The following is a 56324-nucleotide window of genomic DNA, read 5'->3' on the forward strand; positions in this document are numbered from 1 at the left end:
CTTCAAGATGCTGGCGCGGGTCTCGCGCATCATGGAGCAGCTCGTCAGCGCCTGGACCGTGCTGTCGACAATGACGCCGCCCGAGTACACCGCCATGCGGCCGTACCTGGCCAGCTCCAGCGGCTTCCAGAGCGCGCAGTACCGCTGCATCGAGTTCGCGCTGGGCAACAAGAACGCCGCCATGCTCAAGCCGCATGCACACCGGCCCGACCTGCTCGCCCAGGTCGATGCCGCCTACCGCGCGCCCTCGCTGTACGACCAGGCGCTGCGCCTGCTGGCCCGCCAGGGCCTGGCCATCCCGGCCAGCCACCTGGAGCGCGACTGGACGCAGCCCTACAGCGCCAGCCCCGAGGTCGAGGCCGCCTGGGCCGCCGTCTACCGCGATCCGCACCGCTACTGGGACCTGTACCAGTTGGGCGAAAAGCTCACCGACATCGAGGACGCCTTCCGCCTGTGGCGCTTCCGCCATGTCACCACGGTGGAGCGCGTTATCGGCTTCAAGCGCGGCACCGGCGGCACGGGTGGCGTGAGCTACCTGCGCAAGATGCTGGATGTCGTGCTCTTCCCCGAAATCTGGTCCGTAAGAACCGCCCTGTGAGGCCCTCCATGAAACAAGTCGTAGACACCGGCCTGCCGCCGCTCAAGCAGCCCTTCTCGTGGGCCGTCAAGGCCAGCGGCCAGATGCTGTTCACCGCCCACGGCCCGGTGCGGCCCGACGGCAGCATCGACACCGGCCCCATCGAGGAGCAGGCGCGCCTGACCTTCGCCAACCTGCAGGGCGCCGTGCAGGCGGCCGGCGGCACGCTGGCCGACGTGGCCCAGGTGCTGATCTACATGACCGACGTGGCCGACATGCCAGCCATCGACGCCGTGTACCGCGAGTTCTTCGAGGCACCCTACCCCAACCGCTCCAGCATGGGCATCTCCGCGCTGGTGGTGCCGGGCATGAAGATCGAGATCGTCGCCTACGCCATGCTTGGCTAGGGCGCAATCCTGTTCAATACATGGTTCACGGCACGCGCGAGACTCCGGCCCCTGTGCCATCCCGCTTCACCGCGAACCTCCATGTCTTCCTCGCTGCTCGCCATGGGCATCTTCACCCTGGTCGGCGCCATCACGCCTGGCCCCGTCAATGTGCTGGCCCTGCGCCACGGCGCCGCCCGATCCCGCCTGGCCTGCGCCGCCTATGTGCTGGGCGCCAGCGCCAGCTATGCCATCGTAGTCTGGGCCATGGGCCAGGGCGCCCAATGGCTGCTGCAGGCCCTGCCCCGGCTGTCCGCAGCGGCCCAGTGGCTGTGCGCGGCCTACCTGCTGTGGCTGGCCTGGCGGCTGGCCCACGCCCCAGTGGGCGAGTCCGGCGAGCAAGCGCCGCACCGGCCCGGCCACACGCTGCGGCTCCTGCTGCAGGGCGCCGCCGTGCAGACGCTCAACCCCAAGGCCTGGCTCGTGGCGCTGGCTGGCGTGGGCCTGTTCGTGCTACCGCAAGCCGATGCCGCCCGGGCGCTTGTGCTGTTCTGCAGCATGTCGCTGCTGGCCTGCCTCATCGGCGTCGGCTGCTGGGCGCTGCTCGGCCAATGGCTGTCGGACTGGTTGCGCACGGAGCACCGCCAGCGGCGCTTCCACCAGGGGCTGGCCCTGCTGCTGGTCGCCAGCGTGGCGGCCATGCTGGCATGATGGCAGGCAGACACCGCCATGACTTCCTCCGCCTCGCCCCACCGCTTCCACCGCCATCCCGCCGCCCCCTGGGCCGAGCTGCGCGACAGCTCGCCCTCGCCACATTGCTTCCGGCTGCACATGCATGCCGAATATTCGATCGGCATCGTCGACGCGGGCCGCACCGTGTTCCACCATGCCCAGGGCCCGCAGCCCCTCGAGGCCGGCGGCGTGGTGCTGATCGAGCCCGGCGCCTGGCATGCCTGCAACCCCGAGCCCGGCGCGCCCTGGTCCTACCGCATGCTGTTCGTCGATGCCGCCTGGCTGCAGGCGCGGCTGGGCGTCGCCGCGCTGCGCTTTCCGCAGCGCGCACTGGCCGACGCGGACATCACCCGCCAGGTGGATCGCTTGTGCCGCCCCATCGACGGCCCTGCCGCAGCGCAGCGGCTGGCCCTCGGGCTGGAGCAGTTGATGGCACGCTGCGCCCAGCCTGCCGCCGCGCCGCTGCAGGACGATGGCACCGGGCTGCAGACCGCCTTGCAGCGCCTGCATGCGCAGCCCGACGCCGGGCTCACGGTGCAGTCGCTGGCCCAGGAATGCGGCATGAGCGCCACGCGCTTCATCCGCCGCTTCAAGGCTGCCACCGGCATGACGCCCGGCAGCTACCGGCTCAACCTGCGCATCAATGGCGCGCGGCGCCTGCTGGCCTCGGGTGCACCGCTGTCCGACGCCGCCTATGCCATGGGCTTTGCCGACCAGGCGCACCTGCAACGCGCCTTCAAGGCCCACCATGCGCTGACGCCGGGCTGCTACGCCCGCGGCGGCCCGGCCTGAGCCGCCCCGCACCCAGGGCCTTGTGCGCGGCTGGCCAGGGCGTGCGCCGAAAGCGCCGATACTTACGCCTTCGCTTTTTCACCCCCCGCGCTGCGCCATGGCCGACATCGAGCACATCCGACAACGAGAAACCGGTCTGCGCCAGCAGCTGACCGCCGCGCAGATGGCGATGATCGCCATCGGCGGCGCCATAGGCACGGGCCTGTTCATGGGCAGCGCCTTCGCCATCGGCGTGGCCGGGCCCAGCGTGCTCATCAGCTATGCCATCGGCGCGCTGATTGGCCTGCTGCTCATGGGCTGCCTGGCCGAGATGACCGTGGCCCACCCCACCTCGGGCTCGTTCGGCGCCTATGCCGAGCACTACCTCGGCCCGCTGGCGGGCTTCATGGTGCGCTACGCCTACTGGGCCGCCGTGGTGCTGGCCGTGGGCATGGAGGTCACGGCCGTGGGCCTCTACATGCGCTACTGGTTCCCCGCGGTGGACCAGTGGGTCTGGGTGCTGCTGTTCTCGCTGGGCCTGGCGGCCGTCAACGCCACCAGCGTCAAGGCCTTCGGCCAGGTCGAGTATGTGTTCTCCATGGTCAAGGTGGTGGCCATCGTGGCCTTCATCCTGATCGGCGCCTACGTGCTGTTCGGCGCCCGCCCCGAAGGGGTCGGCTTTGCCAACTACACGGTGGGCGGCGGCTTCTTTCCCAATGGCTGGTGGGGCACCTGGGTGGGCGTGATCGTGGCCATCTTCAGCTACCTGAGCCTGGAGGCCATCGCCATCGCCGCCGGCGAGGCCGAGAACCCGCGGCAGGCCGTGACCTCGGCCTTCCGCTCCACGGTGATTCGCCTGGTGCTGTTCTACCTGCTGTCGCTGGCCATCATGCTGGCCATCGTGCCCTGGAACCAGGCGGGCACCGACAAGAGCCCCTTCGTCAAGGTGATGGAGATCCTGCGCATTCCCGGCGCGGCCGGCGTGCTCAACTTCGTGGTGCTGGTGGCCTCGCTGTCGGCGATGAACAGCCAGCTCTACGTCACCTCGCGCATGATGTTCAGCCTCTCGCGCGGCGGCTACGCGCCCGCGGCGCTGGGCCGGCTCAACCCGCGCGGCGTGCCGCTGGGCGCGATTGCCGTGTCCTGCCTGGGCATGGCCGTGGCCATGGTCTTCAATGTGCTGAGGCCCGAGCAGTCGCTGGAGCTGATGATGTCGATCGCCATGTTCGGCGCGATGTTCGCCTGGTTCATGGTCTTCGTCACCCACCTGGCCTTCCGCCCGCGCTGGCAGCGCGAGCACCCGGGCCAGCAGCTGCAGTTCCGCATGTGGGGCTTTCCGGTGTTCACGCTGCTCGGCGCCGTGCTGATGCTGGGCGTCATCGTGACCACCTACTTCACCCGGGAATTCCACACCACCGTGCTGGTGGGCGTGCCCTTCCTCATCATTCTCGTGCTCGTCTATGCTTTCTGGTATCGGAGGAAATGACGCCATGCCCCGCCAGCTCTGGGATATCTCCCCCGCCGTCCACCCCGCGGCCCCGGTGTTTCCGGGCGATACGCCGTACTCGCAGCAGTGGTGCGCCACCATCGGCCCGGGCTGCCCGGTGAACGTGAGCGCGATCAACATGTCGCCCCATGTGGGCGCGCATGCCGATGCGCCGCTGCACTACGACGCGGACGGTGCCAGCATCGGCAACGTCGATCTCGACGCCTTCCTCGGCCCCTGCCGCGTGATCCATGCCATTCGCTGCGGGCCGCTGGTCGAATGGCGGCACCTGGAGCACGCCATCACCGCCGACCTGCCGCCCCGCGTGCTGGTGCGCACCTATGCCCGGGCGCCCACCGCCTGGGACGGCGACCTCGCCGCCTACGCGCCCGAGACCGTCGAGCGCCTGGCCGACCTCGGCGTGCAGCTGATCGGCATCGACACCGCCAGCATCGATCCGGCCACGAGCAAGCAGCTTCCCAGCCACATGGTGATCCGCCGGCGCGGCCTGCGCGTGCTGGAGAATCTGGTGCTCGACGAGGTGCCCGCCGGCGACTACGAGCTGATCGCGCTGCCGCTCAAGCTGGTGCAGGCCGATGCCTCGCCGGTGCGCGCCGTGCTGCGCGCGCTCTAGGATCTGCCCACCAAAGCTATCATTACAATAGCTGCTCGCGCTTGACTATCAAGCGCCAACTGCCAATTTCATTCAAAACACCTGCCATGACCACCCTGGAAGCCTGCCGCGAAGTCGATCTGCAAGAACCCCTGGCGCCGCTGCGCGACTGGTTCGACCTGCCCGAGGGCGTGATCTACCTCGACGGCAACTCGCTGGGCCCGCTGCCGCGCGCCACCGGCCCGCGCCTGGCGCAGATGGTGCAGCAGGAATGGGGCCAGGGCCTGATCCGCAGCTGGAACGACGCGGGCTGGATCACGCTGCCGCAGCGCCTGGGCGACCAGTTCGCGCCGTGGGTGGGCGCGCGCGCCGGCGAGCTGGTGTTCACCGACACCACCTCGGTCAACCTGTACAAGGTGCTGAGCGCGGCCATCCGCCTGTCGCAGGCCGAGTTTCCCGGCCCGCAGGGCGCGGCGCGCACCCGCCTCGTCAGCGAACGCAGCAACTTCCCCACCGACCTGTACATCGCCGAATCGCTGTGCAAACAGCACGGCCTGGAGCTGGTGCTGATCGAGCCCGAGGAGCTGCCCGCCTGCCTGACCCAGGACGTCGCCGTGCTGCTGCTCAGCCACGTCAACTACCGCACCGGCCACATGCACGACATGGCCGCCGTCACCCGCGAGGCGCATGCCCAGGGCATCCTCACCGTGTGGGACCTGTGCCACAGCGCGGGCGCGGTGCCGGTCGACCTGAACGGCGCCAACGCCGACTACGCGGTGGGCTGCAGCTACAAGTACCTGAACGGCGGCCCCGGCGCGCCGGCCTTCGTGTGGGCCAATGCCCGGCATACCGACAAATTCTGGCAGCCGCTATCCGGCTGGTTCGGCCATGCCGAGCAGTTCGCCTTCACCAGCGACTACCAGCCGGCCAGCGGCATCCGCCGCTATATGTGCGGCACGCAGCCGATGATCTCGCTCACCGCGCTGCAGTGCGGGCTCGACGTCTACACCGAGGCCGAGCGATACGGCGGCATGGTGGCGCTGCGCCGCAAGTCGGTGGCGCTGACCGACCTGTTCATCGCGCTGGTCGAGGAGCGCTGCGCCGGCCACGGCCACGGCCTGGGCCTGGCGACGCCGCGCGACATCGCGCAGCGCGGCTCGCAGGTCTGCCTGACGCGTGACACCGGCGCCTATGCCATCGTGCAGGCGCTGATCGCGCGCGGCGTGATCGGCGACTTCCGCAAAGGCGATGGCGGCAGCGGCCCGCACAAGGACATCCTGCGCTTCGGCTTCACGCCGCTATACACCCGCTTCGAGGACGTGTGGAACGCCGTCGAGCACCTGCGCCAGGTGCTCGAATCAGGCGAATGGCAGCGCCCCGAGTTCAACCGCATCAACGCCGTGACCTGATGGACGGCCCCATGCAGGAACGCATCGCCATCCTCGACTTCGAGACCACCGGCATGAGCCCCGCGCATGGCGCGCGGGCGGCCGAGGTCGGCATCGTGCTGGTCGAGGGCGGGCGCATCGCAGGCCGCTTCCAGAGCCTGATGAACGCGGGCCAGCGCATGCCGCCGTTCATCACCCAGCTCACCGGAATCACCAGCGCCATGCTGCAGGACGCGCCGCCGGCCGAGACGGTGATGCGCGATGCCGCGGCCTTCGTCGGCACGGCGCCGCTGATCGCGCACAACGCCGCCTTCGACAGCAAGTTCTGGCTCGACGAGCTGCAGCGCGCCGGCTGCGACGGCGTGGCGCCCTTCGCCTGTACCGTGCTGCTGTCGCGCCGGCTCTACCCCGAGGCGCCCAGCCACTCGCTGGGCCGCATCGTGCGCTATCTGCAGCTGCCGCCGGCCGACAAGGCCCACCGCGCGCTGGCCGATGCCGAAATGACCGCCCACCTGCTGCTGCGCATGCAGGCCGACCTGCGCAGCCGCTGGCACATCCCCGATCCGCACCACGCGCTGCTGCAGCAGATCCAGGCCTGTCCACGCAAGCACCTGGCGCGGCTGCTGTTGCAAAGCTCGCAGGCGCAAAGCCAGCCCTCCTTGCCCACACTCACGCCCGCAGCCATGCCAGGCTGAACAGGCCCAGCAGCGCCACCACCGCCAGGTCGACGAGCAGCACCGCGCGCTGCACCCAGCGGCGCTGGGGCGCACCGTCCGGCAGCAGCTGCACCGCCATCTCCACCTTGCCCGGCGAGGCCATCAGCAGCAGCGCGGCGCTCACGTTGTGCACCGCCATGAAGGGCAGCAGCGGCGCGCCCAGCGCCTGCGCGATCTCGGCCTGCGTGGCGGCGAACATGGCGTTGGCGCCGGTGTTCGAGCCGGTCACGAAACCGCCCAAGGCCCCCACGAAGGGCGCGGCCAGCAGATACCACGGCCCGCCCTGGGCCAGCGTGCGCGCCAGCTGCGCCGCCATGCCCGATGCGGCCATCAGCACCCCGAGCGCGATGAACAGCGCCGTCACCGGCGCCACCTGGGCCCAGGCGCGGCCCACGCGCCGCAGCGACTCGCGCGCCGGCCGGCCGCGGGTGAAGAAGCCCGCCGCCACCAGCAGCCACAGCGCCGGCGAGGCCAGCCCGTGCCAGCCCGGCTGGCCCGCGGCGCGCACCAGCCAGCCGGCCGCCAGCACGCCGCCCAGCAGCAAGGCATAGGCGGCCAGCGCGCGGCGGCCCAGGGCATCCAGCGGCGCGCTGCCCGCCGCCTGGCGCCGCGTGCGCAGCAGGTGGAAGGCCACCACCACCAGCGCGCCCAGCGCCCCGGCCGGCGCCGTGCCGGCCAGCGCGTTCACCAGCGCCACCGCCGCTGTCAGCAGCAGGCCCGAGAGCAGGCCCTGCAGCATGGCCTGGCCGCGCCGGCCGGGCTCGGCCGCCAGCCACGCGGCCACCATGCCGGTGATGGCGAACGGCAGCACGCTCACCAGCGCCGAGGCCAGGCCCAGGTCGTGGAAGGGCACGCCGGCCATGGTGGCCGCGATCAGCGTGCCCGGCCCCATCGAGCCCCAGGGCACGGCGCACAGGCCCAGCAAGCCGATCAGCGCCACCTTGCGCGCCGGCAGGCCGAAGTGCGCCAGCAGCGGAATGCCGATGGTCACGCCCACGCCGAATCCGGTGACCGACTCGGCGAACGGCGTGATGCCGTGCACTACCAACAAGATAGCGCCCACCCCGCTGCCGGTGTGCGCCAGCAGCCATTTCGCCAGGGACTGCTGCGCGCCCGACTGGCGCAGCACCTCGGACAGCAGCAGCCCGCCGCCGACGATCAGCACCACCTCCAGCAGCACCGGCGTCCACACCGCGGCCGCCTGCAGCCACACGGCCGCCGGCTGGGGAAAGGCCAGGGCCACGGCCAGCGCCGCGGCCAGCACGCCGATGCAGGCCGCCTGCAGCGAGCGCAGCCCCGCCAGCAGGGCCATGACGACCGCCGCGATCGGCAAGGCGGGCAAGGTGCTCTGGAGCAGGTACATTGCAGTGATCCTCTGAAAATAATTTCTGATACGCAAAATTATTTTCTCATAGGAAAATCATTGGCACAAGATCCCACCAAGGAGGCAGGCTTGAATTCCAGCACTGCAACGCAAGCATCGGACGCGGAGGACGCCGCCTTCGGCGCCGCCGTGCGCGCGCGCCGGGCGCAGCTCGGCATCACGCTGGACCAGTTGGCCCAGGCCAGCGGCGTGTCGCCGGGCGCGCTGTCGCGCGTGGAGCGCGGCCTGCTGGCCACCAGCCTGCGCAATGCGATGGCGATCGCGCGCGGCCTGGGCTGCGAGCTGGGCGAATTGGTGCAGGGCGGCGCGGCCGCGCAGGTCACGCGCGCGGGCGAGCACCTGCGCTTCGTCGACGAGGCCAGCGGCGTCGAGCGGCTGGCGCTGGCCAGCCCCAGCGCGGGCCTGAACCTGGTGCAGTACCGCTTTCCGCCGCGCGCCGTGTCCAGCCATTTCGCGGCCCACCGCACGGGCACGCGCGAGGTCTTCCATGTGCTGGAGGGCAGCATCGAGGTCTTCACCGCGCACGAGCAGGTGCTGCTGCACGCGGGCGACACGGCCACGCTGGTGGTGGACAGCGAGCACCGCCTGGCCAACGCCGGCGATGTGCCGGCGCGCTTGCTGCTGCTGGTGCTGCTGGGGTGAGCTAAGAAAAAGAGAGCTGCTGGCGCTTGTTATTACTGGTTTTCAAATACTTTTCCATCTGAAACCCAATGATGGTAAGCGCCAGCAGCTACTGTTTTTGAAGATCTTCAGGGATTGGCGGCAAAGCGCTCGAAGCACTGGCGCAGCTGCTGCAGCCACGCTTCCTTCTGCGGCGGTGGCACGAAGCTGGCCTCGAAGCTGTTCGCCGCCAGCTGCCAGGCCTCGCGCGCGCCCATGCCGGTGGCGGCGAAGAGCTGCACGAAGTTGTCGTTCACATAGCCACCAAAGTAGGCCGGATCGTCCGAGTTGACCGTGGCCACCAGGCCCTGGGCCAGCAGCTCGGGCATGTTGTGGTCGGCCAGGTCGGGGAAGACCTGCAGCTTCTGGTTGGACAGCGGGCAGACGGTGAGCGGAATGCGCTGCTCGCGCAGCCGCTGCACCAGCGCCGCGTCGTGCACCGCCTGCACGCCGTGGTCGATGCGCTCGGCATAGAGCAGGTCGAGCGCGCCCCAGATGTAGGCCGGCGGGCCCTCCTCGCCCGCATGGGCCACGCGGTGCAGGCCCAGCTCGTGGCAGTGGGCGAACACGCTGGCGAACTTCTCCGGCGGGTTGCCGACCTCGCTGCTGTCGAGTCCCACGCCGCTGAAGTAGTCGCGCAGCGGCAGCGCCTGCTCCAGCGTGAGCCAGGCGTCGTCCTCGCTCAGGTGGCGCAGGAAGTTCAGGATCAGCTGCGAGCTGATGCCCCAGCGCTTTTCTGCCACCATGCAGGCCCGGTGCAGGCCCAGGATGACGTGCTTGATGTTCACGCCGCGCGCCGTGTGCGTCTGCGGGTCGAAGAAGATCTCGGTGTGCACCACGTTGTCGGCCACGGCCTTCTCGAGGTAGGCCATGCCCAGGTCGTAGAAGTCCTGCTCGTGCAGCAGCACGCTGGCGCCGGCGTAGTAGATGTCGAGAAAGCTCTGCAGGTTGGTGAACGCGTAGGCGGCGCGCAGCGCCTCGACGTTGTCGTAGGGCAGCTGCACGCCGTTGCGCTCAGCCAGCGCGAAGATCAGCTCGGGCTCCAGCGAGCCTTCGATGTGCATGTGCAGCTCGGCCTTGGGCATGGCGCGCAGCAGCGCGGGCAGGCGGTCGGCGGGAATGTCGGGTGGGGTGTAGACCATCGCGGGTGGCTCCTGTTTTTCTGTAGAGGAATTGTGCTTCATCCATTTGCGTTGAAAGGATTTTCTTTTTGCAAATGAGAATTGTTCTCATATAATATTTGGACACAATTCGCCAGCCAAGGCCCGCTTTGCGCTGGAGCCCACGCCAGCTTCCTTCCGTTCAACCTCCCGTTGTTTGAAAGCTGGTTCTTCGTGGCCTTGTCGACCTATGCCGGCGCGCCCTCCGCGCCTTCGGATTCCGCCGTTTCCCTCCCCGCCCTCCGGCCGCTGGCCCTGGCCGCCGTGCTGTGCTGCGCCAGCCTGGTCGCGCATGCACAGGCCGCCGCTGCGGGCGCCGCCACCGTCGTGGCCGCGGCCGACGGCGCCACGCTGAAGGAGATGGTCATCAGCGGCTCGCGCTACGAGCAGGACCCGGACGAGCTGCCGATGAGCATCGACGTGATCAACGCCCAGCAGATGGAGGAGCGCCAGATCGGCGACATCCGCGATGCGGCGCGCGACATGCCCAACGTCTCGGTGCAACGCAGCCCGGCGCGCTTCACGCTGGCCTCGGGCTCCACCGGGCGCGACCAGAACGCGGGCTTCAACATCCGCGGCCTCGACGGCAACCGCGTGCTGATGATGGTCGACGGCCTGCGCCTGCCGCGCAGCTACGCCTTCAGCGCCAACGCCTTCGGCCGCGACTACCTCGACATGGGCCTGGTGCAGCGCGTGGAGGTGGTGCGCGGCGCCACGTCGGCGCTGTATGGCTCCGACGGCATGGCCGGCCTGGTGAACTTCATCACCGCCGATCCCGAGAATTTCCTGAAAGACGGCAAGACCATAGGCGGCCGCGCCACGCTCGGCTACAACAGCGAGAACACCGGCAAGAACCTGGGCCTGGTGCTGGCCGGCAAGGCCAGCGACACGGTCGAGTGGCTGCTGGGCGGCACGCTGGGCCGCAGCCACGAGCTGAAGAACCTGGGCGACAACGACGCCACCGACAGCCGCCGCACCGCGCCCAACCCGCAGCGCGACCAGGACGCCGCGCTGCTGGGCAAGGTCGTCATCCGCCCCAATGCCGACCAGAAGCACAGCTTCACGCTGGAGCATGTCGACAAGCAGGCCGACTACCAGCTCTACACCGCGCGCTCGGTGCCGCCCTATGCCGCGACCTCGGTGCTCGACTCGGCCTCCACCACCGACATGAAGCGCACGCGCGGCACCTGGACCGGCGACTGGCGCAACCTCGCCACGCCGCTGGCCGACGAGCTCAAGGCCACGCTCAGCTACCAGAACGCCGATTCGCGCGAGTACATCTGGGAAGACCGCTACACCGCCGCCGACCGCACCCGCAACGTCACCTACCAGGAGAAGACCTGGCAGGCCAACCTGCAGGCCAGCAAGGTGCTGCAGAGCAGCCCGCGCGTGGCGCAGCGCCTGACCTACGGCATCGACTACATCCGCAGCCAGGTCGAGAACCTGCAGACCGGCCTGACGCCGCCCGTGGGCGAGACCTACCCGCTCAAGCGCTTTCCCGACACCACCGAATCGAGCTGGGCGCTGTATGCGCAGGACGAGATCAGCATCGGCGACCTCGTCGTGACGCCGGGCCTGCGCTACGACCACTTCCGCATCGCGGCCGACCAGGCGGGTTTCAACGCGCCGGCCGTGTCGCTGTCGGGCAATGCGCTGTCGCCCAAGCTGGGCGCGCTGCTCCATGTCACGCCCGAATGGAGCGTGTTCGGCAACTACGCGGCGGGCTTTCGCGCGCCCAACGCCGGCCAGGTCAACGCCTTCTTCGAGAACCCGGTCGGCAACTACAAGACCATCCCCAATCCCGACCTCAAGCCCGAAAAGAGCCAGAACCTGGAGCTGGGCCTGCGCGGCCGGCTGGCCAATGTCTCGCTGGACGCGGCGGTGTTCACCGGCCGCTACAAGGACTTCATCGACGACCTCGTGCAGGTGGGCGGACGCGGCACCGCCGCCGATCCGCTGATTTTCCAGTCGGTCAACCGCGGGCGCGTGCGCATCAGCGGCCTGGAGATCAAGGGCCGCGCCGAATGGGGCCGCCACGCCGGCATCAACTGGAGCACGCCCTTCGCCTGGGGCCGCACCCAGGGGCACGACAGCAACACCGGCGAGCCGGTCTCGTCCATCGACCCGCAGCGCCTGTCGGTCAGCCTGCGCGCCGACGCCGCGCAGTGGACCGCGCAGCTGGGCCTGAGCCACACCGCCGCCAAGAAGGCCGCCGACACCACCAACCCCAGCACCGGCGCGCAGTTCCTCAGCCCCTCGGCCACCGTGGTGGACCTGACGGCGCAGTGGCGCATCCGCAAGGACCTGCGCCTGAACGTCGGCCTCTACAACCTGACCGACAAGAAGTACTGGCGCTGGGCCGACGTGCGCGGCCTCGCCGCCAGCTCCAGCATCGTCGACTCCTATTCCCAGCCGGGCCGCTCGGCCCGCGTGACCCTGGTCGCGGACTTTTAAGCATTTTGGCCTGCAGCGCTTGTCCATCAAGCGCTGCAAGCTATCCATTCAATAGCAAACCACGGAGAAGCACCCATGAGCACCGACACCCTCCCCGCCGCCCTCGACGCCGAGCGCGCCGCCGACCTGCGCCAGCGTTTTGCCGGGCAGCGCGCCAAGGGCCAGCGCGCCCGCGAGGCCGCGCTGGCCTGCGCCAGCTCCGAAGGCGAGGCCCTGGCCGCGCACGCACTGCAGCTGGGCGCAGCCTCCGCCGCGCTGCAGGCCACGCCGCTGCGCGCCGAGTGGATCGACATCCTGCAGGCGCTGGAAGCCTGCGGCCCGGTGATGGCGCTGACGCGCAACGCCGGCACGGTGCACGAGAAGACCGGCGTCTACGCCCATGCCAGCGCCAACGGCGGCGTGGGCCTGGTGCTGAATCACGACATCGACCTGCGCCTGTTCTTCATGCACTGGCATGCGGGCTATGCGGTGGCCGAGCCCTCGCCCCACGGCGGTGCCGCGGTGCTGCGCAGCCTGCAGTTCTTCAACCGCAGCGGCAGCGCCATGCACAAGGTGTTCGCGCGCGAGGCCACCGACCTGGCCGCGTGGAATGCGCTGGTCGAGCGCTTCGCGCAGCCGGCCGACGCGCCCGCCGCCAGCCTGCCCGGCTTCGAGCCGCCCGCGCCGCGCGCGCCGGTGGCCGTGCCGCCCGACGCGGGCATCGATGTGCCCGCGCTGCGCAGCGCCTGGGCCGCGATGCAGGACACGCACGAGTTCTTCGGCGTGCTCAAGAAGGCCGGCGCCGAGCGCCAGCAGGCCCTGCGCCTGGTGCAGGGCGAGTTCGCCTGGCCGCTGCCCGCCGACACCGTGGCCCGCCTGCTGGACGAGGCCGCCTTCGCCGCCACGCCCATCATGGTCTTCGTCGGCAGCGGCGGCTGCATCCAGATCCACTCCGGCCCGGTGCGCCGCGTCGAGCCCATGGCCGCCGGCCCCGCGCAGTGGATCAATGTGCTCGACGAAGGCTTCAACCTGCACCTGCGCACCGACCTGGTGGCGCACGCCTGGCTGGTCGAAAAGCCCACCAGCGACGGCCCGGTCACCTCGGTGGAGGTGTTCGACACGCACGGCGAGCTGATGGCCATGTTCTTCGGCGAGCGCAAGCCCGGCAAGCCCGAGCTGGCGGCCTGGCGCGCGCTGGCTACCGGCCTGCCGCGCCTGGTCGGCGAAGCGGCTACGGCCTGACGGAGTGCAAGGCATGGCACACCGTACGCTTTCGCGGCGCGCATGGCTGGCCGCAGGCCTGGCCTCGCTGCCGGCATTCGCCCAGGCGCAGGCCCAGGCCCAGGCCCCGGACGCCGGCGCCAAGGCCCTGCTCCAGCCGCTGGTAGGCACCGAGCTGCCCGCCGCCAGCCGGCGCCTGGTCTCGCTGGGCGGCGCGCTCACCGAGCTGGTCTACGCATTGGGTGCCGAGGCGCTGCTGGTGGGCACCGACACCACCAGCAACTACCCCGCCGCCGCCAACCGCACGCCCAAGGTCGGCTATGTGCGCCAGCTCGCCGCCGAGGGCGTGCTCTCGCTCAGGCCCGACACCGTGATCGGCACGACCGAGGCCGGGCCGCCGGTGGTGCTGTCCCAGATCCGCCAGGCCGGCGTGGCCGTGTCGCTGGTGCAGGCCGACCACAGCTGGGACGAGGTGCTGCGCAAGATCCGCCTCGTGGGCCAGGCCACCGGCCGCGTGGCCGAGGCCGAAAAGCTGCGGCAGACGCTGCAGGCGCAATGGGACGCCACCCAGGCCAGCGTGGCGCGCGCCGCGCAGGCCGGGCGCCGGCCGCGCGCGCTGTTCATCCTGTCGCACAGCGGCAGCCCCACCGTCACGGGCAGCGGCACCGCCGCCGCGGCGCTGCTGCGCATGGCCGGCGCCGACAACGTGATGAAAGGCTTTGCCGGCTACCGGCCGCTGACGGCCGAATCCATGGCCCAGGCCGCGCCGCAGGTGATCGTCACCACCACCCAGGGCATCGAAGCCATGGGCGGCGTCGAGCGCTTCTGGCAGCGCCCCGAGCTGGCGCTGACGCCGGCCTTCGCGCGCAAATCGCTGGTGGCGATGGAGGCCAGCCATTTGCTCGGCTTTGGCCCGCGCCTGCCGCAGGCCGTGCAGGCGCTGCACGAGCAGCTGCTCGCCCTGCCGGTGGCCACGGCGTGAGCGGGCCCGCATCGCCGGCCATGCCGCAACCCCGCGAGCAGCTGCCGCTGCGCCTGCGCAAGCCGCAGGTGCTGGGTCTTCTCACGCTGCTGGTGCTGGCGGCCCTGGTGTTCGCCAGCGGCCAGGGTGCCTACGCGATCGACGCGGCGCGGCTGCCGGGCGTGGCCTGGCAGGCCTGGCTGCACTGGTGGAACGGCACGGGCGAGGCCAGCACCGAACAGCTCGTCTTCGCCACCATCCGCCTGCCGCGCCTGGTGATGGGCTTGGCCGCCGGCGCCGGCCTGGGGTTGGCGGGCGCGCTGATGCAGGGCCTGTTCCGCAACCCGCTGGCCGACCCCGGCCTGATCGGCGTGAGCAGCGGCGCGGCCCTGGCCGCCGCGGCGCTGATCGTGCTGGGCGCGCTGTGGTTTCCGCAGCTGCCGCGCACGCTGGGCAGCTGGCCGCTGATGCTGACCGCCTTTGCCGGCGGCTTGGCGGTGGTGGCGCTGATCTATGGGCTGGCGCAGGCCGGCGGCGGCACGCGCATCGGCGTGATGCTGCTGGCCGGCGTGGCCATCAACGCGCTGGCGATGGCGGGCCTGGGCCTGCTGAGCTTCCTGTCCACCGACGAGCAGCTGCGCAACCTGCAGCTGTGGCTGCTGGGCAGCCTGGGCGGCACGCGCTGGCCGGTGGCCCTGGGCGCGGCCGCGCTGGTGGCCGCGGCCGTGCTGCTGGCGCAGCGCCTGGCGCAGCCGCTCAATGCCATCGCGCTGGGCGAGGCCCAGGCCAGCCTGCTGGGCGTGGCGGTGGAGCCCACCAAGCGCTGCGCCGTGGTGCTGGCGGCGCTGGTGGTGGGCGCCATCACCGCGGCCTGCGGCATGATCGGCTTCATCGGCCTGGTGGCACCGCACTGGGTGCGGCTGATGGCCGGGCCCGACCACCGCGTGGTGCTGCCCGCATCGGCCCTGCTGGGCGCCGCGATGGTGGTGTTTGCCGATGCCTTTGCGCGCACCATCGTCCAGCCGGCCGAGCTGCCGCTGGGCGTGCTCACCGCGCTGGTCGGCGTGCCGCTGTTCCTGGCGATGCTGCGCCAGTTCCGCCGCCAGCTGTAGGAGCCAAGCATGTTCAAGCCTTTTTGGCCTCTAGCGCTTATCCAACAAGCGCCAACAGCTATCAATTCAGAAGCAAACAACGGCCCGCAGGCGGCCTGGGAGCTGCGGCAGCTGGCCATCGCCGTGCCCGGCGGCCGGCGCCTGGCCACGGTCAACGCCGTGCTGCGGCCGGGCCGGGTGACGGCCATCCTCGGCCCCAATGGCGCGGGCAAGTCCAGCCTGCTGCGCACGCTGACCGGCGAATGGCCGGCCCAGGGCGGCCAGGTGCTGGAGGCCGGCCGGCCGCTGCTGGGCCAGCCGGCCGCGCAGTTCGCCCGCCGCCGCGCGGTGATGCCGCAGGACGGCAGCGTGGCCTTCGACTTCAGCGTGCAGGAAGTGGTGGAGCTGGGCCGCTACGCGCACCGGCTGCAGCCCAGCCGGGACGAGGCCGGCATCGTGGCCCAGGCCATGGCCGCCACCGGCGTCACCGGGCTGGCCGCGCGCAGCATCATCACGCTGTCGGGCGGCGAGCGGGCGCGCGCGCACCTGGCGCGGGCGCTGGCGCAGATCTGGGACGCGCCGCCCTGCGGCAGCGCGCGCTGGCTGCTGCTGGACGAGCCCACCGCCGCGATGGACCTGGCCTACCAGCACCACACCATGGCCCTGCTGCGCCGCTGGGCGCACGAGCAGCAGGTGGGCGTGGTCGCCGTGCTGCACGACGCCAACCTGGCGCTGCGCTATGCCGACGAGGTGCTGCTGGTGCACGCCGGCGGCTGCGAGGCAGGCACGGTCCAGCGCGTGCTGACGGCCGAAACCCTGGCCCGCGTCTGGGGCGTGGCCTGCCATGCGGCGACGGCGCCCGACGGGGTGGCGCAGTACCTGTTCTCCAGCGCCGGCTGACACAAAAAAGGCCGCTTACGCGGCCTTTGCTGGGTCTGTCTGTCGGCTTACTTGCCCGAGCCCGGCACCTTGCCGTCCACGCCCTGCACGTAAAAGTTGATGCCGCGCATGAAGTTGTCGTCGGCCGTGGCGCCAGCGGCCAGCACTTCCTTGCCGCCGTTGTCCTTGATCGGGCCCTTCCAGATGCTGAACGTGCCGTCCTTCAGGCCCTTCTTCACCTCGTCGAGCTTGGCCTTGGCGTTGTCGGGCACGTCGGCGGCCAGCGACACGAGGTCGATCGAGCCTTCCTTCACGCCCCACCAGACGTGGCCGCTCTTCCAGCTGCCGTTCAGCGTGTCGTTCACCACCTTGCTGTAGTACGGCGTCCAGTTGATGATGGCCGAGCCCAGGTGGGCCTTGGGGCCGTAGGCGGTCATGTCCGAATCCCAGCCGAAGGCGCGCTTGCCCTTCTCCTCGGCGGTCTTGAGCACAGCCGGCGAGTCGGTGTTCTGGAACAGGATGTCGGCGCCGCCGTTGATCAGCGAGGTCGCGGCCTCGGTCTCCTTGGGCGGGCTGAACCAGTCGTTCACCCACACCACCTTGGTGGTGATCTTGGGGTTCATGGCCTGCGCGCCCAGCGTGAAACTGTTGATGTTGCGCAGCACCTCGGGGATCGGCACCGAGCCGACCACGCCCAGCACGTTGGACTTGGTCATCGCGCCGGCCACCAGGCCCGCGAGGTAGGCGCCCTCGTAGGTGCGGCTGTCGTAGGTGGCCACGTTGTCGGCGTTCTTGTAGCCGGTGGCGTGCTCGAACTTCACGTCCTTGAAGTCGGGCGCCACGCGCATCACCGGCTCCATGTAGCCGAAGCTGGTGGCGAACACCAGCTTGTTGCCGTTGGCCGCCATATCGCGGAACACGCGCTCGGCATCGGCCCCCTCGGGAATGCTCTCGACGTACGAGGTCTGGATCTTGTCGCCGAATTCCTTCTCCAGCGCCTTGCGGGCCTGGTCGTGGGCATAGGACCAGCCACCGTCGCCCACCGGGCCGACGTAGCCGAAGGCGATCTTCAGCGGAGCGGCGGCAGGCGCCGGGGCCTGCGCGGCCGGCGCGGGTGCGGGGCTGGCGGCGGGCGCCGCGGCCTCTTCCTTCTTGCCGCAGCCGGCGAGCACGGCAGCCGTCAGCGCCGACAGTGCGGCCGCCTTCACGAGCTTGCGTTGAGCGAATGGGGTCATGGTTCGTTCCTTTCAGGGGTTATTGCGCGCCGGGGACCTTGCCTTCTATGCCATTGACAAAGAAGTTGATGCCTTTGAGAAACGCCTCGTCGGCCACCTGGCCCGTGGCCAGCACTTCCTTGCCCGTGTTGTCCTTGACCGGACCGGTCCAGACGGCGAAGCTGCCGTCCTTGAGGCCCGCGCGGGCCTTGGCCACCTTGTCCTTGATGTCCTGCGGCACGTCGTCGGCGATCTTCACCAGGTCCATCGCGCCTTCCTTGACGCCCCACCAGAACGAGCCGCCCTGCCACTTGCCGTCCAGCGTGTCCTGCACGACCTTGCTGTAGTACGGCGTCCAGTCGATCACGGCCGAGCCCAGGTGCGCCTTGGGCGCGAAGGCGCTCATGTCGCCGTCCTTGCCGAAGGCGCGCGCGCCGCGCTCCTCGGCCGTCTTCAGCACCGCGGGCGAGTTGGTGTTCTGGTAGAGCACGTCGACGCCGCCATTGATCAGCGAGGTCGTGGCCTCGGCCTCCTTGGGCGGCGCGAACCACTCGTTCACCCACACGACCTTGGCCTTGATGGACGGGTCCACGCTCTGCGCGCCCAGCACGAAGCTGTTCACGTTGCGCACCACTTCGGGGATCGGCACCGAGGCCACCACGCCCACGGTCTTGGTCTTGCTCATGCCGCCGGCCACGATACCGGCGAGGTAGGCGCCCTCGAAGGTCTTGGCGTCGTAGATGGCCACGTTGTCGGCCTGCTTGTAGCCGGTGGCGTGCTCGAACTTCACATCCTTCAGGTCGGCTGCTGCCTTCTGCACGAACTCCTGGTAGCCGAAGCTGGTGGCGAAGATCAGCTTGTTGCCCTGGCCAGCCATGTCGCGCATCACGCGCTCGGCGTCGGCGCTCTCGGGCACGCTCTCGACCATCGAGGTCTCGATCTTGTCGCCGAACTTGGCCTGGATGGCCTTGCGGCCCAGCTCGTGCTGGAAGGTCCAGCCGCCGTCACCGATCGGGCTCACGTACATGAAGCCGATCTTGAGCTTGCCGTCCGCAGCCGCAGGCGCCTGCACGGCCGGCGCGGCGGCGGGGGCCGCGGCCTCCTCCTTCTTGCCGCACGCCGTCAGGGCCGCCACGGAAATGGCCGACAGGCCGATCATCTGGAGCCAGGTGCGCTTGCGCAGAGCGTTCATGCAAATATCCTTTCGAGTTCTGAAAAAAATCACGAGCCGGGGTAGAAGGGCCTGCCCAGCGATGCCGGCATGTTGATGCGTATCCACGCCGGGTTGCGCGAGATCAGCACCAGCACCACGATGGTCGCCAGGTATGGCAGCATCGCCAGCAGCTGGCTGGCCACCTGCACGCCCGAAGCCTGCAGGTGGAACTGCAGCATGGTCACGCCGCCGAACAGGTAGGCACCCAGCAGCACGCGGGCCGGCCGCCAGGTGGCGAAGGTGGTCAGCGCCAGCGCGATCCAGCCGCGGCCCGACACCATGTTCTCGACCCACAGTGGCGTGTAGACGGTGGAGATGAAGGCGCCGGCCAGGCCGCACAGCGCGCCGCCGAACACCACCGCCGCCAGCCGGATGCGGCGCACCGGGTAGCCCAGCGCATGGGCCGACTCGGGCGACTCGCCCACCGAGCGCAGCACCAGGCCGGAACGCGTGCGGTACAGGAACCAGACCAGCAGCGCCGCCAGCGCCATCGCGCCGTAGACCAGCGGGTGCAGGCGGAACAGCGCCGGCCCCACGACCGGCAGGTCGCCCAGCAGCGGAATGGAAAACTTGGGCAGCTCGGGCATGCGCGCCTGCACGAAGTCGATGCCCACGAAGGCCGAGAAGCCCACGCCGAACAGCGACAGCGCCAGCCCGGTGGCGTACTGGTTGGTATTGAGCCAGATCACCAGCCAGCCGAAAGCCAGCGCCAGCACCGCGCCCGCCGCCATGCCGGCGGCAAAGCCCAGCCAGGGGTTGCCCGTCTTCACCACCGTGGCGAAGCCGGCGATGGCGGCGCACAGCATCATGCCCTCGGCCCCCAGGTTCACCACGCCGGATTTCTCGTTGACCAGCAGGCCCAGCGAGGCCAGCGCCAGCACAGTGCCTGCCGTCAGCGTGGAGCCCAGCAGCAATGCGTAGGATTCCATCATTGGCCTCCCTTCACGACGGCCGCTCCGGCCGAAGGCGCCGACACCCAGCGCACGCGGTACGCGATCAAGGTGTCGCAGGCCAGCAGCACGAACAGCAGCAGGCCCTGGAACACGCCGGTCAGCGACTTGGGCAGGCCCAGGCGCGACTGCGCCAGCTCGCCGCCGATGTAGAACATGCTCATCAGCACCGCCGAGAACACCATGCCCACCGGGTGCAGCCGCCCGACGAAGGCCACGATGATGGCCGCGAAGCCGTAGCCCAGCGGCACGAAGGGCGTGAGCTGCCCCACCGGCCCGGCGACCTCAAGCGCGCCGGCCAGGCCCGCGCAGCCGCCCGAGACCAGCAGCGCCACCCACAGCGCGCGGCGCGACGAGAAGCCCGCGTAGCGCGCCGCCGCCGGCGCCAGCCCGCCGACCTGCTGCGCAAAGCCCGCGCGGAAGCGGAACAGGAACAGCCACAGCGCCGCCGAGCCCACGAGCGCGATCACCACGCCGATGTTCATGCGCAGGCCCTGCACCAGGCGCGGCACCTGGGTGACGCGCTCGAACATCTTGGTCTGCGGGAAGTTGTAGCCCATCGGGTCCTTCCACGGGCCGAACACCAGGTAGCTCAGCACCTGCACGGCCACGTAGACGAGCATCAGGCTGACCAGGATCTCGTTGGCGTTGAACCGGTCGCGCAGGAGCGCAACGATGCCGGCCCAGGCCATGCCGCCCAGCACGCCGGCCAGCAGCACCACCGGCACGATCCACGGCCCGGTGGTCTTGTCGGCCAGCAGCGCCACACCGCCGGCCGCGACCGCGCCGATGACGAACTGCCCCTCGGCGCCAATGTTCCAGACGTTGGAGCGGAAGCACACCGCCAGGCCCAGCGCGATCAGCAGCAGCGGCGTGGCCTTCATCGTCAGCTCGGCCAGCGCATACGGCGACTTGATCGGCTCCCAGAAAAAGGCCTGCAGGCCCCGCACCGGGTCCTTGCCCAGCAGCTCGAACAGCAGCACGCCGATCAGCACCGTGATCAGCAGTGCCAGCAGCGGCGATGCATAGGCCCAGTGCCGCGACGGCTGCGGACGCGCCTCAAGCTTCAGCATGGCCCACCCCTTCCCACAAACCACTCATCCAGGCTCCTATCTGCTCCACCGAGGCCTCCGCTCGCGCCACCGACGGCGACAGCCGCCCCTTGGCGATCACGTGCAGGCGGTCGCACATCTCGAACAATTCGTCCAGCTCCTCGCTCAGCACCAGCACCGCGCAGCCCTGGTCGCGCAGCGCCAGCAGCTCGGCACGGATCTGCGCCGCGGCGCCCACGTCCACGCCCCAGGTCGGCTGCGCGACGATGAGCAGGCGCGGCTTGGCATCGATCTCGCGGCCGACGATGAACTTCTGCAGGTTGCCGCCGGACAGCGACTTGGCCGCCGCCCCGGGGCCGCCCGCCTTGACGCCGAAGCGCTGGATGATGGCGCGCGCCATCTCGTCGAGCTGGCCCATGCGTATCCAGCCGGCCTTGCCCAGCATGTCGTCGCGGGTCAGCAGCAGGTTGTGCGCCAGGCCCATCACCGGCACCGCGCCGCGGCCCAGGCGTTCCTCGGGCACGAAGTGCAGTCCCAGCGCTCGCCGCTGGCGCGGCCCCAGGCGCCCGGCGGCCACGCCGCCGACCTGCACCATGGCCGGCGCGGCGCGGCGGTCCTCGCCGGACAGCGCGTACATCAATTCCTTCTGGCCGTTGCCGGACACACCGGCGATGCCCACCACCTCGCCGGCGCGCACCTCGAGGCCGATGTCGGACAGGTCGACGCCGAACTGGTCCTGGCGCGCGAGCTGCAGGCCCTGCACGCGCAACACCGCGTCGCCGGCATGCAGCGGCCGGTGGGTGAGCTTGGGCGGCTCGGCGCCGATCATCAGCCGCGACAGCGAGGCATTGCTCTCTTCGGCCGGGTTGCAGACGCCGGTGACCTTGCCGCCGCGCAGCACGGTGCAGGCGGTGCACAGCGCACGGATCTCGTGCAGCTTGTGGCTGATGTACAGGATGCTGCAGCCCTGGGCCGCGAGCTGGCGCAGCACCACGAAGAGCTTTTCCACCGCCTGCGGTGTGAGCACCGACGTGGGCTCGTCCAGGATCAGCACGCGCGGCTGGGTCAGCAGGCCGCGGATGATCTCCACCCGCTGCATCTCGCCCACGGACAGCGTGTGCACCGGGCGCTGCGGATCGACCTCGAGCCCGTACTGGCCGGCGATCTCCTCGATGCGCCGGGCGACTTCGGCCAGCGGCATCTGCTTGCCCTGCCCCAGCCAGACGTTCTCGGCCACGGTGAGCGTGTCGAACAGGCTGAAATGCTGGAACACCATGCTGATGCCCAGCTGCCGCGCCTCCTGCGGGTTGCGGATCGCCGCCGGCTGGCCGTCCACCAGGATCTGGCCCTCGTCGGGCTTGACCGCGCCGTAGATGATCTTCATCAGCGTGGACTTGCCCGCGCCGTTCTCGCCCAGCACGGCATGGATCTCGCCGGCGCGCACCGAGAGCGACACCCCGCTGTTCGCCACGACGGACGGGTAGCGCTTGGTGATGCCCGTGAGCTGCAGCCGCAGCGGTGGCGAGGGGGTGGCGGGAACGGGGGCTGGACTCATGGGCGGCAATTGTCTCTCAGATTCACGGGATGTCAGCAGATGCAATATTCAGGGGCTTGCGCAGCGCCACGGCCGTCTTCTTCAGGCACTCGCGCAGCCAGCCCACCGCCTCAGAGCCATGCGAGCGCGCATGCCACAGCTGGTAGTACTGCAGCGCGGGCAGTTCCATCGGGCAGGGCAGGATGGTCACCGGCAGCCTGTCGGTGAATCGCTCGCAGAACTGCCGGCCGGTGGTCAGCACAAGCAAGCTCGATGCCACGATGGCCGGGATCGCGCTGAAATGGGTGCAACGCGCCATCACGTGCCGCTGCACGCCCAGCGCATCGAGGTGGGCGTCGATCACGCCGCGCGCGCCGGGATAGGTCGGCGTGGGCGCGATGTGCTCGGCCTCCAGCCAGCTCGCCATGTCCCAGCCGCGGCGCACCGCCGGGTGCTGCTTGCTGACCATGCACACCACCTCGTCGGACAGCAGGCTCGCCATGTGCAGGTCGTCCGTCGGCTTAAGCCAGTTGCCCACCACCACGTCGATGTCGCCCTGCTCCAGCTGCGCGTGGTAGTGGGTCTCCGCCGACAGCGAGTAGATCTCCACCGGGCACAGCGGCGCCTCGTTCTTGATGCGCGCCACCAGCGACGGAATGAACAGCGGATCGAGGTAGTCGCTGGCCGCGATGCGGAAGGTGCGCGTCGCCGTGCGCGGATCGAAGGTGCGCACGTCCGAGAACAGGCCTTCGGCCGCGCGCAGGATGGCCGCCGCCGGCTCCAGCATGCGCTGCCCGACCTCGGTGGGCATCATGCCCGAGCCCGAACGCACCAGCAGCGGGTCGCCCGCCAGATCGCGCAGGCGCTTGAGCGCCGCCGACACCGCCGGCTGGTACATGCCCAGCCGCAGCGCGGCGCGCGACACGCTGCGCTCGGTGAGCACGGTGTGCAGCACCCGTATCAGGTGGAGGTCGATCTTGTCGAAAAGTGCTTGGTCCCGCATCGGTCGTGGTGTCTCTCGTTATTCAGCCTGGCAGCGCCGGGCGTGGTGGATTTTGACACCACCCGCCGGCGGCCGGCCCGCACTACTTCGGTGCAGTCAGCACCGGCAGCGGGCGGCTGTCGCAGTGCACGCCGTCGCCGCCGGCCCGCTTGGCCTGGTAGCATGCCAGATCGCCGGCGCGGACCAGCGCTTCGGCGCTGGCATGCTTGCCGGTGACCGGCACCACGCCGATGCTGAGCGTGAGCGGAAACCGCAGCGCATGCGACCGCAGCCGCCAATGGTGCACCTGCTCGCACAGGCGCTGCGCCAGCACCATGGCCTGTTCCGTGGAGCAGGCCCGCAGCAGCAGCGCGAACTTATCGCCCGATACCCGCGCGGCCCAGCCCCGGTGGGGCCACAGCAGCTGCAGCTGGTCGGCCACGTATTTCAGGATGCGGTCGCCCTCGGCCCGGCCGGCCAGGGCATTGATGGCCGACATGTTGTCCACATTCGCATACAGCAGCACGCACGAGGCTTCGCCCTGGAGCGCCGGCGCATCGGCGGCGTGCAGCAGCAGCGCCGCCTGCTCCAGCAATGCCGGATAGCCGGGCAGCTGGGTCAGCGCGTCCAGCGAGCCGGCGCCGCCCGGCGAATGCCGGCCCGGGTCCTCGACGAAGCAGAGGATGCGCCGGGGCCCGACCGAGAAGGCGCGCACCTGCAGCGCCACCGCCTCGCCGGTCTTGCGCCGCACCTGCACCACCAGGCGGCAGTGCCCCTGCAGCTTCAGTGCCTGCCAGGCCGGCACCAGCGGCTGCGAGTCCACCACCCAACGGGCCAGCGGCTGCGAGCGCAACTCGCGCTCCTCATAGCCTAGTTCCTGGGCCAGCGCCCAGCCGCAGCGCTCCACCTGGTCGTCCTGCAGCAGCACCACCCTTTCGTGGGCATGCTCCAGCCAGGCATCCATGAGCCTGCGCTGCTGCAGGGCGTCGGCCGACTGTTTCAGTTCGGTCGCGCTCAACTGCTGCCATGCAGACTCGAAAACTTCCAATTCATCGCCAGAATAATTGTTATGCCGCATCACGGCGCCATGCAGGTTTCGCAGGCGGCGGGTATGCATCCAGGTCCAGAAACCGGCGAGCGCCAGCACAGCCAGCGCAATGGCGGCCACCGGCCACCAGGCGATCGCCCGCTCCACAGCCAGTGGCGCCAGCGGCTCGCCCCGCTGGATGGTGCGGGCCAGCAGCCAGCCGGCGGACGGGATCTCGGCCATGCTCACCAGGTAGGGGCCAAAGGCATGCGTCTGCCCGGCCGCGGGCGCTCCCGCCGGGCGGCTCTCGTGCCACTGGGCCAGCGCCTGCCGCAGGCCGGGCTCGTCCCTGGCCTGGCCCAGGATGCGCGTGGGATCGGGGTGCGCGAGGATGACGCCGTCGGCCGTCAGCACCACCAGCCCGGACTCGGTGGCCGGCGGCAGCAGGCCCTGCGACTGCAGCCGCAGCACCCCGGCCAGCGCGCCTTTCTGCTCGCCCGACTTGTCGAGCAGCGGCATGCTGAAGGCCATGCTGGGCTCGGTGGTGTCGCTGTGGATGGGCGCCGAGATCAGCGGCTTGCCCTGCACCAATGTGCGCTTGAGCACCTCGCGCTCCGCGGGGTCCACGTCGGCCTCCTCGGCGCCCTTGCTGGAGCGCAGGTGCAGGCGGAACACCTTGCTGCCCATCGCGATGACGACGCTGTCGAAATAGCGGGCCGCGGGCAGGCCCTGCTGCACCAGCCAGTCGACGGAGGGGCGCGGGTCCGTGGCCCATGGCCCCAGGCTCTCGGCGACGGAGGCCAGCACCTTCTGGCTCTGCTCCAGCTTGCTGCCCATCAGCCGCGCCAGCACCTCGATGTCGTCGGTCTGCTGCGCCTGCAGATGGCGGGTGAAAGCCCTCTCCTGGTACTGCGCCATCACATAGGCGGACAGGCCCGCGGCCAGGACCAAGGCCAGCGCCAGCGCAGCCAGCAGCTTGGCCAGCCACGGCCCGGGGAGCATGCGTGCGCCATCGGCGGCATGCGCCTGCGGGGCTTCGTGCAGCTCTTGCGGATCGCTCACGGGCGGGCTCCTTGACGTGGGTCCATCACATCCTCCTCATGGACACACTGTAGGCCCAAGCCGGCGATTTGCGATCCGGTGAAAACCGCAGGGATTGAGCCCGCAAACCAGCACGTAATCCGCCTTACCTGCGGTATCAGCGCAACACTTGGGTAATTTCTAGAAGACGCAGCCCTGGACCTCATGCACAGTTGCGCCTGATTCGGGTAGTACGCCTAGGTACCGGACCCGGTCACATTCCACATGCATAACAAAGGATGGGTATGAAAAAGACTCTGCTTGTACTGGCCGCTGCCGCGGCATGTGCCAGCGCCGCGCAAGCGCAATCGACCGTGCAGGTCACCGGCCTGACCGACGTCTACATCGGCTCGATGAAGAACCCCGGCGACGCCGGCCGCACCAATGGTGTCAACAGCGGCGGCATGACGACGTCGTGGATCGGTTTCCAGGGCTCCGAAGACCTGGGTGGCGGCCTGAAGGCCAACTTCATGCTGAACGGCTTCTTCCGCGGTGATACCGGCACGCCCGGCCGCTACACGAACGATCCGTTCTTCTCGCGCGACGCCTTTGTGCAGTTGAGCGGCAATTTCGGCGGCGTGCTGCTGGGCCGCACCAAGTCGCCCAACTTCCTGCCCACCATCCTGTTCAACCCCTTCGGCGATTCGTTCACGTTCGCACCGCTGGTGCTGCACCAGAACGTGCCGCTGTTCAACGCCTCGGGCTGGAAGGGCACCAACCCCTCCGACACCGGCTGGGCCAACCAGGTGGTCTACAGCACCCCCAGCTTCGGCGGCCTGAAGGCCAACCTGCACTACCAGTTCGGCGAGCAGGCAGGCAACAACGGCAAGAAGAACGTCGGCGCCAACGTGATGTACAACAGCGGCCCGCTGGGCCTGACGGCGTTCTACGAAGACGTGGGCATGTCCGACCCGAACCCCGCCGTGCTGCCCGATGGCCGCAAGAACTGGATGCTGGGTGCGAGCTACGACTTCAACGTGGTCAAGCTGATGGGTACCTACGGCCAGACCAAGGGCAAGACCGACGGCTACAAGGGCAAGACGGCCTCGCTGGGCGCCACCATCCCGCTGGCCGCCAACAGCCGCATCCTGGCCGCCTGGGCGCAGACCAAGCTGGACGCGACCGATGCCAAGCGCAACACCGTGTCGGTGGGCTACAACTACGACCTGTCCAAGCGCACCGATGCCTACGCTATCCTGATGTACGACAAGATCACGAACTTCGGCAACGGCACGAGCTTCGGCGTGGGCATCCGCCACCGCTTCTGATCGCTGCCATGGCCCACCAGGGCCTGGCGCTTCACAAGGAATGTGGGATCCACATTCCTTTTTTTATGTCCGGCGCTTGAAGAGTTGGTCCGCGACCTCGTTCAAGGACAGAGGTCGACTCTAGCCCCAGCGGCTCGGCCAGGCTTTGCTGGGCCGAGCATAGCGATGGCCCGAGTTGCCTCCCATCCCCTTCTGACTGCGCCTGTGGCGCGACGTTTGCGGGGTGGCATGCGCGTCGGAGCGCGCATGCTTCGTTATCTGGCTCGCCGCGGTTGTCCGAACGGAGCGCCTCTGGCGCGCAGAGAGTTCTGCGGCGCACCCCGCAAACGTCGCGCCACAGGTTGCCCCGCTGCTGTGCAGCGGGGTCGCAGACAGTCGGGGCGTGTTCTTTGCCTACTTTCTTACACGAGTAAGAAAGTAGGTCGCCCGCCGGGGCGAGTCCCGGCCTCTGCACATAAACCTGCAGCGAGATCACTCAATACCCCCAAGCGATCCCAAACAAAAAGCCCCGGCAAAGCCGGGGCTGTGTAGCGAAGGGGCCAGGGCCGCTTACGGAGCCGTAGGCGCGCCGCCTTCGAACCAGCGCTTGATCTGGTCGCGCTCGTCGGCGTTGATGCCGTCGGGGTTGCCGAAAGGCATCTTCTTCAGGATCACGACCTGCTGGTAGATCTGCTGCGTGTGCGCGGCCACCTCTTGGGGCGAGTCGAGCTTCACGTTCTTCTGCGCCAGGCCGGCCGAGCTGTGGCAAACCACGCAGTGCTGGGCGAAGATCTTGGACACCTGGTCGTAGCCCACGGCACCTGCCGCGGCGGCTGCCGGTGCGCCGGCTGCGGGAGCAGCGGCCGGTGCCGGTGCTGCCACAGCGGGCTTGTCGACGGGCTTGAGCCAGATGCCGACGGCGATGATCGCGGCGATGCCCACGGCGGCATAAGGCCAGGGGTGGCTGTTGCGGCCCAGCTTGAAGCCGTGGCGCAGCACGAAGAACTGGCGGATGGCGGCGCCGGCGAACATCATGCCGATCAGCACCAGCCAGTTCTGCGGGTGGTTGTAGAGCCAGCCGTAGTGGTTCGACAGCATCGCGAACAGCACGGGCAGCGTGAAATAGGTGTTATGCACGCTGCGCTGCTTGCCGCGCTTGCCGTAGATCGGATCGACCGGCTTGCCTTCGCGCAGGGCCCGCACCACGGTGCGCTGGCCAGGGATGATCCAGAAGAACACGTTCGCGCTCATCGAGGTGGCGATCATCGCACCCATCAGCAGGAAGGCTGCCTGGCCGGGGAAGATGTGGGTTGCCAGGTAGGCGGCAATGCACACCAGCACCAGCACCAGGCCGCCGACAATGGCGTCGCCGTTCTTCTTCTGGCCGAAGATGCGGCAGATGCCGTCGTACAGCAGCCAGAACACAACCAGGAACGACAGCGCAGCGGCAATCGCGGCGGCAGAGCTCATGGCGTTCGGATCGGCCGGGTTCACCAGGTAGATCTTGGCGTTCCACAGGTACGACACGGTCAGCAGCGCAAAGCCGCTGAGCCAGGTGGTGTAGCTTTCCCAGTAGAACCAGTGCAGGTGGTCAGGCAGCTTCGGAGGCGAGACGTTGAACTTGACGGGGTGGTAGAAACCGCCGCCGTGCAGGGCCCACAGCTCGCCGCTGACGCCCTGCTTCTTGAGGTCTTCATCCTCGGGCGGGGTCAGACTGCTGTCCAGAAACACGAAATAGAACGACGAACCAACCCACGCAATGGCGGTGATGACGTGCAGCCATCGCAGCAGCAGGTTGGCCCAATCGAGAAGATAGCTTTCCATCGCTCTCATCCTTGGCAGCCGTGGGGGCTGCCTGTTGAACCTGCTCACCACGGCGGGCGCTCTGAGCAGAAATTTCGGCCGCGCACTCATGCTTGGAAGGGCATGGGCTCCGCTGCGACCATTTTGTAGACGGTAAGTGTATACAAAAACGGTGTTCAGTGGCTGCCAAATTGCAGCCGGCCACCTAGAGCTTTCCCTGATTTCATGCCGACGCCAATGCCGCCTGCAACTGGCTGCGGTACTGCAGCAGCTGCGCCGCCACGGCCACGGCGATCACCTCGGGCTCCTTGCCGTCCACGCCGGGAACGCCGATGGGACAGGTGATGCGGTCTATCTCGGCGTCGCTGAAGCCGCGCGCCTGCATGCGGTGGCGGAAGGTCTGCCACTTGGTGCGGCTGCCGATCACGCCGATGAAGCCCAGGTCGTCGGCCTCGCGCAGGCGCTTGAGCACCGCGAGCAGCACCTGGAAATCCTCCTGGTGGCTGTAGCTCATTACCAACAGCGAGCTGCCGGACGGCAGGCCTTCGACGGCCGCCTCGACGGGATCGGAGTATTCGCACTGCACGTTCTCGGGCACCTGCGCCGGAAAGCCGTGCTCGCGGCTGTCTATCCACTGCACCTGCACGGGCAGCTGCGCCATGGTCTGCACCAGGGCCCGGCCCACATGGCCGGAGCCGAACAGCGCCACCGGCATCCAGCTCTGCGACAGGGCCTGGCGCAGCGTGGGCGCATCGGCTGCGGCCACGCGGCGAAAGCGCAAGTGCACCACGCCGCCGCAGCACTGGCCGAGCGACGGCCCGAGCGCATAGCGCTCGCTGGATTCGGCGAGCTGCGGCTGCTCGAGCATGCGCAGCGCATGCTGTGTCGCCATCCACTCGAGGTGGCCGCCGCCGATGGTGCCAACGGCGTTGTCCTCGGCGAAAACGGCCATCCACGCGCCTTTTTCGCGCGGCACCGAACCCTGTGTAGACTCCACCTCGACCAGGCATGCCGGCTGGGTGGCGAGGCGGTCCAGAAACTGTTGCAAAGCCGTCACACTGTGTCTCCTTGGGGGATCAACCCTCTGCCCAAGTACCCCGGCAAGCGAAACCTGTTCCTCACCATGAGCACCTCTTCCACTCCCACCCCCGATCCCGGCGAGCCCGGCCTGCTGGCGCGCATCCGGTCCTGGTTCGCACCGGCGCCGCCGGCGGTCTTCGGCGAGGCGTCCACCGCCGTGTCCCAGGCCGAAGACGAGATCGCCTACCGCGCCGAGGCCGCCGCGCACCTCTACGCGCGCTACGCCGTGCGCGTCCACCAGGGTATTCTGCCCTCGCCGCTGTATGCCATTGCCGTGGTGCGCACCGATATCGATGCGGCCGGCCGCATCCAGCGGCTGCACTGGCTGCGCCAGCCCGGCCATGCGCCGGAGGTCACGGAGGAAATCGAGCAGCTGCTGCGTGCGGCCGCTCCATTTCCGGCCGCCGCGCAACTGGGCGCGGTGAGCTATACCGAGACTTGGCTGTGGGACGAATCCGGCCAGTTCCAGTTGCAGACGCTGACGGAAGGTCAGGAGTGAAGCCCATCTTAGGCGGGCGGGCTGCGGACGCTATATGGCGAAGCATAGTGCACCTATCCGCGCTTCCATCTAGCGGATATTGAGCCTTTTTGGCCTCCAGCGCTTATGTAGCAAGCGCTAGCAGCTATCTTTTTTGAAAATATGGACCCCGCGGGCGCCCCCTTGGGTGGGGAGGCGCGCCGCGCGTCAGCGGATCAGGACCCGCGGTAGGTGCCGTAGCTCCACGGGCTGACCAGCAGCGGCACGTGGTAGTGCTGGTCGGTGTGGGCCACGCCGAAGTCGATGCTCACCACGTTCAGGAAGTTCGGCTCGGGCAGCTGCGCGCCCTTGGCGGCAAAGTAGGCCGCCACGTCGAACGACAGCCGGTACGTGCCCGTCTTGATGCTGTTGTTGTCGAACAGCGGGGTGTTGGTGCGCCCGTCGTGGTTCAGCGTCTCGCGCTTGATCAACGTCGCCTGGTCGCCGTTGGTGGCGTAAAGCGCGATCTGCATGCCCGCGGCGGGGCAGCCATTCATCGTGTCTAGTACATGTGTGCTCAGTCCCATAGGGGTATCTCCTATTCATTGTCAACCACATCAGGATCATGATGTGCACCGAAAGTGTATACACTTTTTGTGCAACACGTCTATGATGCAAACCATGGAATCGACATCAACTTCCGCGATTGCCCAGGCGCTGACCCGCGCCATTGTGGAGCACAAGCTCCTTCCGGGCACCAAATTGGCCGAGCAAAAGTTGGCCGATCACTTCGGGGTGTCGCGCACCCTGGTGCGCCAGGCGCTGTTCCAGCTGTCGCAGAACCGCCTGGTGACGCTGGAGCCCGCGCGCGGCGCCTTCGTGGCCACGCCCTCCGCCGAGGAGGCGCGCCAGGTGTTTGCCGTGCGCTACATGCTCGAGTCCGAAATGGCCCGCAGCTTCGCCCGCGACGCGACGCCGTCCCAGATCAAGGCGCTGCGCGAGCATGTGCGCCAGGAAGCCACGGCCGTCGACCGCGCCGATGTCAGCAGCCGCACCGAACTGCTGGGCGACTTCCACGTGCGCATCGCCGAACTCATGGGCAACGAGGTGCTGGCCCAGATGCTCGGCGACCTGATCTCGCGCAGCGCCCTCATCACGCTGATGTACCAGACCGAAAGCGCGGCAGCGCACTCCCACGAGGAGCACGAAGACATCGTCAACGCATTCGCCGCCAAGGACGCCGACCGCGCCGTGCAGCTGATGCAGGAGCACTTGCAGCATGTGGAGCATGGCCTGACCTTCACACGCGACGTGCCCGCCAACGACCTCTCCATGGCCCTATCCACCCTCTCCCTATGACTCTCTACGACGCCACCCTGCCCTATCCCCGCGACCTGGTCGGCTACGGCCCCAAGCCGCCCCATGCCCAATGGCCGAACCGCGCACGCATCGCCGTGCAGTTCGTGCTGAACTACGAAGAAGGCGGCGAGAACTGCGTGCTGCACGGCGATGCCGCCTCGGAGCAGTTCCTGTCCGAAATGTTCAACCCCGCCGCCTACCCCGAGCGCCACATGAGCATGGAGGGCATCTACGAATACGGCTCCCGCGCCGGCGTGTGGCGCCTGCTGCGCGAGTTCGAGAAGCGCGGCCTGCCGCTGACGGTGTTCGGCGTGGCCACGGCGCTGCAGCGCTACCCCGAGGTGGCCCAGGCCTTCGTCGAACAGGGCCACGAGATCGCCTGCCACGGCCTCAAGTGGATCCACTACCAGAGCGTGCCTGCCGACGTGGAACGCGCCCACATGAACCAGGCCATGGAGATCTTCCAGCAGCTCTTCGGCAGCCGCCTCGAGCACGGCCTGGGCTGGTACACCGGCCGCGACAGCCCCAACACCCACCGCGTGGTGGCCGATTTCGGCGGCTTCGCCTACGACAGCGACTACTACGGCGACGACCTGCCGTTCTGGATGAAGGTCCAGAAGACCGACGGCAGCACCGCCAACCAGCTGATCGTGCCCTACACCCTGGACGTGAACGACATGCGCTTCGCGCTGCCGCAGGGCTACTCGCACGCCGATCCGTTCTTCCAGTACATGAAGGACACCTTCGATGTGCTCTACAAGGAAGGCGATCCCGACGGGGACAACGCGCCCAAGATGATGAGCATCGGCATGCACTGCCGCCTGCTCGGCCGCCCCGGCCGCATCACCGCGCTGCAGCGCTTCCTCGACCATATCCAGCAGCACGACCATGTCTGGGTGTGCCGCCGCATCGACATCGCCCGCCACTGGGCTGCCACCCACCCCTGCAAGGACTGATCATGGCCTATACCTTGGAACAACTGAACCAGGCGAGCCCCGCCGAAGCCGCCCACATGCTCGACGGCCTGTACGAGCACTCGCCCTGGATCGCCGAGGCGGCGCTCGCGCAGCGCCCCTTCCAGTCGCTCGCGCAGCTCAAGTACGCCATGGTCAAGGTGCTGGCCGACAGCAGCGACCAGAAGAAGCTCGACCTGATCCGCGCCCACCCGGAGCTGGCCGGCAAGGCCATGGAAACCAACACGCTCACGGCCGAGTCGACCAACGAACAGAGCAAGGCGGGCCTGACCAACTGCACGCCCGAAGAGCTGGCCCACATCCAGCAGCTCAACCGTGAATACGGCGCGCGCTTCGGCTTCCCGCCGGTGCTGGCCGTGCGCGGCCCGCGCGGCCTGGGCCTGCCCAAGGCCGAGATCATCGCCACCTTCGAGCGCCGACTGCACAACCACCCGTCCTTCGAGCGCGACGAGGCGCTGCGCAATATCCACCGCATCGCCGAGATCCGCCTGAACGACAAGTTCGGCTACGAGCCCACGCTGGGCAATGATGTCTGGGACTGGCAGGAGCGCCTGGCCCAGCACAGCGACGAAGGCTATGCCGAGAAGGGCCAGCTCACCGTCACCTACCTGACCGACGCGCACCGCGCCTGCGCCCAGCGCATCAGCCACTGGATGCACGACTGCGGCTTCGACGAGGTCGAGATCGACGCCGTGGGCAACGTGGTGGGCCGCTACCACCCGGCCACGCCCGAGGGCAAGTACGTGCTGACCGGCAGCCACTACGACACCGTGCGCAACGGCGGCAAGTACGACGGCCGCCTGGGCATCTTCGTGCCCATGGCCTGCGTGCGCGAGCTGCACCGCGCCGGCAAGCGCCTGCCCTTCGGCATCGAGGTCGTCGGCTTCGCCGAGGAGGAAGGGCAGCGCTACAAGGCCACCTTCCTGGGCTCGGGCGCGCTGATCGGCGACTTCAACCACGACTGGCTGGAGCAGAAGGACGCCAACGGCATCACCATGCGCGAGGCCATGGAGCATGCCGGCCTGTGCATCCCCGACATCCCCAAGCTCAAGCGCGACGTCGCCAAGTACCTGGGCTTCATCGAAGTCCACATCGAGCAGGGCCCGGTGCTCAACGAACTCGACATCCCGCTGGGCATCGTCACCTCCATCAACGGCAGCGCCCGCTATGTGTGCGAGATGATCGGCATGGCCAGCCACGCCGGCACCACGCCCATGGACCGCCGCCGCGACGCCGCCTGCGGCGTGGCCGAACTGATGCTGTTCGCCGAGAAGCGCGCCGCGCAGGACGGCGACTCGGTGGCCACCGTCGGCATGCTGGAAGTGCCCAACGGCTCGATCAACGTCGTGCCCGGCAGCTGCAAGTTCAGCCTGGACATGCGCGCGCCCACCAATGCGCAGCGCGACGCCATGGTCAGCGACATCCTCGCCGAGCTGAAGGCCATCGCCGAGCGCCGCGGCCTGCGCGTGACCAGCGAGCTGACCATGCAGGCTGCTGCCGCGCCCAGCGCCCCCGAATGGCAGCAGCGCTGGGAAGACGCCACCTCCGCCCTGGGCGTGCCGCTGTTCCGCATGCCCAGCGGCGCCGGCCACGACGCGATGAAGCTGCACGAAGTCATGCCCCAGGCCATGCTCTTCGTGCGCGGCATCAACAGCGGCATCAGCCACAACCCGCTCGAATCCTCCACCGCCGACGACATGCAGCTGTCCGTCGACGCCTTTACCCACGTACTCCAACAACTTGCGAGCCAAGCATGAGCAACACCACCTACACCGCGCTCGACCAATGGGTCGACCAGCATTTTGACGAGCAGGTCCGCTTCTTCCAGGATCTGGTGCGCGTGCCCACCGACACGCCGCCCGGCAACAACGCGCCGCACGCCGAGCGCACCGCCGAGCTGCTCAAGGACTTCGGCTACGAGGCCGAGAAGCACGTCGTGCCCGAGTCCGAGGTCAAGGCCTACGGCATGGAATCGATCACTAACCTGATCGTGCGCCGCCCCTTCGGTGCCGGCGGCCGCACCGTGGCGCTGAACGCCCACGGCGACGTGGTGCCGCCCGGCGAAGGCTGGACCAAGGAGCCCTACGGCGCCACGATCGAGGACGGCAAGCTCTACGGCCGCGCCGCCGCCGTCAGCAAGTGCGACTTCGCCACCTTCACCTATGCGCTGCGCGCCCTCGAGGCCGTGGCCAAGCCGGCCAAGGGCGGCGTGGAACTGCACTTCACCTACGACGAAGAGTTCGGCGGCCTGCTCGGCCCCGGCTGGCTGCTGTCCAAGGGCCTGACCAAGCCCGACCTGATGGTCGCTGCCGGCTTCAGCTACGAAGTGGTGGTGGCGCACAACGGCTGCCTGCAGATGGAAATCACCGTGCACGGCAAGATGGCGCACGCCGCCGTGCCGCACACGGGTGTGGACGCGCTGCAGGCCGCCACCTTCATCCTGAACGGCCTGTACGCCGAGAACACCAAGTACCAGCAGATCACGTCCAAGGTGGCGGGCATCAAGCACCCCTACGTCAACGTGGGCCGCATCGAGGGCGGCACCAACACCAACGTGATCCCCGGCAAGGTGCAGCTCAAGATCGACCGCCGCATGATCCCCGAGGAGAACCCTGCCGAGGTGGAAGCCAGCATCCGCGCCGTGATCGCGCAGGCCGTGCAGGACTTCAACACCCAGCGCGGCTACGAGGGCGAGGATGCCGTGCGCGTGGACATCAAGCGCCTGCTGCTGGCCAACGCCATGACCCCGCTGGCGGGCAACCAGCCGCTGGTGGATGCCATCCAGACGCACGCCGAGACCGTGTTCGGCGAGAAGCCCCCGGCCGTGGGCACGCCGCTGTACACCGACGTGCGCCTGTACGTGGAGCAAGGCATTCCGGGCGTGATCTACGGCGCGGGCCCGCGCACCGTGCTGGAATCGCACGCCAAGCGCGCCGACGAGCGCCTGGACCTGGAAGACCTGCGCCGCGCCACCAAGGTGATCGCGCGCATGCTGCACGACCTGCTGGCATAAGACCTATGCGCTGGCGCGCATGACCAGCCAGACGGGCACCTTCGGGTGCCCGTTTTTTTGCGTGCGCCACCCCTGCTCCCGCACCGGCAAAACTGCGAAGATAGGCGCCATGCTCCTGCTGCCACCCGCTCGCGGCGCGCTTGTGGCGCGCCATGGCCCCCGAGGTACCCGGCGCGCACCGGCGGCCCGCGCGCCGCATCGGCCGCCTGCGCCCGCCCTCTGTTGCGGCAGCAACGAACAACATTTCAGGGTTTACCGGGGGGTGTCAAACCATATAACGTGTATACACTTTTTGTATGGATTGTCTGCGCGCACTTTGTGCGTACCACTAACAAAACTGTTGATCCGCAATAGGAGATAAAACGATGCAGCCCCAAGTACACCCCGTTGATGAAAAGCTGCCGCTGGGGAGATTGACCGCGCTCGGTCTGCAGCACGTGCTGGTGATGTATGCCGGCGCCGTGGCCGTGCCCCTGATCGTGGGCCGGGCCCTGAACCTCTCGCCCGACCAGATCGCCAAGCTGATCTCGGCCGACCTGTTCGTCTGCGGCCTGGTCACGCTGATCCAGGCCTGGGGCGCCACCCAGTGGTTCGGCATCAAGCTGCCCGTGATGATGGGCGTGACCTTCGCCAGCGTGGCCCCGATGATCTCCATGGCCCAGACCACCGGCGGCGTCTACGGCGCCGGGCTGATCTTCGGCTCGGTGATCGGCGCGGGCATCATCTCGATCCTGATCGCGCCCTTCATCAGCCGCATGCTGCGGTTCTTCCCGCCGGTGGTGACCGGCACCATCATCGCGGTCATCGGCATCAGCCTGATGCGCGTGGGCATCAACTGGATCTTCGGCAACCCCGTGGGCCCGACGGCCCCCGCGGTGGCCAACCCCGAGCACCTGAAGTGGCTGCAGGCCGCGCAGGCCGCAGCGGGCGCCCCCGGCTCGTCGCTGCCGCCCGTGCCCACCGGCCTGACCATCCTGCCTTCGGTGCCCAACCCCAAGTACGCCGACCTGACCGGCATCGGCATCTCGGCCATCGTGCTGGGCTCCATCCTGCTGATCACCAAGTTCGCCAAGGGCTTCCTGGCCAACATCTCGGTGCTGGCCGGCATCGTGATCGGCGCCGTCCTCGCGTCGGCCATGGGCCTGATGACCTATGAAAAGGTGGCCAAGGCCGGCTGGTTCGACTTCGTGCTGCCCTTCGAGATCGCCATGCCGGTGTTCAACCCCATCCTGATCCTGACCATGTCGCTGGTGATGGTGGTGGTGATGATCGAATCCGTGGGCATGTTCCTGGCGCTGGGCGACATGACCGACCGCGAGATCAGCCGCGACGACATGACCCGCGGCCTGCGCACCGACGGCCTGGGCACCCTGCTGGGCGGCATCTTCAACACCTTCCCCTACACCAGCTTCTCGCAGAACGTGGGCCTGGTGGCCGTGACCGGCGTCAAGAGCCGCTGGGTCTGCGTGGCAGGCGGCGTCATCCTGATCGTGCTGGGCGTGCTGCCCAAGCTGGCCGCCCTGGTGGAATCGCTGCCCACCGTGGTGCTCGGCGGCGCCGGCCTGGTGATGTTCGGCATGGTGGCCTCCACCGGCATCCGCATCCTGAGCAACGTGGACTTCCGCAACAACCGCTACAACGCCATGATCGTGGCCGTGTCCATCGGCGTCGGCATGATCCCGCTGATCGCCCCCAACTTCCGCCAGTGGATGCCCCACGCCATCCACCCGCTGATCGAATCCGGCATCCTGCTGGCCTCCATCTGCGCCGTGGGCCTGAACGTGTTCTTCAACGGCGCCAAGACCAGCACCGCAGACATCATCGCTGCCGCCAAGCAGGCCGATGCCCACTGATTCTCACTGATGAAACACGCCCCGCAGAATGTTGTCCAACACGGCATCTGCGGGGTTTCACGCCGCTACACTTCTCAGGGAATCTCCGACGAGACAGCATCCGTGATCCAGAGCACGATGCTTCTTGGTCGGAGACGACCGAGAGCCAATTTTGACCCGAGAGGCGCTGCGCCTCTTTCTGTTTTTTTGATGAGCAACACCTATGGCACAACAACTGTCCGCCGCTGAACAAGCACTGCGCGATGCAGCCCGCGAATACCACCGCAGCCCCAGCAAGGGCAAGATCTCGGTCAACGCCACCAAGCCCCTGTCCAACCAGCGCGACCTGTCGCTGGCCTACTCGCCGGGCGTGGCCTATCCCTGCCTGGACATCCAGGCCGACCCGTCGCTGGCGGCCGAGTACACCTCGCGCGGCAACCTGGTTGGCGTGATCACCAACGGCACGGCCGTGCTGGGCCTGGGCGACATCGGCCCGCTGGCCGGCAAGCCGGTGATGGAAGGCAAGGGCTGCCTGTTCAAGAAGTTCGCGGGCGTCGATGTGTTCGACATCGAGCTGGACGCGCGCGACCCGGACAAGATCATCGAGATCGTCGCCGCGCTCGAACCGACGCTGGGCGGCATCAACCTCGAGGACATCAAGGCGCCCGAGTGCTTCTACATCGAGCGCGAGCTGTCCAAGCGCATGAACATCCCGGTGTTCCATGACGACCAGCACGGCACGGCCATCATCTCCAGCAGCGCGCTGCTCAACGGCCTGGAGCTGGTGAACAAGCAGATCGACAAGGTCAAGATCGCCGTCTCGGGCGCCGGCGCCGCCGCCATCGCCTGCCTCGACGTGATGGTGGGCCTGGGCGTCAAGCGCGAGAACGTCTACGTGGTCGACTCCAAGGGCGTGATCTACGAAGGCCGCCCCGGCGGCTTCGACGAATCCAAGGCCCGCTATGCGCAGAACACCACGGCCCGCACGCTGGCCGACGTGGTCGACGGCGCCGACGTGTTCCTGGGCTGCTCGGCCCCCGGCGTGCTCACCGCCGAGATGGTCAAGACCATGGCCGACAAGCCGATCATCCTGGCGCTGGCCAACCCCGAGCCCGAGATCCGCCCCGAGCTGGCCAAGGCCATCCGCCCGGACTGCATCATCGCCACCGGCCGCTCGGACTACCCGAACCAGGTCAACAACGTCCTGTGCTTCCCCTACATCTTCCGCGGCGCGCTCGACTGCGGCGCGACCAAGATCACCGAGGCGATGAAGCTCGCCTGCGTGCGCCAGATCGCCGCGCTGGCCAAGGAGAACGTCAGCGAGGAAGTGGCCAACGCCTACGCCGGCAAGGAGCTGACCTTCGGCCCCGACTACCTGATCCCCACGCCGTTCGACTCGCGCCTGATCCTGAAGATCGCGCCCGCCGTGGCCCAGGCCGCAGCCGAATCCGGCGTGGCCACGCGCCCCATCGCCGACATGGAAGCCTACAAGGAGCAGCTGTCGCGCTTCGTGTTCCAGACCGGCATCCTGATGCGCCCGGTGATCAGCGCCGCCAAGGCCGTGGCCGAGTCGCAAAAGCGCGTCGCCTATGCCGACGGCGAGGACGAGCGCGCGCTGCGCGCGGCGCAGTTCGCCATCGAGGACCGCATCGCCCGCCCCATCCTGATCGGCCGCCCCGCCGTGATCCAGGCCCGCATCGAGAAGGCCGGCCTGCGCATGCAGGCGGGCAAGGACTTCGAGATCGTCGACCCGTCGGACGACCCGCGCTTCCGCCAGTACTGGGAGCACTACCACCAGCTGATGAAGCGCGACGGCGCCACCGCCGAAGTGGCCAAGGCCTCGGTGCGCCGCTCCAACACCATCATCGCCTCGCTGATGGTCAAGCTGGGTGACGCCGACGCGATGATCTGCGGCCTGGTCGGCACCTACGAGACGCACCTCGAGCGCATCCACAACATCCTGGGCCACGCGCCCGAGGCGGCGAACTACGCGGCGCTGAACGCGCTGATGACCAACAACGGCACGCTGTTCATCACCGACACCTACGTCAACGAAGACCCGACGGCCGAGCAGCTGGCCGACATCGCCTGGATGTCGGTGCAGGAAGTGCAGCGCTTCGGCCTGCCGGCCAAGGTGGCCTTCCTGTCGCACTCGAGCTATGGCTCGTCCAAGCGCGCCTCGGCCAAGAAGATGCGCGCCGCGCGCGACATCTTCGTGGCCCGCCACCCCGAGATCGAGTGCGACGGCGAGCTGCACGGCGACGCCGCGCTCGAGCCCAAGATCCGCGCCACCTACCTGGGCGAGGCCGACACCTCGCTCCACGGCTCGGCCAACCTGCTGGTGTGCCCGAACCTCGACTCGGCCAACATCCTCTACAACGTGCTCAAGACCACGACCAGCGGCGGCGTGACCGTGGGCCCGATCCTGATGGGCGTCTCGGCCCCGGCCTACATCCTCACGCCGGCCGCCACCGTGCGCCGCGTGCTGAACATGACGGCCCTGGCCGTGGCCAGCGCCGCCGCCCGCCGCGGCTGAGCCTGAGCCGGCTTCACGCCAACCCAGACGGGGCCTTCGGGCCCCGTTTTTCATGGCCGGCGCTATCAAAAACAATAGCTTCTGGCGCTCAACCAACAATGGATTCAAATAGATTCATATCTAAAACCATTGCACAGAAAGCGCCAAAAGCTATCAATACAAGAGCATCCTAGCCCCGCGGATGGTGCTGCGCATGCAGCACCTTGAGCCGCTCGCGCGCCACATGGGTGTAGATCGTGGTCGTCGAGATATCGGCATGGCCCAGCAGCAGCTGCACCACGCGCAGGTCGGCGCCGTGGTTCAGCAAATGCGTGGCAAAGGCGTGGCGCAGCGTGTGCGGCGACAGCGGCGCGGTGATGCCCGCCAGCTGCGCGTACTTCTTCACGATCATCCAGAAGGCCACACGCGTCATGCCGCTGCCGCGCTGGGTCACAAACAGGTCGCCCGACACCCGCCCCGCCAGGATGGCCGGCCGCGCCTCGGCCAGGTAGCGCTCCAGCCACTGCTGCGCCTCCTGGCCGAAGGGCACCAGCCGCTCCTTGCCGCCCTTGCCCACCACGCGCAGCACGCCCTCGGCCAGGCCGATCTGCACGCTCTGCAGCTCCACCAGCTCGGACACGCGCAGGCCGCTGGCATACATCAGCTCCAGCATCGCGCGGTCGCGCAGGCCCAGCGGGTGATTGGTGTCGGGCGCTTCCAGCAGGGCATCGACCATGGCATGCGTCATGGTCTTGGGCACGCGCAGGGGCTGTCTGGCCGCCAGCAGGCGCAGCGTGGGATCGGCCTGCGCCAGGCCCTCGCGCAGCGCCCAGTGGAAGAAGCGGCGCAGCACCGTCAGCCGCCGGTTGGCGGTGGTGGCCTTGTGCTGCATCTGGCTGGCGAAGAAGGCCTGCAGGTGTGCCTCGGTGCCTTGCTCAGGCGGCACGCCCGGTGCCTCGCCGTTCAGCCAGTCGGCGTAGATGGCGAGATCGCGCCGGTAGGCGGCCAGCGTGTTGCGCGACAGGCCATCCTCCAGCCAGATCGCGTCGATGAAGGCGTCAATCGTTGCGTGTACGGACATGCCGCGATGATGCCTCAGACTTCCAGCGCGCATAGGCTTCGGGCATACAGACCGCGCAGGGCCGGTAGCCGGCGGCGACGGCCGTGGCCTCATCGGCAAAGAACACACGCTGCCTCACATAGCCGCCACGGGCCAGCGCCTGCAGCGCCGCGCGGCAGTCGAGCCGGCCATAGAGCTTGCCGCCGCGGTGGCCGCCCAGCGTGCCGGGCACGGCGCTGGCATAGGGCTGGCCGTTCGCCCCCACCAGGGTGAAAGGCTGCGGCATCACCAGCCCAGCTCCACGCCAATGCGCTCGCCCCGCCGCACGCGGCTGATGGCATGCCGCATCTGCACCCGGTAGCAGCCGTGCGCACCCCATACCGGCCGCGCGGCGGCACCGATGAGGGCCGCATCGCCCAGCCGCAGCGGCAGCACCATGGGGCGCGACTGCATGCGCGGGCGCTGCTCGGTCATCACGAACTCGCCGCCGTCAAAGTCCACGCCCGGCTCGGACAGCAGCAGCACGAGCTGCAATGGAAAGCCCTGCCCATCGCCACCACCCTGGCGCAGCGCCGAATAGCCTTCGGCGCCCAGCAGGCTGGCATGCGATGTCGGCCAAGGGCCATCCGGTGCCGCGGCAAAGCGGCGGCCCTCGCCCAGGGCCTCGCTCCAGCGGTTGGCGATGGCCGCCAGGTGCGGGAGGAAGGCCGCGCGCCAGGCCTGCAGCGGCTGTGGCAGGCAGGCGCCGAAAGCCAGCTGCTCGCCCGGCTCCGGTTCAGCCAGGAGCAGGCGCGGTGCGGCGCCCTCGTGCCGGATCCGATGTGCCAGGCCGCGCGCCGCCTCCGCGCCCAGCAGGCCAGGCAGCAGCGCGTAGCCTTCGGCGTCCAGCTCCGCGTTGATCGCCGCCCAATCGAGGCGGTCCATGCAACTGGCGTCCATTCTCAGAAGCCCGGCAGCGCCGCCGTCTGTGCCCGCTCCGCCGCGGGCCGCTCGGGCGCGAGGGCCTTTTCGTGCTCCAGCAGCCAGCGCTTGCGCGGCAGGCCCCAGGCATAGCCCTTGAGATCGCCGTTGCTGGCGATCACGCGGTGGCAGGGCACGATGATGGCGATGGGGTTGGCGCCGTTGGCCGCGCCGATGTCGATGGCCGCGCGCGGGTCGTCGAAGCCCAGCGCCTTGGCCAGCTTGCCGTAGCTGGTGGTCGTGCCCGCCGGAATGCCACGCAGCGCGGCCCAGACGCGGCGCTGCAGCTCCGATCCGGCGGTCTCGGTGCGCAGCGCATCCAGCGCGTTCAACTCGCCCGCGAAGTAGCGCTGCAGTGCATCGGCGATCCCATTAGGTGCAGCGATTTCGGTCAGCTCCACGCTGCCGTAGTGCTCGCGCAGGCCGCGCTGCAGGTGTGCGCGGTGGTCGGCGAAGTCGAGGGCGCGCACCGCCTGCTGCCCGTCGCTGACCAGCAGCATGGTGCCCAACGGCGACTCCAGTTCACTCAGAAAAAAGGTCATGGTGAAAACTCCTTAGCCCGCCTTGCGGAATGTGAGATTGATGCGCCGGCTGCCCAGCAACGGATGCGGCGTGTCCTTGAGTGGCGCCACGCCGTGGTAGCGCAGGCGGTCGGCCCCGCCCCAGACCACCACGTCGCCATGCGCCAGCGGCACCTTGGCGGTCGGGTCGGTGCGGGCCAGGCCGCCGAACAGAAAGGTGGCCGGCATGCCCAGCGACACCGAGACGATGGGCGCGTCGTAGTCGCGCTCGTCCTTATCCTGGTGCAGCGAGAGCCGCACCCCGGGCTGGTAGCGGTTGACGAGGCAGGCATCGGGCTCGAAGCCCGCGAACCCGGCCGCCAGCGCCGCCTCGCTGGCCAGCCGGGCAAAGGCCGCGGGCATGGCCGGCCAGGGCTGGCCGCTGTCGGGATCGGTGGCGCTGTAGCGGTAGCCGCGCCGGTCGGTGGTCCAGCCCAGCACGCCGCAGTTCGTCAGCGCCACCGACATGGTGAAGCCGCCGGGCGTCACCATGTGGCGGAACGGTGCCGCGGCTTCGATGCCCGCCAGCGCGGACAGCAGCTCGTCCACGAAGGGCAAGGCAAAGCCGCGCAGCACCACGGCGCCCGGCCCCAGGCGATGCCGGTCTCCGGCGGTGTCGAACAGATCAGGCGTTTGCATGGCAGCTCACCTCGCGTCGTGGAAGATCAGGCCCACGGTATGGCGGCTGCCGCCGTGGACACGGCTGACGCCATGGCGCAGCGCCGCTTTCCGGATGCCTCGCTTGCCCGCCGCCGGCCGGTGGTGCACGGCGAACACCACCGCGTCGCCCTGGCGCAGCGCGACCACGTGGGCCCGCTGCGCCTGGCCGGCCAGCTCGGTCATCACGAACTCGCCGCCGGCGAAATCCCGGCCCGGCTCGGACAGCAGGATCGCCACCTGCAACGGAAACACGTGCTCGCCGTACAGGTCCTGGTGCAGGCAGTTGTAGTCGCCCTCGCCGTATTGCAGCAGCAGCGGCGTCGGCCGCGTCTGGCCGGCCTGGTGACAGCGCGCGAGAAAGCTGTCGAGCGTATCCGGGTACTGCTCGGCCAGGCCCAGCTGCCGGTTCCAGCGGTTGGCCATGGGCGCGAGCTGCGGGTACAGCGCCTGCCGCAGCTGTTCGAGCAGCGGCGGCAGCGGGTAGGCGAAATACTGGTACTCGCCGCGCCCGAAGCCATGGCGCGCCATCACCACGCGCGAGCGGAAATGCTGCGCCTGCGGATAGAGCGCCGCGAGGGCATCGCACTGCGCCGCGGTCAACAGGCCCGGCAGCACGGCGTGGCCGCGAGCGTCGAGCGCATGCCCGATGCGGGGCCAGTCGAAGCGCGAAAACTCAAGGGTCGTCATTGCCAGCACGAAGAGGAGATCAGGATGGCACCAGTGTAGAAACCCTCGCCGCACCAGGCACTCCGCTCCTTGCGGTGCAATTTCGCCCATAAAAAACCGCCTTCCTACGGAAGGCGGTTTTCAGGGGGCGTGAAGCGCTCAGTCGAGCTTGAGGTTCTGCTTCTTCACCACTTCCTTGTAGATCGCGAATTCGTTCTTGATCTGCTCGGCGAACTGCTCGGGCGTGTTGCCGATGACCAGCGAGCCCGTGTCCTCGATGCGCTTCTTCACGGCCGGGTCGGCCAGCACCTTCTTGACGGCGGCGTTGATGCGGTCCACCACTTCCTTGGGCGTGCCCTTGGGGCCCAGGATGCCGTAGTAGGCCATGCGGTTCACCGGCTCCAGGCCGATTTCCTTGAAGGTCGGCACATTGGGCAGCACGGCCAGGCGCTGCGGCGCGGCCACCACGATGGGGATCAGGCGGCCGTCCTTGATGAAGGGCAGCGACGACGGCAGGTTGTCCAGGTTCATGTTCACCTGGCCGGAAACCACGTCGTTCAGCGCCGGGCCCGCGCCCCGGTAGGGGATGTGGGTCATGAAGGTGCCGCTCAGGCTCTTGTACAGCTCCATCAGCAGGTGCGTGATGCTGCCGGTGCCGGTGGAGGCGTACGAGTACTTGCCCGGGTTCTTCTTCAGCTCGGCCACAAAGCTCTTGTAGTCATGCCCCGGAAACTTCGGGTTGACCGCAATCACGTTCGGCGTGGCCGCGATGTTGATGATCGGCACGAAGTCCGCCTCGGGGTTGTAGGGGAACTTGGGCGTGATGGCCGGGTTCGTGGCCGTGGTGGACACGGTGGCCACGCTCAGCGTGTAGCCGTCGGGCGCCGCGCGCATGGCCTCGACCGCACCGATGGTGCCGCCGGCGCCGCCCTTGTTGTCAACCACGACGGGCTGGCCCAGCTCGCGGCCCAGCGGGTCGGCGATCACGCGGGCCACGATGTCGGTGGTGCCGCCGGCCGCAAAGGGCACGATCAGGCGGATCGGCTTGCTCGGGTAGCTGGCCTGGGCGAAGGCCGTGGTGCCGGCGGTGGCGGCGATCAGGGTCAGGCCCATCAGGATTCTGCGTTGCATAAAGGATCTCCTTATTGTGAGAAGCGGCCATGGCCCCGGGCTGGATAAGCGCAGAGCTGCATGGCCGCGAACGCTGGTGCAAGCTGCATTTATACCGGAGAAATGCGCGTATCCATTCAGGCATGGCCCTAATTCATTGATCCAGCCTATTGCTCGAGCGTGATGCCCTGCTTGTCCACCACCGCCTTGTAGGCCGCGTACTCGTCCTTCATCTGCTGCGCGAACTGCTCGGGCGTGTTGCCGAGGATGACCGAGCCCGTGTCCTCGATGCGCTTGCGCACGGCGGGGTCCTCGAGGGCCTTGCGCATCGCGGCGTTGACCTTGTCGACGATCTCCGCAGGCAGGTTGCGCGGGCCGACCACGCCGTAGTAGGCCAGGCGGTTGACCATGGGTGCGCCCACTTCCTTGAAGGTAGGCACGCCCTCGAGCCCGGCCACGCGCTGGGGCGCGGCGACAACGATGGCGTTCAGGCGCTTTTCCTTGATGAAAGGCAGCGCCGACGGCAGGTTGTCGAAGATCATGTTCACCTGCCCGGCCACGGTGTCGTTGAGCGCCGGGCCGGCGCCGCGGTAGGGCACGTGCTGCACGTCGACGTGGGTTTCGCCCTTGAGCATCTCCATCAGCAGATGGGCGATGCTGCCGGTGCCTGGCGTCGCATACGAGTACTTGCCCGGGTGCTTCTTCAGCTCGGCGATGAAGCCCTGGTAGTCCTTGGCCGGAAAGCTGGGGTGCACCGCGATCACATTGGGCGTGGCGGCGATGTTGATGATGGGCGTGAAGTCGCGCTGCACGTTGTACGGCATCTTGGGGTTCACCGCGGGGTTGGTGGCCGTGGTGGACACGGTGGCGATGCTCAGCACATAGCCGTCGGGCTGGGCACGCGCGGCCTCGGCCGCACCCACGGTGCCGCCGCCGCCGCCGCGGTTGTCCACCACCACCGGCTGCCCCAGCGCCTTGGCCAGCGGCTCGGCCACCACGCGCGCGATGATGTCGGTGGTGCCGCCAGCCGCAAAGGGCACGATCAGGCGGATGGGCTTGCTCGGGTAGGCGGATTGCGCCAGCGCGGCGCCGCAGCTTGCGGCCAGCGCCAGGGCCACGCAGTGGCGGCGATTGATCATGGGAGGCTCCTCAGGTCGGGCAAGGGAAAAATGCGCCCATCCTAGGAGCTATCGGCCCCTCGCGCGGCATTTGTGCGGCATCCCGGAGACAGTGTTTTCCCGAGGACACGAAGGCCTTCGGCTATGCTCGCGGCGTGACCTACGCCCAGCTCCTGTTCCCCGATTTCGCGCTGATCCTGATCGGCTACCTCATCTGCCGCTTCACTGCGCTCAACCGCAGCATCTGGCAGCCGGTGGAAGGGCTGGTCTACTACTTCCTGTTCCCCACGCTGCTGTTCTATTCGATCATCCGCGCGCCCATCGACTGGCTGGGCGCGTCGAACCTGATGGCGGCTGGCCTGCTCGGCGGCCTGGCCTCGATCGCGCTGGCCTACGGCCTGCCGCACCTGCCCTGGCTCGGCCGGCGCCTCGATGCGCAGGACGCCGCCGCCAGCGCGCAGGTGGCGTTTCGCTTCAACTCCTTCATCGGGCTGGCGCTGGCCGACCGGCTGGCCGGCGCCCAGGGCCTGCAGCTGATCTCGGTGCTGATCGGCGTGTGCGTGCCCATGTTCAACATCGCCGCCGTCTACCCGATGGCGCGTGGCTCGCAGACCGGCTTCGTGCGCGAACTGGCGCGCAACCCGCTGATCGTGGCCACCGTCGCGGCGCTGGCCTGCAACCTGCTGGGCATCCGCCTGCCGGCGCTGGTCGAACCCACGGTGGCGCGCATCGGCCAGGCGTCGATCGCGCTGGGCCTGATGTCGGCGGGCGCGGGCATGCAGCTGGGCCTGCTGGCGCGGGGCAAGTGGCTGAGCGTGTCGGTGCTGTCCATCCGGCACGTGGCATCGCCGCTGCTGGCCCTGCTGCTGGCGCACCTGCTGCGCCTGTCCGCCGTGCAGGCCACCATCCTGCTGACCTTCTCGGCCCTGCCCACGGCCTCGACCTGCTATGTGCTGGCCGCGCGCATGGGCTTCAACGGGCCTTTCGTGGCCGGGCTGGTGACGCTGTCCACGCTGGCCGGCATCGCCAGCCTGCCGTTTGCGCTGATGCTGCTGCAGTGGTGGCCGGTGTAGCCGCTTGGATCACGGTCTCAGAGGCCGCCCATGCACAGGTACTTCATCTCCAGGTACTCGTCGATCCCGTAGCTCGATCCTTCGCGCCCCAGGCCCGATTGCTTGATGCCGCCGAAGGGCGCCACCTCGTTGGAGATCAGGCCGGTGTTGATGCCGACCATGCCGTACTCCAGCGCCTGCGCCACGCGCCAGATGCGGCCCATGTCCCGGCTGTAGAAGTAGGACGCCAGACCCGACTCGGTATCGTTGGCCATGCGGATCACCTCTTCGTCGCTGCCGAAGCGGAACAGCGGCGCGAGTGGCCCGAAAGTCTCCTCCCGCGCGACCAGCATGTCCCCCGTCGCGTCGGCCAGCACCGTGGGCTGGAAGAACCGGCCGCCCAGCGCATGGGGCGCGCCACCGGTGAGCACGCGCGCGCCTTTTGCCAGTGCGTCCGCGATGTGCTGCTGCACCTTGGCCACCGCGGCGTCGCTGATCAGCGGGCCTTGCAGCACGCCCGGCTCCATGCCGTCGCCCACCTGGAGCTGCTGCACCGCGGCCACCAGCTTGGCGGCGAAGTCGTCGTAGACCCGCTCGTGCACATACAGGCGGTTGGCACACACGCAGGTCTGGCCGGCGTTGCGGTACTTGGAGGCGATCGCGCCCTCTACGGCCGCGTCCAGGTCGGCGTCGTCGAACACGATGAAGGGCGCGTTGCCACCCAGCTCCAGCGAGAGCTTCTTGACGGTGGCGGCGCTCTGGCGCATCAGGATGCGGCCCACCTCGGTGGAGCCGGTGAAGCTCAGCTTGCGCACCACCGGGCTGGCCGTGAGCTCCGCCCCGATCTCGATCGAGCTGGCGGCATCGCCGGTGACCACGCTGAACACCCCGGCCGGCACGCCGGCCTGCTGCGCCAGGGCTGCCAGGGCCAGCGCGGACAGCGGCGTGTCCTCGGCGGGCTTGAGCACCATGGCGCAGCCCGCGGCCAACGCCGGCGCAGCCTTGCGGGTGATCATCGCCAGCGGAAAATTCCAGGGCGTGATGGCGGCGCACACGCCCATCGGCTCCTTGAGCACCAGCATGCGCTTGCCGTTGTCGGTGGAGGTGAGCACGTCGCCGCTCACCCGCTTGGCCTCTTCGGCAAACCATTCCAGGAACGAGGCCGCGTAGAGCACCTCGCCGCGCGCCTCCGCCAGCGGTTTGCCCTGCTCGGCGGTCATGATGCGGGCCAGGTCCTCGGCATGCGCCAGCATCAGCCCGTGCCAGCGGCGCAGCACGCCGGAGCGCTCGCGCGCGGTGACGTTGCGCCATGCGGCCTGCGCTACGCGCGCCGCCTCGATGGCGCGGCGGGTTTCCGCCGGGCCCATGCGCGGCACGCTGGCCACACGCGCGCCGGTGGAAGGGTTGGTGACGGCGAAGCTCGCGCCGTCATCGGCGCCCACCCAGGCGCCGTCTATCAGTGCCTGCGAACGCAGCAGGCTGGCATCGTCGAGAGTCATGTCCATGTCCCCTGCAGGTGTGTCAGCCGCACAGCGCGGCGGCCAGGATGTCGATCCCCTGCTCGAACACCGCATCGCCGATGGTCAGCGGAAAGAGGAAGCGGATCACGTTGCCATGCACGCCGCAGGACAGCAGCAGCAAGCCCTGCGCCAAAGCCCGTGCCTGCACCTCGCGCGTGAAGGCCGCATCGGGCGAGCCGTCGGGATTGCAGAACTCGACGGCAACCATCGCGCCCAGGCCGCGCACCTGTGCGATCTGCGGTACCCGGGGCTTCAACGCCTCGAGCCGATCCATCAGGCGCCGGCCCAGCGCCGCGCCGCGCGCGGGCAGGTCTTCTGCCTCCAGCACCTCGAGCACGGCCAGGGCCGATGCCACGGCCAGCGGGTTGCCGGCGTAGGTGCCGCCCAGCCCGCCCGGCGCCGGCGCATCCATCACCTCGGCGCGGCCCACCAGGCCCGACAGCGGCATGCCGCCCGCCAGGCTCTTGGCCATGGTGATGAGGTCGGGCGCGACACGGTAGTGCTCCATCGCAAACAGCTTGCCGGTGCGGCCGAAGCCGGTCTGCACCTCGTCGGCGATGAGCAGGATGCCATGCTCGTCGCAGATGGCGCGCAGCGCCTCGACGAACGCAGCCGGAGCCACGTTGAACCCGCCCTCGCCCTGCACCGGCTCGAAGATGATCGCGGCCACGCGCCGGGGATCGATGTCGCACTTGAACAGCTGCGCCAGCGCCTGCAGCGAGTCCTCGACCGACACGCCATGCAGCGCCTGCGGGAAAGGCACGTGGAAGACCTCGCCCGGGAAGGGCCCGAAGCCGACCTTGTAGGGAACGACCTTGCCGGTGAGCGCCATGCCCATCATCGTGCGGCCATGGAAGGCGCCCGAGAACGCGATGACACCGCTGCGGCCGGTGGCGGCGCGGGCGATCTTCACCGCGTTCTCCACCGCCTCGGCACCGGTGGTGAAGAAGGCGGTCTTCTTCTGCCCGGCGCCGGGCGCACGCTGGTTGATGGCCTCGGCCAGCTCCACATAGCCGGCATACGGCACGATCTGGTAGGCCGTGTGCGTGAACTTCTCCAGCTGCTGCTGCATGGCCTGCACCAGCCGGGGGTGGCGGTGGCCGGTGTTCAGCACTGCGATGCCGGCGGCGAAGTCGATGTAGCGCTTGCCTTCCACGTCCCAGATCTCGGCGTTGTCGGCACGCTCGGCATAGAAGTCGCACATCACGCCCACGCCGCGGGGCGTGGCCTGCTGGCGGCGCTGTTCCAGAAGTTGGTTGTTCATGGTGGTTTCCAGGAGATGAATGCACGCACGCGAGCGCGCGGGCCAGGCCCGCGCAGCGTGGTGCGGAGAGCGAAAGAAAGGGGGAAAAGCGGACCGCGACGGCCTGGCGCGCCAGGCCGCGGTGTCACGGCGCCAGGTAGCGCTCGACCAGCAGGCTCCAGTAGGCCGCGCCGATCTGCAGGTTCTGGTCGTTGAAATCGTACTTCGGGTGGTGCACCGGATGGCTGTGCTCGCTGAACAGCCCGTTGCCCAGCCGGAAGTAGCAGCCCGGCCGGTGCTGGAGCATGAAGGCGAAATCCTCGCCCGGCGTGATGATGCCGAAGTCCGGCTCCACCCGATCCGGCCCCACCAGCTCACGCGCCACCGCCACCGCGAAGTCCACCTCCGCCTCGGTGTTCACCAGCACCGGGTAGCCGGCCTGGTGGATGACTTCCGCCTGGGCACCGTAGCACTGCGCCTGGCCGTGCACGATGGCGTCGATGCGCTCGCGCAGCTGCTGGCGGACCTGCGGGTCGAAGCAGCGCACGCTCAGCTCGATCGTGGCCTCGTCCGGAATCACGCCGTAGAAGCCGCCCGACTGCAGCGAGCACACGGACACCACCGCGGTCTGCGTGGGATCGACGTTGCGCGCCACGATGGTCTGCAGCGCGAGCACGATGCTGGCGCTGACCACCGACGGGTCCACCGTGAGGTGGGGCCGCGCCACGTGGCCACCCTTGCCGATCACGCGGATGCTGACCTTGTCGGTGGCCGGCTGGAAGGCGCCTTTGCGCATCATGAAGCTGCCCACCTCGGCACCAGGATGGTTGTGCAGGCCGAACACCGCGTCGCAGGGAAAGCGCTCAAAGAGGCCGTCGGCGATCATGCGCTGCGCGCCGCTGTCGTGGCCGCGCTCCTCCGCGGGCTGGAAGTACAGGTGCACCGTGCCCGAGAAGTTGCGGGTGCGCGCCAGGTACTTGGCCGCGCCGAGCAGCATGGAGGTATGCCCGTCATGCCCGCAGGCGTGCATCTTGCCGGCGATCTGGCTGGCATAGGGCAGCCCGGTCTTCTCCTGCATGGCGAGCGCGTCCATGTCGGCGCGCAGGCCAATGCGCCGCGTACCCGAACCTGCCGCCAAGGTGCCGACCACGCCGGTCGTGCCCACGCCGGTCGTCACCTCGAAGCCCCATTCGCGCAGCTTGCCGGCCACCAGCTGCGCCGTGGCCACTTCTTCAAAAGCGATTTCGGGATGGCTGTGGATCTGGTGCCGCAGCGCCTGGATTTCGGCCAGGTCGGCCGCCACTTCGTCGAGCCTGGAATGCACGGGATGCGTATTCATGGGTGCTCCGCTCAATCCAGCTTGATATTCAGTTGCCTGACGGCGTCGCCCCACTTGCGGTGCTCGCTGTTCAAAAAGGCCTGGTAGTCCGCGGGCGATCCCGGCATCACCTCGTTGCCGGTGGCGGCAAGATTGTTCTGCGTGTCGGGGTTGGCCAGCACCTTCTGCAGCGCGGCGTTGAGCTTGGCGACCACGGCGGCGGGCGTTCCCTTCGGCGCCGAGAGGCCGTACCAGGCCGTCACGTCGAAGCCCGGGTAGCCGGACTCGGCCACGGTCGGGATCTGCGGCAGCACCTTCATGCGCTTGGCGCCTGAAACCGCCAGGCCGCGCATCTTGCCGCCCTGGACCATGGGCACCGACGAGCTGGCCACGTCAAACGCCACCTCGATGTCGCCGGACAGGATGGCCGTCAGCATCGGCGCGGTACCCTTGTAGGGCACGTGCAGCATGCTCGCGCCGGCACGGGCGTTGAGCATCTCCATGGCGATCTGCGGGCTCACGCCGGCGCCGGTGGAGCCGTAGTTGACCTGCCCCGGCTTGCTCTTGGCTGCGGCCATCAGCTGCCTGATGTCCTGGTAGGGCGAGTCCTGCCGCACCACCAGCAGCAGCGGCGAGCTGACCACCGAGCCCACGGCTGCGAAGTCGGTCGCCAGGTTCTCCTTCATCGACGGGTAGAGCAGCCCCGGGCTGTACACCAGCGAGGTGCCGCCGAACAGCAGCGTGTAGCCGTCCGCCGGCGCCTTGGAGACGAACTGCGCCGCGATGGTCGTGCCCGCGCCCGGCTTGTTGACCACGATGACGGGCTGGCCCAGCTCGCGCCCCAGGCCCTCGCCCACGATGCGCGCCGCGGTGTCGGCCGAGCCGCCGGGCGTGAAGCCGACCACGATCTGGATGGGCTGCTTGGGAAATGCGGTCTGCGCCTGGGCCAGGCCCAGGCCGCCGCACAGGGCCAGCACGGCGCCCAGCCAATGGATGCGCTTGTTCTTTGTCACTGAGGAATCTCCAGGTTCGTTCTGGAATTCAGTGTATGGTTGGCCTTTGGATTCATCAAATCGATACAGCCAATGTCTCGCATCGATCATTTCAATCTACGCTCCTTCGACCTGAACCTGATGCTGGCCTTCGACGCGCTGATGCAGGAGCGCAGCGTGACGCGCGCCGCCGCCTGCCTGCGCATCCAGCAGCCGGCGATGAGCCATGCGCTGGCCACGCTGCGCCTGCTGCTGAGCGATGAGCTCTTCGTGCGCGTGGGCTACCGCATGGAGCCCACGCTCAAGGCGCGCGCGCTGCACGAGCCGGTCCGCCGGCTGCTGCACGATTCGCAGCAGCTGCTGCTGTCGCGCCCCGATTTCGACCCGGCCACGGACGAGCGCACCTTCCGCATCGCGCTGTCGATCCAGTCGGAGTCGCAGCTGGTGTCGGAGCTGTTCGCGGACCTGGCGGTCTCGGCGCCGCGCGTGAAGCTGCTGCTCAGCCGCACCAGCCGCGAGCACGCCTACGAGGCACTGGACGCCGAGCGCATCGATGCCGCCATCGGCTACCTGCCCGGCGGCAGCGGCTGGCACCACCGCACGCAGCTGTTCGACCTGGGCGTGCTGTGCTGCTTTCATCCGCAGCTGCTGCCCTTCGAGCCTCCGCTCAGCCTGGAGCAGTACCAGTCGGCGCGCCACGCCATGCTGTCGGCCAAGGACAGCCTCTACGGCTACATGGAGGACGCCATCCACGCCGCTGGCGTGGCCATCGACCCGGTGCTCGCCGCGCCCAGCTTTCTCACGCTGTTCGCCACCGTCGCGCGGGCGCCGCTGGTCACCACCGTGCCATCGCTCGTGGCCTGGCGCTATGCCGCGCTGTTCGGGCTGCAGAGCAGCCCGCTGCCATTCCGCTTTCCGTCCTTTCCGGTGGAGCTGATCTGGCATGGGCGCAGCCATGGCGATGGCGCCCACCAGTGGCTGCGCGGCCGCATCGAGGCCAGCGCCCGCGCCATGATCGCCGCGAGCACGCCGCCCGAACCCGGCACCCGAAAATATCAAAAAAGATAGCTGCTTGCGCTTGCTATATAAGCGCTAGACGGTATTTTGGTTCAAACCCCAGGCCACATGCTCGCGCACCAGCGCGCTCGCATCCTGCGCGCGGCTCTGCAGCGCATCGCGGTACTGCGCATCGCCCGTCTCGCGCCAGGCGTTGCCCAGCGCCACGGCGATGTTGCGCAGCCAGCGCTCGTGGCCAATGCGGCGGATAGCGCTGCCCTCGGTGAGGCGCAGAAACGTGGCCTCGTCCCACGCGAACAGCGCGGGCAACTGCACATCGAGCAGCGCGCCGCGCGCATCGAAGTCGGGCAAGGCGCTGCGCCCGGCGAACTTGTTCCAGGGGCAGGCAAGCTGGCAGTCGTCGCAGCCGTAGATGCGGTTGCCCATCGCGGCACGGAACTCCTCGGGGATCGCGCCGTGCAGCTCGATCGTCAGGTACGAGATGCAGCGCCGCGCATCCACCTCGCCCGCCGCCACGATGGCTTGCGTGGGGCAGGCCTGCAGGCAGGCGGTGCAGGCGCCGCAGTGGGCGCTCACCGCCGGCGTGGCCGGCAGGGCCATGTCCACGAATATCTCGCCCAGGAAGAACATCGAGCCCGCGTCGCGGCTGAGCAGCAGCGTGTGCTTGCCGCGCCAGCCCAGGCCGCTCTGGCTGGCGAGCTGCACCTCGAGCACCGGCGCCGAGTCGGTGAACACCCGGTGCTGCAGCGGGCCCACGGCGCCCGCGATGCGCTCGGCCAGCTTCTGCAGCCGGCTGCGCAGCACCTTGTGGTAGTCGCGCCCCCGGGCGTAGACCGAGACCACGGCCTCGCCGGGGTTGGCCTGGCGCTGCCATTCGCGCTCCTGCCAGCCCTCGGGCGTGGCGGCGGGCAGGTAGTCCATGCGCGCGGTGATCACGCTCACCGTGCCCGGCACCAGCTCGGCCGGGCGGGCGCGCTTGGTGCCGTGCGACTGCATGTAGTGCATCTCGCCGTGGAAACCTTTTTCCAGCCAGCGCATCAGACCGGGCTCGGCGCCGGACAGGTCCACGCCGGACACGCCGATTTGAGAGAATCCCAACTCGCGCGCCCAGCCTTGGATTTGCAACAACAATCGATCGCTTTGCGTCATTGCCCCGCATTGTAGAAACTGCCGTGAGCACCCCACCCTCTTCTTCCCCCCATCCCCTGGAAACTTACCACTGCATTTGGCACAGCGAGGACGAGACCCAGGCCTTCGCCGAGGCGCTCGCGGCTCAGCCCGCCATCGCCAATGCCTTCGTCACGCTGCATGGCGACCTGGGCGCGGGCAAGACCACCTTCGTGCGCCACCTGCTGCGCGCGCTGGGCGTGCAGGGCCGCATCAAGAGCCCGACCTACGCGGTGGTCGAGCCGCACGAGACGCCGCAGTTGGCCATCTGGCATTTCGACTTCTACCGCTTCGACGACCCGCGCGAGTGGGAGGACGCGGGCTTCCGCGACATCTTCGCCAGCCCCGGCCTGAAGCTGGCCGAATGGCCCGAAAAGGCCGCGGGGGTAACACCCGTGGCGGATCTCGCTATTAGAATTGAAGTAAACTTCGACGCACAACGTCTGGTCTGCGTGCAAGCACTCACCCCTGCGGGCACGTCCATCCTCCAAGGGCTATCTGCGTGAGCGACACCCCCGCACCTCTGCCACCGCCATCCACCACCGACCGGGCCGCGCCGCGCGCCAGCCGCTGGTCGCGCCGCGACATGCTGCGCGGCGGCGGCAGCCTGGCGCTGCTGCTGGGCACCCAGCAGCTCGCCTTCGGCGCCAGCATCGTGGCGGTGCGCGTGTGGCCGGCCAAGGACTATTCCCGCGTCACCATCGAATCCGACGTGCCGCTCAAGACCGAGCAGCGCTTCGTCGCCACGCCGCCGCGCCTGGCGGTCGACATCGAGGGCATCGACCTGAACCCCGCGCTGCGCGAGCTGGTCGGCAAGGTGCGCGCGGACGACCCGAACATCGCCGGCATCCGCGTGGGCCAGAACGCGCCGAAGATCGTGCGCCTGGTGATCGACCTCAAGCACGACGCCTCGCCCCAGGTCTTCACGCTCAAGCCCATCTCGCCCTACCAGCACCGGCTGGTGCTCGACCTGTACCCGGCCCGGCCGGCCGATCCGCTGGAATCGCTGATCTCCGAGCGCCTGCTGGAGAATTCCGGCGGCCAGGCCACCGCCTCGGCGCCGCTGCCCGATCCCGTCGCCCCCGCGGTGACCGGCTCCGTCATCGACACCCCGCCGCCGGCCGTGGCCGGCGTGGCGCCGGCGCCGCAGGACCCGCTGGGCGAGCTGATCGCCCGCCAGGGCAGCCGCCCGGGGGCGCCTTCGCCTTCGCCGTCCATCCCGTCGGTGCCGCCGCCCGCCGTGGTGGCCGTGGCACCTCCGCCACCGCCCCGCCCGGCCCCGCCGCCGCCCGCAGCGCCGCCACCCAGCCCGCGCCGTCCCATCCAGCGCACCGACCGCCTGATCATCGTCGCGCTCGACCCCGGCCATGGCGGCGAAGACCCCGGCGCCTCGGGCCCCAACGGCACGCGCGAGAAGGACGTGGTGCTGAAGATCGCCCACCTGCTGCGCGAGCGCATCAACAACTCCTCGGTGGGCGGCAACCCCATGCGCGCCTTCATGACGCGCGACGACGATTTCTTCGTGCCGCTGAAGACCCGCGTGGACAAGGCGCGCCGCGTGCAGGCCGACCTGTTCGTCAGCATCCACGCCGACGCGTTCACCAACCCGGCGGCCAACGGCGCCAGCGTGTTCGCGCTCAGCGAGCGCGGCGCCACCAGCTCGGCCGCGCGCTGGCTGGCCAACAAGGAGAACGAGGCCGACCTGGTCGGCGGCCTGAACGTGGCTGGCCTGAGCAACAAGGACCAGCATGTGCAGCGCGCGCTGCTCGACATGAGCACCACCGCGCAGATCAACGACAGCCTCAAGCTGGGCACCAAGCTGCTCGGCGAGCTGGGCTCGTTCGCCCGCCTGCACAAGCCGCGCGTGGAGCAGGCAGGCTTTGCGGTGCTCAAGGCGCCGGACATCCCCAGCGTGCTGATCGAGACCGCCTTCATCAGCAACCCCGCGGAAGAGGCCAAGCTGCGCTCGTCCGCCTACCAGCAGCAGTTGGCCGACGCGATCATGCGCGGCATCCTGGGCTACTTCGCCAAGAACCCGCCGATGGCGCGTAACCGCACGGTGTAAATCAAAAAAGAGAGCTGCTTGCGCTT

51 protein-coding genes (1 of these 51 running past the window's edge) are annotated in these 56324 nt (G+C 68.8%); 26 read left to right on the plus strand and 25 right to left on the minus strand.

Annotated features, from left to right (window positions below; genetic code table 11):
• From kynA to ACYVKR_RS14395, 8 genes are all read left to right on the plus strand, one after another.
• Positions 1–598: the 3' portion of a tryptophan 2,3-dioxygenase gene (gene kynA / locus ACYVKR_RS14360; protein WP_460481598.1), read on the plus strand. Its footprint begins 263 nt before the window's first position; the window shows 598 of its 861 coding nt (coding positions 264–861); the start codon falls outside the window, past its left edge; the stop codon is at positions 596–598.
• Positions 599–606: 8 nt separating this feature from the next.
• Positions 607–984 (plus strand): RidA family protein, encoded by a 378-nt coding sequence (locus ACYVKR_RS14365; protein WP_460481599.1) that lies wholly within the window; start codon positions 607–609, stop codon positions 982–984.
• An 81-nt stretch (positions 985–1065) separates the two neighbouring features.
• Positions 1066–1674, plus strand: a complete 609-nt coding sequence (locus ACYVKR_RS14370) for a LysE family translocator (protein WP_460481600.1) — start codon at positions 1066–1068, stop codon at positions 1672–1674.
• Between the two features lie 18 nt (positions 1675–1692).
• Positions 1693–2487: a helix-turn-helix domain-containing protein gene (locus ACYVKR_RS14375; RefSeq protein ID WP_460481601.1), complete on the plus strand. Its 795-nt coding sequence runs from the start codon at positions 1693–1695 to the stop codon at positions 2485–2487.
• Positions 2488–2584: 97 nt separating this feature from the next.
• Positions 2585–3952 (plus strand): amino acid permease, encoded by a 1368-nt coding sequence (locus tag ACYVKR_RS14380; protein WP_460481602.1) that lies wholly within the window; start codon positions 2585–2587, stop codon positions 3950–3952.
• A gap of 4 nt (positions 3953–3956) precedes the next feature.
• Positions 3957–4586: a cyclase family protein gene (kynB, locus tag ACYVKR_RS14385; protein WP_460481603.1), complete on the plus strand. Its 630-nt coding sequence runs from the start codon at positions 3957–3959 to the stop codon at positions 4584–4586.
• An 86-nt stretch (positions 4587–4672) separates the two neighbouring features.
• Positions 4673–5974 (plus strand): kynureninase, encoded by a 1302-nt coding sequence (kynU, locus tag ACYVKR_RS14390; RefSeq protein ID WP_460481604.1) that lies wholly within the window; start codon positions 4673–4675, stop codon positions 5972–5974.
• Between the two features lie 11 nt (positions 5975–5985).
• Entirely contained in the window at positions 5986–6648 is a 663-nt protein-coding gene (locus tag ACYVKR_RS14395) for a 3'-5' exonuclease (protein ID WP_460481605.1), read from the plus strand.
• On the opposite strand, the gene ACYVKR_RS14400 is transcribed toward ACYVKR_RS14395, so the two are convergent.
• Positions 6623–8032 (minus strand): L-lactate permease, encoded by a 1410-nt coding sequence (locus tag ACYVKR_RS14400; protein ID WP_460481606.1) that lies wholly within the window; start codon positions 8030–8032, stop codon positions 6623–6625. The two genes, ACYVKR_RS14395 and ACYVKR_RS14400, sit on opposite strands and share 26 nt — an antisense overlap.
• A gap of 90 nt (positions 8033–8122) precedes the next feature.
• Here ACYVKR_RS14400 and ACYVKR_RS14405 point away from each other — a divergent pair, with 90 nt between their 5' ends.
• Positions 8123–8695, plus strand: coding sequence for a helix-turn-helix domain-containing protein (locus tag ACYVKR_RS14405; protein ID WP_460481607.1), 573 nt, complete (start codon positions 8123–8125; stop codon positions 8693–8695).
• A gap of 107 nt (positions 8696–8802) precedes the next feature.
• On the opposite strand, the gene ACYVKR_RS14410 is transcribed toward ACYVKR_RS14405, so the two are convergent.
• Positions 8803–9855: an adenosine deaminase family protein gene (locus tag ACYVKR_RS14410; RefSeq protein WP_460481608.1), complete on the minus strand. Its 1053-nt coding sequence runs from the start codon at positions 9853–9855 to the stop codon at positions 8803–8805.
• Between the two features lie 198 nt (positions 9856–10053).
• Here ACYVKR_RS14410 and ACYVKR_RS14415 point away from each other — a divergent pair, with 198 nt between their 5' ends.
• From ACYVKR_RS14415 to ACYVKR_RS14435, 5 genes are all read left to right on the plus strand, one after another.
• Complete coding sequence (locus ACYVKR_RS14415) at positions 10054–12327, plus strand: TonB-dependent hemoglobin/transferrin/lactoferrin family receptor (RefSeq protein ID WP_460481814.1); 2274 nt, start codon at positions 10054–10056, stop codon at positions 12325–12327.
• A gap of 75 nt (positions 12328–12402) precedes the next feature.
• The gene (locus ACYVKR_RS14420; RefSeq protein ID WP_460481609.1) at positions 12403–13548 is read left to right on the plus strand and encodes a hemin-degrading factor; all 1146 of its coding nucleotides are present in this window, start codon (positions 12403–12405) and stop codon (positions 13546–13548) included.
• A gap of 13 nt (positions 13549–13561) precedes the next feature.
• Positions 13562–14509: a heme/hemin ABC transporter substrate-binding protein gene (locus tag ACYVKR_RS14425; RefSeq protein WP_460481610.1), complete on the plus strand. Its 948-nt coding sequence runs from the start codon at positions 13562–13564 to the stop codon at positions 14507–14509.
• A 20-nt stretch (positions 14510–14529) separates the two neighbouring features.
• On the plus strand, positions 14530–15600 hold the full coding sequence (locus tag ACYVKR_RS14430; protein WP_460481611.1) for a FecCD family ABC transporter permease: 1071 nt from the start codon (positions 14530–14532) through the stop codon (positions 15598–15600).
• A gap of 9 nt (positions 15601–15609) precedes the next feature.
• Positions 15610–16479 (plus strand): ATP-binding cassette domain-containing protein, encoded by an 870-nt coding sequence (locus tag ACYVKR_RS14435; protein ID WP_460481612.1) that lies wholly within the window; start codon positions 15610–15612, stop codon positions 16477–16479.
• Between the two features lie 47 nt (positions 16480–16526).
• On the opposite strand, the gene ACYVKR_RS14440 is transcribed toward ACYVKR_RS14435, so the two are convergent.
• The 7 genes from ACYVKR_RS14440 to ACYVKR_RS14470 all read right to left on the minus strand — a co-directional run bounded on the left by ACYVKR_RS14440 (position 16527) and on the right by ACYVKR_RS14470 (position 25492).
• Complete coding sequence (locus ACYVKR_RS14440; RefSeq protein ID WP_460481613.1) at positions 16527–17693, minus strand: BMP family ABC transporter substrate-binding protein; 1167 nt, start codon at positions 17691–17693, stop codon at positions 16527–16529.
• Between the two features lie 19 nt (positions 17694–17712).
• On the minus strand, positions 17713–18864 hold the full coding sequence (locus tag ACYVKR_RS14445) for a BMP family ABC transporter substrate-binding protein (RefSeq protein WP_460481614.1): 1152 nt from the start codon (positions 18862–18864) through the stop codon (positions 17713–17715).
• A 29-nt stretch (positions 18865–18893) separates the two neighbouring features.
• Positions 18894–19814 carry an ABC transporter permease gene (locus ACYVKR_RS14450; RefSeq protein ID WP_460481615.1) on the minus strand — a complete coding sequence of 307 codons (921 nt, stop codon included), beginning with the start codon at positions 19812–19814 and terminating at the stop codon, positions 18894–18896.
• Positions 19814–20908: an ABC transporter permease gene (locus ACYVKR_RS14455; RefSeq protein WP_460481616.1), complete on the minus strand. Its 1095-nt coding sequence runs from the start codon at positions 20906–20908 to the stop codon at positions 19814–19816. Before ACYVKR_RS14455 ends, ACYVKR_RS14450 begins: the two co-directional genes overlap by 1 nt.
• On the minus strand, positions 20895–22442 hold the full coding sequence (locus ACYVKR_RS14460; RefSeq protein WP_460481617.1) for an ABC transporter ATP-binding protein: 1548 nt from the start codon (positions 22440–22442) through the stop codon (positions 20895–20897). Before ACYVKR_RS14460 ends, ACYVKR_RS14455 begins: the two co-directional genes overlap by 14 nt.
• Before the next feature lie 22 nt (positions 22443–22464).
• Positions 22465–23424: a LysR family transcriptional regulator gene (locus tag ACYVKR_RS14465; RefSeq protein ID WP_460481618.1), complete on the minus strand. Its 960-nt coding sequence runs from the start codon at positions 23422–23424 to the stop codon at positions 22465–22467.
• Positions 23425–23506: 82 nt separating this feature from the next.
• The gene (locus tag ACYVKR_RS14470; RefSeq protein ID WP_460481619.1) at positions 23507–25492 is read right to left on the minus strand and encodes a sensor domain-containing diguanylate cyclase; all 1986 of its coding nucleotides are present in this window, start codon (positions 25490–25492) and stop codon (positions 23507–23509) included.
• Between the two features lie 263 nt (positions 25493–25755).
• Between ACYVKR_RS14470 and ACYVKR_RS14475 the strand changes: the two genes are divergently transcribed.
• Positions 25756–26778 carry a porin gene (locus ACYVKR_RS14475; RefSeq protein ID WP_460481620.1) on the plus strand — a complete coding sequence of 341 codons (1023 nt, stop codon included), beginning with the start codon at positions 25756–25758 and terminating at the stop codon, positions 26776–26778.
• A gap of 549 nt (positions 26779–27327) precedes the next feature.
• Here ACYVKR_RS14475 and ACYVKR_RS14480 read toward each other — a convergent pair.
• The gene (locus tag ACYVKR_RS14480; protein ID WP_460481621.1) at positions 27328–28581 is read right to left on the minus strand and encodes a urate hydroxylase PuuD; all 1254 of its coding nucleotides are present in this window, start codon (positions 28579–28581) and stop codon (positions 27328–27330) included.
• Between the two features lie 202 nt (positions 28582–28783).
• Positions 28784–29617, minus strand: a complete 834-nt coding sequence (gene xdhC, locus ACYVKR_RS14485) for a xanthine dehydrogenase accessory protein XdhC (protein ID WP_460481622.1) — start codon at positions 29615–29617, stop codon at positions 28784–28786.
• A 66-nt stretch (positions 29618–29683) separates the two neighbouring features.
• On the opposite strand from xdhC, the gene ACYVKR_RS14490 reads away from it, so the two are divergent.
• A complete protein-coding gene (locus tag ACYVKR_RS14490) occupies positions 29684–30139 on the plus strand; it encodes a hypothetical protein (RefSeq protein WP_460481623.1) in 456 nt (151 codons plus the stop codon).
• A 194-nt stretch (positions 30140–30333) separates the two neighbouring features.
• Here the strand turns inward: ACYVKR_RS14490 and uraH are convergent, their stop codons facing one another.
• Positions 30334–30684, minus strand: a complete 351-nt coding sequence (gene uraH / locus ACYVKR_RS14495) for a hydroxyisourate hydrolase (protein WP_460481624.1) — start codon at positions 30682–30684, stop codon at positions 30334–30336.
• 94 nt (positions 30685–30778) lie between these two features.
• Here uraH and ACYVKR_RS14500 point away from each other — a divergent pair, with 94 nt between their 5' ends.
• The 6 genes from ACYVKR_RS14500 (at position 30779) to ACYVKR_RS14525 (ending at position 39811) form a co-directional block, all read left to right on the plus strand.
• The gene (locus ACYVKR_RS14500) at positions 30779–31456 is read left to right on the plus strand and encodes a GntR family transcriptional regulator (RefSeq protein ID WP_460481625.1); all 678 of its coding nucleotides are present in this window, start codon (positions 30779–30781) and stop codon (positions 31454–31456) included.
• Complete coding sequence (puuE, locus tag ACYVKR_RS14505) at positions 31453–32412, plus strand: polysaccharide deacetylase family protein (protein ID WP_460481626.1); 960 nt, start codon at positions 31453–31455, stop codon at positions 32410–32412. The genes ACYVKR_RS14500 and puuE overlap by 4 nt, the downstream gene beginning before the upstream one ends.
• Positions 32413–32414: 2 nt before the next feature.
• Positions 32415–34187 (plus strand): 2-oxo-4-hydroxy-4-carboxy-5-ureidoimidazoline decarboxylase, encoded by a 1773-nt coding sequence (uraD, locus tag ACYVKR_RS14510; protein ID WP_460481627.1) that lies wholly within the window; start codon positions 32415–32417, stop codon positions 34185–34187.
• The gene (locus tag ACYVKR_RS14515) at positions 34184–35443 is read left to right on the plus strand and encodes a zinc-binding metallopeptidase family protein (protein WP_460481628.1); all 1260 of its coding nucleotides are present in this window, start codon (positions 34184–34186) and stop codon (positions 35441–35443) included. Before uraD ends, ACYVKR_RS14515 begins: the two co-directional genes overlap by 4 nt.
• A gap of 365 nt (positions 35444–35808) precedes the next feature.
• Positions 35809–37296 carry a nucleobase:cation symporter-2 family protein gene (locus ACYVKR_RS14520; RefSeq protein ID WP_460481629.1) on the plus strand — a complete coding sequence of 496 codons (1488 nt, stop codon included), beginning with the start codon at positions 35809–35811 and terminating at the stop codon, positions 37294–37296.
• A 202-nt stretch (positions 37297–37498) separates the two neighbouring features.
• Positions 37499–39811 carry an NADP-dependent malic enzyme gene (locus ACYVKR_RS14525; protein WP_460481630.1) on the plus strand — a complete coding sequence of 771 codons (2313 nt, stop codon included), beginning with the start codon at positions 37499–37501 and terminating at the stop codon, positions 39809–39811.
• 169 nt (positions 39812–39980) lie between these two features.
• Here the strand turns inward: ACYVKR_RS14525 and xerD are convergent, their stop codons facing one another.
• The 8 genes from xerD to ACYVKR_RS14565 form a co-directional block, all read right to left on the minus strand.
• Entirely contained in the window at positions 39981–40904 is a 924-nt protein-coding gene (gene xerD, locus ACYVKR_RS14530; RefSeq protein WP_460481631.1) for a site-specific tyrosine recombinase XerD, read from the minus strand.
• The gene (locus ACYVKR_RS14535; RefSeq protein ID WP_460481632.1) at positions 40849–41136 is read right to left on the minus strand and encodes an Ada metal-binding domain-containing protein; all 288 of its coding nucleotides are present in this window, start codon (positions 41134–41136) and stop codon (positions 40849–40851) included. Before ACYVKR_RS14535 ends, xerD begins: the two co-directional genes overlap by 56 nt.
• Positions 41136–41774 (minus strand): 2OG-Fe(II) oxygenase, encoded by a 639-nt coding sequence (locus tag ACYVKR_RS14540; protein WP_460481633.1) that lies wholly within the window; start codon positions 41772–41774, stop codon positions 41136–41138. Before ACYVKR_RS14540 ends, ACYVKR_RS14535 begins: the two co-directional genes overlap by 1 nt.
• Positions 41775–41791: 17 nt before the next feature.
• Entirely contained in the window at positions 41792–42352 is a 561-nt protein-coding gene (locus ACYVKR_RS14545; RefSeq protein ID WP_460481634.1) for a methylated-DNA--[protein]-cysteine S-methyltransferase, read from the minus strand.
• A gap of 12 nt (positions 42353–42364) precedes the next feature.
• A complete protein-coding gene (gene alkB / locus ACYVKR_RS14550) occupies positions 42365–43009 on the minus strand; it encodes an alpha-ketoglutarate-dependent dioxygenase AlkB (RefSeq protein WP_460481635.1) in 645 nt (214 codons plus the stop codon).
• A gap of 6 nt (positions 43010–43015) precedes the next feature.
• On the minus strand, positions 43016–43717 hold the full coding sequence (locus ACYVKR_RS14555; RefSeq protein ID WP_460481636.1) for a 2OG-Fe(II) oxygenase: 702 nt from the start codon (positions 43715–43717) through the stop codon (positions 43016–43018).
• 138 nt (positions 43718–43855) lie between these two features.
• Positions 43856–44827 carry a tripartite tricarboxylate transporter substrate binding protein BugE gene (locus ACYVKR_RS14560; RefSeq protein ID WP_460481637.1) on the minus strand — a complete coding sequence of 324 codons (972 nt, stop codon included), beginning with the start codon at positions 44825–44827 and terminating at the stop codon, positions 43856–43858.
• Positions 44828–44973: 146 nt separating this feature from the next.
• A complete protein-coding gene (locus ACYVKR_RS14565; protein ID WP_460481638.1) occupies positions 44974–45945 on the minus strand; it encodes a tripartite tricarboxylate transporter substrate binding protein BugE in 972 nt (323 codons plus the stop codon).
• A 134-nt stretch (positions 45946–46079) separates the two neighbouring features.
• Here ACYVKR_RS14565 and ACYVKR_RS14570 point away from each other — a divergent pair, with 134 nt between their 5' ends.
• Positions 46080–46997, plus strand: coding sequence for an AEC family transporter (locus ACYVKR_RS14570; protein ID WP_460481639.1), 918 nt, complete (start codon positions 46080–46082; stop codon positions 46995–46997).
• 17 nt (positions 46998–47014) lie between these two features.
• Here the strand turns inward: ACYVKR_RS14570 and ACYVKR_RS14575 are convergent, their stop codons facing one another.
• The 4 genes from ACYVKR_RS14575 to ACYVKR_RS14590 form a co-directional block, all read right to left on the minus strand.
• Positions 47015–48475 (minus strand): succinate-semialdehyde dehydrogenase, encoded by a 1461-nt coding sequence (locus ACYVKR_RS14575; protein ID WP_460481640.1) that lies wholly within the window; start codon positions 48473–48475, stop codon positions 47015–47017.
• A 22-nt stretch (positions 48476–48497) separates the two neighbouring features.
• Positions 48498–49760: a 4-aminobutyrate--2-oxoglutarate transaminase gene (gabT, locus tag ACYVKR_RS14580; protein WP_460481641.1), complete on the minus strand. Its 1263-nt coding sequence runs from the start codon at positions 49758–49760 to the stop codon at positions 48498–48500.
• Positions 49761–49884: 124 nt separating this feature from the next.
• The gene (locus ACYVKR_RS14585) at positions 49885–51078 is read right to left on the minus strand and encodes a M20 aminoacylase family protein (protein WP_460481642.1); all 1194 of its coding nucleotides are present in this window, start codon (positions 51076–51078) and stop codon (positions 49885–49887) included.
• Positions 51079–51089: 11 nt separating this feature from the next.
• Complete coding sequence (locus ACYVKR_RS14590; RefSeq protein ID WP_460481643.1) at positions 51090–52070, minus strand: Bug family tripartite tricarboxylate transporter substrate binding protein; 981 nt, start codon at positions 52068–52070, stop codon at positions 51090–51092.
• 72 nt (positions 52071–52142) lie between these two features.
• Here ACYVKR_RS14590 and ACYVKR_RS14595 point away from each other — a divergent pair, with 72 nt between their 5' ends.
• Positions 52143–53117: a LysR family transcriptional regulator gene (locus ACYVKR_RS14595; protein WP_460481644.1), complete on the plus strand. Its 975-nt coding sequence runs from the start codon at positions 52143–52145 to the stop codon at positions 53115–53117.
• A gap of 24 nt (positions 53118–53141) precedes the next feature.
• Here ACYVKR_RS14595 and queG read toward each other — a convergent pair whose 3' ends face one another.
• Positions 53142–54185 carry a tRNA epoxyqueuosine(34) reductase QueG gene (gene queG / locus ACYVKR_RS14600; RefSeq protein WP_460481815.1) on the minus strand — a complete coding sequence of 348 codons (1044 nt, stop codon included), beginning with the start codon at positions 54183–54185 and terminating at the stop codon, positions 53142–53144.
• Between the two features lie 53 nt (positions 54186–54238).
• On the opposite strand from queG, the gene tsaE reads away from it, so the two are divergent.
• Positions 54239–54739 (plus strand): tRNA (adenosine(37)-N6)-threonylcarbamoyltransferase complex ATPase subunit type 1 TsaE, encoded by a 501-nt coding sequence (gene tsaE / locus ACYVKR_RS14605; protein ID WP_460481645.1) that lies wholly within the window; start codon positions 54239–54241, stop codon positions 54737–54739.
• Positions 54740–54819: 80 nt separating this feature from the next.
• The gene (locus tag ACYVKR_RS14610) at positions 54820–56298 is read left to right on the plus strand and encodes an N-acetylmuramoyl-L-alanine amidase (RefSeq protein ID WP_460481816.1); all 1479 of its coding nucleotides are present in this window, start codon (positions 54820–54822) and stop codon (positions 56296–56298) included.
• Positions 56299–56324 lie beyond the last annotated feature (26 nt).

This window comes from Comamonas humi, from assembly GCF_054782535.1.

Bases quoted from the DNA above. Each gene is read 5' to 3' on its own strand.
- ACYVKR_RS14365 (WP_460481599.1), top strand. From the start codon at position 607: ATGAAACAAGTCGTAGACACCGGCCTGCCGCCGCTCAAGCAGCCCTTC.
- ACYVKR_RS14370 (WP_460481600.1), top strand. From the start codon at position 1,066: ATGTCTTCCTCGCTGCTCGCCATGGGCATCTTCACCCTGGTCGGCGCC.
- ACYVKR_RS14375 (WP_460481601.1), top strand. From the start codon at position 1,693: ATGACTTCCTCCGCCTCGCCCCACCGCTTCCACCGCCATCCCGCCGCC.
- ACYVKR_RS14380 (WP_460481602.1), top strand. From the start codon at position 2,585: ATGGCCGACATCGAGCACATCCGACAACGAGAAACCGGTCTGCGCCAG.
- kynB (WP_460481603.1), top strand. From the start codon at position 3,957: ATGCCCCGCCAGCTCTGGGATATCTCCCCCGCCGTCCACCCCGCGGCC.
- kynU (WP_460481604.1), top strand. From the start codon at position 4,673: ATGACCACCCTGGAAGCCTGCCGCGAAGTCGATCTGCAAGAACCCCTG.
- ACYVKR_RS14395 (WP_460481605.1), top strand. From the start codon at position 5,986: ATGCAGGAACGCATCGCCATCCTCGACTTCGAGACCACCGGCATGAGC.
- ACYVKR_RS14400 (WP_460481606.1), bottom strand. From the start codon at position 8,032: ATGTACCTGCTCCAGAGCACCTTGCCCGCCTTGCCGATCGCGGCGGTC.
- ACYVKR_RS14410 (WP_460481608.1), bottom strand. From the start codon at position 9,855: ATGGTCTACACCCCACCCGACATTCCCGCCGACCGCCTGCCCGCGCTG.
- ACYVKR_RS14420 (WP_460481609.1), top strand. From the start codon at position 12,403: ATGAGCACCGACACCCTCCCCGCCGCCCTCGACGCCGAGCGCGCCGCC.
- ACYVKR_RS14425 (WP_460481610.1), top strand. From the start codon at position 13,562: ATGGCACACCGTACGCTTTCGCGGCGCGCATGGCTGGCCGCAGGCCTG.
- ACYVKR_RS14430 (WP_460481611.1), top strand. From the start codon at position 14,530: ATGCCGCAACCCCGCGAGCAGCTGCCGCTGCGCCTGCGCAAGCCGCAG.
- ACYVKR_RS14435 (WP_460481612.1), top strand. From the start codon at position 15,610: ATGTTCAAGCCTTTTTGGCCTCTAGCGCTTATCCAACAAGCGCCAACA.
- ACYVKR_RS14440 (WP_460481613.1), bottom strand. From the start codon at position 17,693: ATGACCCCATTCGCTCAACGCAAGCTCGTGAAGGCGGCCGCACTGTCG.
- ACYVKR_RS14445 (WP_460481614.1), bottom strand. From the start codon at position 18,864: ATGAACGCTCTGCGCAAGCGCACCTGGCTCCAGATGATCGGCCTGTCG.
- ACYVKR_RS14450 (WP_460481615.1), bottom strand. From the start codon at position 19,814: ATGGAATCCTACGCATTGCTGCTGGGCTCCACGCTGACGGCAGGCACT.
- ACYVKR_RS14455 (WP_460481616.1), bottom strand. From the start codon at position 20,908: ATGCTGAAGCTTGAGGCGCGTCCGCAGCCGTCGCGGCACTGGGCCTAT.
- ACYVKR_RS14460 (WP_460481617.1), bottom strand. From the start codon at position 22,442: ATGAGTCCAGCCCCCGTTCCCGCCACCCCCTCGCCACCGCTGCGGCTG.
- ACYVKR_RS14465 (WP_460481618.1), bottom strand. From the start codon at position 23,424: ATGCGGGACCAAGCACTTTTCGACAAGATCGACCTCCACCTGATACGG.
- ACYVKR_RS14475 (WP_460481620.1), top strand. From the start codon at position 25,756: ATGAAAAAGACTCTGCTTGTACTGGCCGCTGCCGCGGCATGTGCCAGC.
- ACYVKR_RS14480 (WP_460481621.1), bottom strand. From the start codon at position 28,581: ATGGAAAGCTATCTTCTCGATTGGGCCAACCTGCTGCTGCGATGGCTG.
- ACYVKR_RS14490 (WP_460481623.1), top strand. From the start codon at position 29,684: ATGAGCACCTCTTCCACTCCCACCCCCGATCCCGGCGAGCCCGGCCTG.
- uraH (WP_460481624.1), bottom strand. From the start codon at position 30,684: ATGGGACTGAGCACACATGTACTAGACACGATGAATGGCTGCCCCGCC.
- ACYVKR_RS14500 (WP_460481625.1), top strand. From the start codon at position 30,779: ATGGAATCGACATCAACTTCCGCGATTGCCCAGGCGCTGACCCGCGCC.
- puuE (WP_460481626.1), top strand. From the start codon at position 31,453: ATGACTCTCTACGACGCCACCCTGCCCTATCCCCGCGACCTGGTCGGC.
- uraD (WP_460481627.1), top strand. From the start codon at position 32,415: ATGGCCTATACCTTGGAACAACTGAACCAGGCGAGCCCCGCCGAAGCC.
- ACYVKR_RS14515 (WP_460481628.1), top strand. From the start codon at position 34,184: ATGAGCAACACCACCTACACCGCGCTCGACCAATGGGTCGACCAGCAT.
- ACYVKR_RS14520 (WP_460481629.1), top strand. From the start codon at position 35,809: ATGCAGCCCCAAGTACACCCCGTTGATGAAAAGCTGCCGCTGGGGAGA.
- ACYVKR_RS14525 (WP_460481630.1), top strand. From the start codon at position 37,499: ATGGCACAACAACTGTCCGCCGCTGAACAAGCACTGCGCGATGCAGCC.
- xerD (WP_460481631.1), bottom strand. From the start codon at position 40,904: ATGCGCGCTGGAAGTCTGAGGCATCATCGCGGCATGTCCGTACACGCA.
- ACYVKR_RS14535 (WP_460481632.1), bottom strand. From the start codon at position 41,136: ATGCCGCAGCCTTTCACCCTGGTGGGGGCGAACGGCCAGCCCTATGCC.
- ACYVKR_RS14540 (WP_460481633.1), bottom strand. From the start codon at position 41,774: ATGGACCGCCTCGATTGGGCGGCGATCAACGCGGAGCTGGACGCCGAA.
- ACYVKR_RS14545 (WP_460481634.1), bottom strand. From the start codon at position 42,352: ATGACCTTTTTTCTGAGTGAACTGGAGTCGCCGTTGGGCACCATGCTG.
- alkB (WP_460481635.1), bottom strand. From the start codon at position 43,009: ATGCAAACGCCTGATCTGTTCGACACCGCCGGAGACCGGCATCGCCTG.
- ACYVKR_RS14555 (WP_460481636.1), bottom strand. From the start codon at position 43,717: ATGACGACCCTTGAGTTTTCGCGCTTCGACTGGCCCCGCATCGGGCAT.
- ACYVKR_RS14560 (WP_460481637.1), bottom strand. From the start codon at position 44,827: ATGCAACGCAGAATCCTGATGGGCCTGACCCTGATCGCCGCCACCGCC.
- ACYVKR_RS14565 (WP_460481638.1), bottom strand. From the start codon at position 45,945: ATGATCAATCGCCGCCACTGCGTGGCCCTGGCGCTGGCCGCAAGCTGC.
- ACYVKR_RS14575 (WP_460481640.1), bottom strand. From the start codon at position 48,475: ATGACTCTCGACGATGCCAGCCTGCTGCGTTCGCAGGCACTGATAGAC.
- gabT (WP_460481641.1), bottom strand. From the start codon at position 49,760: ATGAACAACCAACTTCTGGAACAGCGCCGCCAGCAGGCCACGCCCCGC.
- ACYVKR_RS14585 (WP_460481642.1), bottom strand. From the start codon at position 51,078: ATGAATACGCATCCCGTGCATTCCAGGCTCGACGAAGTGGCGGCCGAC.
- ACYVKR_RS14595 (WP_460481644.1), top strand. From the start codon at position 52,143: ATGTCTCGCATCGATCATTTCAATCTACGCTCCTTCGACCTGAACCTG.
- ACYVKR_RS14610 (WP_460481816.1), top strand. From the start codon at position 54,820: ATGCTGCGCGGCGGCGGCAGCCTGGCGCTGCTGCTGGGCACCCAGCAG.